This is a genomic window from Actinospica acidithermotolerans, from assembly GCF_018139625.1.
Taxonomy (GTDB): Bacteria; Actinomycetota; Actinomycetes; order Streptomycetales; family Catenulisporaceae; genus Actinospica; species Actinospica acidithermotolerans.
Map to the genome: position 1 here is coordinate 1 of NZ_JAGSOH010000052.1, position 47,381 is coordinate 47,381.

Consider the following 47,381-nt stretch of genomic DNA (forward strand, 5'->3'; position numbering starts at 1 on the left):
GTGGTGGTCAGGGCGGCGAGCGGGGTGGGTGAGGGCTCGCGCTCGGGCTCGGCGGCCGCCGCCGGCCGGTCGGCCCACGGGGTGCGGTCCAGCTCGAAGCCGACGGCGAGCCCCGGGTGCCGCTTGGCCAGGTGCCAGCCGATCGGGATCGCGTGCGAATCGCAGATCACCAGCTGCTCGACGGTGCTCCAGTCGAGCCGCTTGACGACCGTGCGGCGCGCCGCGCGCCACATCACGTAGGGGCGCATGAGCCGGTAGACCTTGGCGTAGCCCTTGGTGTACGCGGCTTTCGACAGCTTGCGCACCAGCCCGCCGAGGCGGGAGAGCGGGTGCTTCGCCTCGGCGGCCGCGAGCGTGTGCAGGGTGACCCGCGGGTCGAGGCCCGCCGCCTCCCACGGTCCGGCCTCGACGGTCAGCAGGTCGACGTCGACGCCGCGCGCGAGCAGGTAGTCGGCCGTGTCGGTCACCGCCCGGGACCGCGTCACGCCGATCGCCACCAACAGAACGCTCACGCGCGCACCTCGCTAGCGCTCGGCACGCCCGCTCGCGGACGCGCTGTGTTTAACGGTTCGCTCGCAAGCCCGCTCACGCCGATCCCTCCACGCCGTAGACCTCGGCGAGCCGTGCCGCCACGGCCCTCGATCCGTACCGGCCGATCAGTTCGGCGCGCGCCCGGGCCGGGTCGAGCTGCGCGGCCTGCGTCGCGAGACGCCGGTATCCGTCGACGATGACCTGCGGGTCCGGGCTGACGTCGATCAGCAGCCCGGCCACGCCGTCCAGCCCGGCGAGCGTCTCCTCGGGCCCGCCGCAGCGGGTGACCAGCACCGGCATTCCGCTGCCGACGGCCTCGACCGTGGTCATGCCGAAGGTCTCCGACTTGCTGGGGTGTACCAGCAGGTCGTGCGCGTGCAGGAATTCGAAGACACGCTGCGGGGGCACCGAGTCGTGGAACGCGATGCGTCCGCTCAGATCCAGCTCGGCGGCGCGCGCCCGCAGCGGCTCGACCAGGGGGCCGGTGCCGAGGATGGTCAGGCGCAGCTCGGGCTCGTCCTTCGCCGCGATCGCGAAGGCTTCGACGAGTTCGCCGACGCCCTTGGCCGCGACGACCTTGCCGATGTAGATCCAGCGGTGCAGGGCGGTCACCGGCTCCGGCCGGAACGGCATCGCCTCGATCTCCACCGCGTTCGGCAGCACCTGGATCTTCGCGGCGTGGCCGGGGAACGCGCCGAGCAGCTCGTTGCGCAGCTTCTCGCTGACGCAGAGCACGGCGTCGGCGCGGTCCATCACCTCGGCGTACATGGCGCGGGAGCGCGGCTGGCCGAGGATCTTGCCGAGGAACGAGGCGTGCTCGGTGAACACGACGCGCGCGTCCGGCCGGGCGAAGCGGTGCGCGAGCCAGCCGCCGTAGATCCCGACGTGGCCGTGCACCACGTCGGCCTCGAACCGGCCGCTCCCGAGGACCGGGCGCAGCACGGACTCGTGCGAGAGCGCCCAATCGGCGTAGTGCTTCTTCGGGGTGACCGGGGTCGGGATGTCGGTGACCCAGTAGCCTTCGTCGGCCCGGCGCGCCGTCAGGCCGATGCGCGGGGACGGACCCGAGGTCAGCGCCGCGTAGCCCTTGCGGACCATCCGCGCCTGCACCGGATCGGCCGGGCCGGTCCAGTCCTCGGTGTTGTAGAGGTCGACGCGCGCGAACAGGTCGCGCACGGCCGTCGTCGTGGCCTGCACGAAGGAGCCCGCGAACGGCCGTTGCAGGGTCGGGTGCCAGGGCGTCGTGACGGCCAGGGTCTTATCTGCCACGGTTCACCGCGATCTTCCGGAGCTCCTGCTCGAACGGACCGAGCGTGTTGTCGCGCGTGTACCGCTCGGCGTGCGCGAGCGCCGCCTCGAAATCCGTCTCGGTCAGATCGCGCGAGCGCTTCGCGGCCGAGATCATCGCGTTGGACACGGCCTGCGCGTCGAGCCGGTCGATGCCGAACCAGAGCGGGTGCCCGGTGAGCACGTCGACGGCGGCGATGTCCGGCGCGTGCACCGAGACGATCGGCTTGCCGGTGGCCATGTACTCGAAGATCTTGCCGGAGGTCACGTATTTCGCCCCCGGCACGCAGAACACCAGCGCGTCCAGGCTCCGGTAGGCGTCGCCGACCTCGGTCTTCGCAAGCGGGCCGTGGTAGGTGATGCCGAGGTTCTCGTGCAGCGGGATCTTGTCGATCAGCGGATCGGCCGACTGCTTGAAGAAGCCGAGGTGCCCGTACAGCTCCAGCGTCGCGTCCGCGAACTCGGGATGTCCTTTCGCCGCGCGCCAGCCGTCGAACAGCACGTTCAGCGGCATCGCGTCGGTGATCGTGCCGATGTAGCCGAAGCGCAGCGGCCGGCCGTCCGTCGGGCCCTGGTACGTGGCGCGGCCGAGGATCTCCGGCTCCCAGCCGTTGGGCACGACGGTCATCTGCGGCGCGGACTCCGGGTAGCGCTCGGCGTGCCAGCCGCGCAGGCCCTCGTTGACGAAGGCGGTCAGCGAGGACTTGGCGAGGGTCTTGCGCTCCCACTCCCAGGCCGGGTGCCCGGCCGGGTACTTGTGCTCCTCGGTGAACTGGTTGAACGTCCACGAGTCGCGGTAGTCCAGCGCGTACGGCACGCCGGTCAGCTTGCTGAGCCAGTAGGCGGCGGCGAAGGACGCGAACGGGTTGCCGGTGGCGACGATCAGGTCGTAGCGCTTGCGGGCGTGCTCACGCAGGGCGCGCGCCACGACGTGCGGGATCCAGGAGGCGTAGTGCTCCGGGAAGAAGCGCCGCTGGAGGTAGTTGTAGCCCGCGTTCGCGAGCACCGGCATGTCGGCCCGGAAACGTCCGTAACGCCGAATGTCCCTTTCCCAACGGAAATAGCCCATCGCCGGCCTGCGGATCTTGATCCGCTCGTCCACTCCTGCTTCGAGCGATTCGTCCACACTTCCGATGTACCGTGTGAAGAACTCGCGAGGCGCGGTGTGCACGGTCACGTCCCAGCCCGCGGCGGCGAGGTGGTTCGCCGTCGCTCGCGCCCGGTACACCCCGCTGGACCGGCTCGGCGGGAAGAAGAAGGCCAGGTAAAGCACCCGTGGCGACCTGGCGTCGACTGTGGTTCGGTCTTTCATCATCCCAAGTTCGAGATACGGATGTGCGGGGCGGGTGAACGCTCCAACCAAACAAGTGCCGCGTTAACGAAAGGTAGCCGGAGTTGAATTCGGACCTGTCTTCTGTGCGACGAATCAGGACTTGATCTCAGCGTCAGCTGAACGAAAGGTAAACGAAGGTCAGATACTCTGGGCGAGTTGGGAATCCGAGGATGATCGTCTCTATGATGCGGCGGGTGAGGATCCTCAGCGTGGTCGGCGCCCGGCCCCAGTTCGTCAAGCTCGCCCCGATCGCGGCCGCGGTCACCGCGGCCGGACACGAGCACGTGATCGTGCACACCGGGCAGCACTACGACCCGGAGCTGTCGGACGTCTTCTTCTCCGGCCTCGGCATTCCGCAGCCGGACGAGCAGCTGCACGTCGGATCCGGCCCGGGCCACGGCGTGCAGACCGGCGCGATGCTCGCGGCGCTCGACCCGATCCTCGCCACGTACGCGCCGGACTGGGTGCTCGTCTACGGCGACACGAACTCGACGATCGCGGGCGCGCTCAGCGCCGTGAAGCTGCACCTGCCGCTCGCGCACCTCGAGGCCGGGCTGCGCTCGTTCAACCGGCGGATGCCCGAGGAGCACAACAGGGTACTGACAGACCACGCCGCGGACCTGCTGCTCGCCCCGACCGCGCAGGCCGTCGAGCACCTGGAGCGCGAGGGCCTGGGCGAGCGGACCGTGCTGGTAGGCGATGTCATGGTCGACGCCTGCCTTCGCGCGCGCGACCTCGCCGCCGGCTCGCTCGAAGCCCCCGCCCCCGGCGTCGACCCCGCGCGGCCCTACCTGCTCGCCACGATCCACCGCGCCGAGAACACCGACGAACGCGAGCGCCTGACCTCGATCATCGACGCACTCGCGGGGCTCCCGATCCCGGTGGCGCTGTTGGCGCACCCGCGGCTGCGCGCCCGGGCCGCCGAGTACGGGATCGAGCTCGACCGCGGCTCCCTGCGCGCCGGAGCTCCGTTGCCGTACGCGCAGCTGGTCGCCGCGGTCTCGGGATCCGCAGGCGTGGTCACGGATTCCGGCGGCCTGCAGAAGGAGGCGTACATCCTCGCGCGCCCGTGCACCACGGTGCGCACGGAGACCGAGTGGGTGGAGACCCTGAAAGACGGCTGGAACGTGCTGACCGAACCGACCGCCGCCGACTTCTCCCGAATCGCGACCCGTCCCGCACCGGCGACGCCGCTCGGCCGGCCCTTCGGCGACGGCGAGGCGGCGACGCGCGTCGTCAGCGAGTTGGAGCGGGCTGCCCGCTCCCGCTGACCGGCAGCGGCACGAGCTCCAGCTCACCGGCCGGGCGCGCCGCGCCCGGCTCGCGGCCGAGGACCGCGCGGTAGAGCGCGTCCAGCTTCGCCGCCTGGCCGGCCCACGACGAGCCCGGCCGCGGATCATCCTTGCCCGCGTACACGGCGCGGTACTTCTGCGGCGTCCGCAGCACCTTGCGCACCATCTCGGCGAGCGAACCCGCGTCGCCGGCCGCGAACACCTCCCCGACGCCGAGCCTGCGCGTCTCCGCCGCCATCTCGCGCACGTCGCTGGTCACGATCGGCAGCGCGGCGTGCAGGTACTCGAAGTACTTCGTGATCAGCGACAGCTCGTGATTCGGCAGGTGCAGGATCGGAATCAGGCCGATCGTCGCGGAGCTGATGTACGGCACGACCTGGTCGACCGGCACGTAGGGAACCACATGCAGCCGGTCCGCGACCTTGCGGTCCTCCGCGCGCCGGCGGAGTGCGGCCACGTCCGGGTCGTCTTCGCGAGCGATGAGCGCGAGGTGCACGCCCGGAAGTTCGTCGAGCGCCTCGATCGCCGTCGAGACGCCGCGCCGGGGCGACATCCCGCCGCTGTAGAGCAGCAGCGGCACCTCTTCGCCGAGCCCGCAGTCGCCCCGCAGAGTCCGCTCTGCCGTCGAGGGCTTGATGACCGGCGCGTTCAGGATCACATGCGGACGTGCTCCCAGCCGGTGATCCTCGGCGAGCTTAGACGCGATGCCCTCGGACACGGTGACGACCGCGTCCGCGCGGCCGATGTACTCGCGCTCGACGCCGATCAGCATCCTGCGGCGCATCTGCAGCCGGACGTCCGTGCGCGCCGGCACCTCGATGCCGCGCAGGTACTCGTGCGCGTCGTAGATCCACCGCACCGGCCGCTCCGGCGTGCTGAGCGTCGCCGCGAGCCGTGCGCCGATGCCGACCATGTGGAAGTCGTGCGCGTGGATCAGGTCCGGTTCGAGGCTTGCGACGACCGGGGCGAGCGCGAGCTCCAGGTCCGCGAACCACGGATTGAACCAGCGCCAGCCGCCGTACTGGTCGACGAGCCCGAGCGCGTTGCCGACGACCAGGTGCGCGGCGCCGCCGACCGGGCCGCGCCCGAGCGTCGCCATCAGCTCGTCGGCGGCCGGATTGGCGGCGAGCCAGTGCCGGACCTGGGCCGCGGCCGTGGACCGCAGTCGTCGAGCCGTCGCCGCGTCGCGCGCCGCCAGACCCGCGCGGGCGTCGCGGTAGCCCGGTCGAAGCCGCTTCGCGCGGTCCCCGCCGCGCAACCGCGCACCCTCGTAACCGGACACCGTCTTCGGCACCGGCACGAGCACCACGTCCGCCGCACCGAGCCGGTAACGCACCTGCTCGGTGCCCGGAGCGCGGCCGACCAGGGTCACGTCGTAGCCCGCCGCGGCCATCGACCAGGCGATCTTCTGCACCCGCGAGTCGCCCGCCACGCCGTTGGCGACGAGCATCGCGACCCGCGGAGCGGCGCCGCTCATCGAGCGCCCGCCAGCGCCTGGTACACGCGGACCAGCTCCTTCGAGTCCTGATCCCAGTTCAGCTCCTCGCGGGCCTTGGCCACGTTCGCGCAGAGCGCGGCGTAATCGGCCGTGACCTGCTCCAGCGCCCGCTGCATCGAGGCGGCGTCGCCGGGCCGGTACAGCGCGCCGATCCCGTACCCGGTCACCAGCCGCCGCAGCTCCGGCAGATCGGCGGCGACGACCGGGACGCCCGCGCGCACGGCGTGGAAGACCTTGTTCGGCAGGGCCAGCCGGTGGTTCTCGCAGGTGTCGGTCAGCGTGACGACGGAGATGCCGACCCGGCGCAGCACCTCGTCCACCTCGTCGACCGGGCGCGCGGGTTCGACCCGCACGGTCGCGTCGGTCATCCGCAGGTGGGGGAGGAACTCGCGGTCGGCGTTGCCCATGAGCAGCGTCTCGAGGTGGAGCGCGGCGGTCGCGACGAGCAGCGTCTCGATGTCGCGCGCGGCCCCGATCCGGCCCGCGTACACGACGCCCGCCGGACGCTCCGCCAGGGTGCCGGCCGCCGTGCCCTCGGCGATCGGAAAGCTGTTGCGGACGACCGCGACCGGCGTGGAGCGCCACTTGCCGAGCCGCTCCGCGATCCCGGCGCTCACGGTCAGCACGGCGTCGGCCTTCGCGACGATCTCCCGCTCGATCTTCAGCTCGCGCGCACGCTCCAGCGGCGTCGGACGGCCGTGCCGCTCACGGCCGGACCACCACTCGTGCGAGTCGTACACCAGCTGCGCGCCGCTCTTCTCGGCGAGCTCGGCGGCGAGGACGAGCACGTTGAAGTCGTGCGCGTGCACGACGTCGTACTTGCGGTCGCCGATCGCCTCGCGAGCCCGCTCGCACCACGTGCGCCACACCGATTGCCGGTGCTGCGGCAGCAGCGCCCAACGCGCCGCGCTCCGCGCCTGGCCGACGACGCCGCTCCGTGCGGCGCTGCCGCTGCCGGCGTCGCCACCGCCGCCGGTCGATGCGCCGCCGCCCGGCTTGGCCTTGAGCCCCGTGCCGCCGGAGACCGACTCGACGGTGATCCCCGCCGGCGGCTGCCACGTCTGCGGGACGTCCTTGCCGACGATGTGGATCGTGTGCCCCTCGTCGGCCAGCGAGCGGGCCTCGCGCAGCACCCGCGCGTCGTGCGCGACGTTCGACTGAACGAGCATCAGGACGTTCATGTGAATCCGATTCCCTCTCACACGGCTTCCGGGGCGAAGGCCGATTCCGGCTCAGGTAGCTGCTCGACCGGCTTCGCCCGGTCCCGCGCGGTGAACAGCAGCGGCAGGCCGAGGGCCAGCAGCACCCACACCGGCGACATCAGCCGGTCCGCCTGCGAGGCGATCGGGTGCGCGACGACGGCGGCGATGCCGGTGGCCGCCACCGCGCTGACGAAGATCCCGTACACGGCGTGCCGCCGAACCAGCGCGGCCGCGATCCCGATCAGCCCGAGCAGCACCAGCAGCGCGGTCTGCTCGGAGACCGGGTAGTAGCCCCAGTAGTGCAGGTCCAGCCGCACCAGGCGGCCGACCGGGTTCGAGACGTCCGGCCGGATGAAATGCTTGGTGAACGTGTCCTGCAGCGACACGGACAGTCCCGGCCAGCCGAGCAGCGTGCTCGCCAGCTCGGAGACGACGAACCCGCCGCCGGCCGCCACGGCGACCGCCTTCATCCCGCGCCCCCGCGAGGACGGCACCCACCTGAGGCAGATCAGCGCGGCGACGGCGAGGGCGAGCGCGGCGACCTGCTCGCTCGAATACCGCACCAGGAACCCGCTCACCAGCCCCGCTCCGAGCGCCCAGAGTCCGGCCCTCATCCGCCCCTTGACCAGCCAGACCGCACCGAGCAGCGCGAGCAGAGTGGTCGCGAGCGACGGTCCGTCGGTCAGCATCCGGCTGCCCCAGTACCCGGTCGGCGCCGCCAGGAAGAGCGCCTGTCCACCCAGCGCCGCCCACCGCGACGCGCCCGCAGTCCGCAGCAGCACCAGAACAAGCAGGCTGCCGACGACCGTGCACAGCATCGCCGCGAACCAGAGCCCGAACCGCAGCCCGAACACCGCCGCGAACGGCGCCGCGAGCAGCGGATACCCCGGTCGCGATGTGAAGATCGCAAGATAGCGCGGCGAACTGGGCGTCAGACCATCGCGGTACGTGTGCAGGCACGCCTCGTACGCCGAGGAGTAGCTCGACGAGCCGCTGCCCGATCCCCCCGCGTAGTTCAGCGTCGAGGTCGTGGCCGCGGAGTTCCCGCTGTCCTGGCAGTACATCACCACCGCTTCGTGCACCGCCTGCCCGGGGCTGTCGCCGAGGACCCGCAGCGTTTGCTTCGCGTACTGGTACGTGTCGTTCGATGGCACGTTCTGCCGGTAGTCGACCGCCTGAATCAGCGTGAACAGGGCCGCGACGAGCATCGCCCCGGCAAGCAGGCGCTTGCGAAGGTCGGTCTTTAAGGTGCTGAAGGCCACCCGCGGACGGTAGCGGAGCCCAGCCAACAGGCGGTGTTCTCGACATGTCCTGCCGGTAACCGGAAAGCGCCCTGCCGTTCTCCTGGCCCGCGTACGCTCTCCCCCCATGCACACCGCGCCCCAGCCCCTGTTCAGCCGAGCCCTGCTCGCCCTGACCGCCGCAGCCACCATCGCCGTCGCCCCCCTGGCGGCCGCGGCGATCGGCCCCGCCGGCAGCGGCCGCAGCGCCCACTCGGTCCCCGTGTACCTGATCTCCCGCATCTCGCACGACGTAGGCCACAACGACTGGGCCTTCCAGGGCCAGGACGCCGGCCGAGTGAGCTGGGTGGCCGCCTACGTGGGCCTGGCCCTGTTCTGGCCGGCCGTAGCCCTCTGGATCCGCACCCGGTCACGGCAGATCGAGGCGATGGATGGCCGCCGCCTCCGGCCCTGGTCGCGCGTTCTGCTTGCGGCGTGGGCCGCCGAACTGGTCACCGGGCTGCTGACGCTCGGCGCCGGGGCCTACGCGGAGTGGACGTCCACGCCCATCGGCGCGGACGTCCTCAAGCTGGCGGACCTCTGCTCGCCCTGGTGGTCCTGCGTCGCGGCCGTGATCGTCGTCGCCCGGGCCGAGCACTCCACCCTCGCGCTGCGAGCGATCGGGGGCTACGCCGTCCTGCTCGCCGTCGTGCTGCTCGTCCCGCTGCCCGGCCCGGATTGGCTGAAGGTCCTGCTGCTCGCGGTTCCCGCCGCCATCCCGGCCGTCCTGACGCCGCGCGAATCCCACAGTTCCGCGGCTCCCGGCATATCAGCCTCCGACGGTACTTCGTCCGCCGCGGCTGTCTGAGCCGCTCGCGGCCGTCCGAGCTCTGTGGTCAGGCCCGCTTCGAGATGCGTGCGAACAGGTTCGCCGTAGCGCGTTGTATGCGGGCGTCGACGTAGCCGGCGCGGTTGAGGCCGAAGGACCAGTTGAACGTCGCGGCGGCGAACACCACGGCGCCGCTGTTGGTCTCGTAGAGGCTCGTGTGCTGGACGCGCGGCCAGTTGGAGCCGCCGAGCGCCATGTAGTGCGAGGCCGAGAGCAGCGTGTGCGAGACGAGGTTTCGGGGCGCGGGCGAACCGGGGTAGTAGCCGTCCGCCTCGCCGCCGACGATGCCCGGGATCGTCGTGCCGTCGTGCACGCCGGTGCCGTCCCAGAACCAGTGCTGCGGGTTCGAGACCGACAGCGGCACCTCCTCGCGCGGGATGCCGTTGTACATCACGCCGAGCAGCGACTGCTCAGCCGTCTCCCCGTTCGTCTTCACCTCGCGCCACAGGCAGGTCGGGCCGCTCTTGTCGGCCGCCGGGTCGGGATCGCTCTTCCAGCAGGCCATGATCGGCGTCTCGCGCCCGTACGGATCCTGCTCGAAGCGCACGTGCCAGTACACGTTGTTCGCCGCGATGTACGCCAGGTGCGTCCCGCGGTCGACGGCGGCCGACACCGTCTCGCGCATGTCCTGCGACCAGTACTCGTCGTGGCCGGAGAAGACCAGCGCCGAGTGCTGCGACGCCGTGACCACGCCCTGATGCAGGTCGATGCTCGTCGCGTAGCTCAGGTCGTAGCCCATCCGCTCGGCCCACTGCAGGAACTCGTAGTCCAGGTCGATGCGCTGCGGAAGCCCGACGCCCGAGTAGGGCCGCGCGAAGCTGACCGTCTTGGCCCGCGCGCCGTAGGAGACCGGCTTGCCGTGCACGTCCACGCGGACGTCGCCGCCGTCGGTCTGGTCCTCGCCCGCGTTGCTCTTGTTGCCGTAGCCGTAGTAGAGGCTCTTGCCGGTCGTGCCGTCCAGCGGCCACTGGTTGTACGCCTGGTACGTGGTGAAGGGCAGCACCACCAGGAAGTCGGACCTCCGTGCGTCGTCCCGCACCACGAACGGGGTGACGCTGCGGTGCCCGTCCTCCGTGGTGAACGCCGCGAGGTACGCGCCGGAGGTCCAGTTCCCGGGGACGTGCAGCGTCCAGCTGGCCGACCACGGGCAGTGGATCATCCCGTTGGCCGGATCGGTCACCGGCTCCGGCTGCTTGACGCCGGACAGCGTCGGACTGGCCGTCAGCTGCCGGGCGCCGGCGCCTCCGTAGTAGCCGAGCCGGTAGATCGCGACCGTGAAGCGCTGCGCCGGCTCGGTCGAGACGTGGAAGTCGATCGAGTCGCCGAGGTTCACGCTGGTCGCCGAGGCGTACCCGGCGATCTGCCGGCCCAGGTCGTCGGAACCGACCGTGTCCCCGGCGCCGATCCGCCAGTCGGCGCTGCCCGGCAGCCGGTTCTCCGCGCGGACCGGGTTGTCCGGACCCGCCGCCCGGCCGGCCGGCGCGGGGCCCGCACCGGCCGCGGCGTGCACGGATGCGGCGGCACCGGCGGCGACGGCCCCGGCGCCGAGAACGGTCAGGACGGAACGACGAGAGATCTCAGGCACGGGCGAACAGCCTAGAAAGTCTGAACGCTGCTCCGGTGAACATCCCGCGATCCGCAGGTAGCTTAAGCGCTAATGAAGAGAGATCACCGTTGAGCCTTCCGGACTGTCCGGTGCGGGACCGGTTGCGCCGCCGGAGACCGCGCCGCTCCCGTCGTGCTCCTGCCTGGGTCCGTGCTCGCGCTCGCTTTCGTGCCCATGCCGCCGCCGCGGGCTCTCGCCCTCGATGTCGAGGTTCGGCAGGCGGCGGTCCAGCCGACGCGGCAGCCACCTTCGCCGCGCTCGAACCGTGACCGAATCGTTCTTAATGAGAATTCATGCCTGCGTCACCGGGCTCTGATCGCGCCGGAGCATGCTCTCTGACATGGACACGAAGACGCAGGTGAACGGGTCGGCTGAGCAGGTTCGGGAGACGGGGCGCGAGGCGGGGCGGTTCCGGGCGCTCATGAAGCGGCCGGCCACGATGGTCAGCACGGCCGTCGTGGTCGGGGCCGCGGTCCTCGGCGTGGTCGTGCTCGGCGATCTGGCCCGCACCGAGACGGCCACGCCGGCCGTCGCCTCCAGCCGCTCGAACGGCGGCTCGTCGGAAAGCGCCGACCGGCTTCCGAGCGGAAGCGCGCCGTCGACCCTGACGACTACGTGACCGATAACAGAGTCCGTGCGCCGGCCGCTGTCGCGGCAGCGCCGGTGCGCCGGCCGCTATCGGGCCCCGGCCGGAGGCCCGAAGCGGACCGGCACGCCGGGCGAGTACAGCACGCTGACAGCGGGGGCGGCCGGTTCGAAGCCGGCCGCCCCGAGTAGTTCGTCCTCGCAGGCCAGCAGCTCGGCACGATGCAGCGGCCAGCGCGGGTGCGCGTTCGGCAGGTAAAGCCTGCGCCCGAGCCAGTCGTTGTGCAGCCCCCATCGCGCGGTCACGAAGTGCTCGAGCTCGGTCGGCTCCGCGATCCGCTCGCCGATCCGGATGCTCAGCCGGCTGCTCGCGCCGCGCGGCCCCGGCCACCTGCGCCTCGCCGTGTACGTCAGCACATCGCCCTCGCGCCGGATCGACATCCGGGACCAGAGGTACGGCAGCCGGAACGCGGTGCGGGCGACCACGACCGGCAGCAGCCGCGACGCGTCCAGCGAGCGGAACACGACGCCGCGGCGCCCGTGCTCGTCCACCGAGTACAGCCGGACGTTCGTCTCGGGGAAGGTCCCGAAGTACGGCACGCCGGGCAGCCCCAGCCAGCCGATGCGGTGCATCCGGAACGCCACCAGCCCGACGTACGTGCGCCCGTCCAGCAGGTCGGGCGCCGTTCCCGCGGGCAGCAGGCGCTGGACGAGCTCCGGATCGGCTTCCCAGTGGACGAAGCCGAGATCCAGCCAGGACTGCGTCAGCAGGGTCCTGCCGATGTCGGACGGCGGTTCCGGCGAGAGCGGCTCGGTCATGGAAACCAGCATGCCAGTTCCGGGAACCCTTGACAGCCTCGTTGTTACCGATAACTATTCATCCAGACGCCGCAGCAGACGCGCACAGCGGCCGAAAACCACCCGGGCACGACGGCCGATCCGGCCTGCCGGTCCACCCGAACCCCCGTCCCGCGCGCCGTCCTGGAGCTGAGATTGTGAGCGCTAACATAGCCGAGGTGGCAACGAAGCCGCCCGTGGCCGCCGCCGCGCCGCGGCGCGCCCGGCGCGGACGCACCACCCTCGAGGCCTACCTGCTGATCGGGCCGAGCCTGTTCGGGTTCCTCGCGTTCCTGGTCGCGCCGGTCGTCATCGTGTTCGTGCTCAGCCTGTTCAGCTGGAACCTGATCACCTCGCCGCAGTTCGTCGGCCTCGCGAACTACCGCAGGATGTTCACCGATTCGCAGTCCTGGCACGCGCTGCTCAACACCGCGTACTACGTGGTCCTCAACATCCCGCTGCAGACGGTTCTCGCGCTGCTGCTCGCGCTGGCGCTGAACCGGAGGATGCGCGGGACGAGGTTCTTCCGCGTCGTGTTCGTGCTGCCGTGGATGGCGATGCCGGTGGCCCTCGGCGTGATCTGGAACTGGATCTTCGACCCGCGCTCCGGAATCATCGACCACATCATCTCCATGCTCGGATTCACCGGCCCGAACTGGCTGACCTCGAGCACCTGGGCGATGCCGGTCGTCGCGTCCGTCAACGTCTGGCAGTACACCGGCTACACGATGCTCTTCCTGCTCGCCGGGCTGCAGGCGATACCGCAGCAGGTCTACGAGGCGGCCGCGCTCGACGGCGTCAACGCCTGGCAGCGCTTCTTCCGGATCACCCTCCCGCTGCTGCGGCCGTCGATGTTCTTCGTGCTCGTCACCAACGTCATCGGCTCGTTCCAGCAGTTCGACACCGTCTTCGTGATGACCCAGGGCGGCCCGGGCCAGTCCACGACGACTCTGAACTACTACATCTACCAGCAGGCCTTCCAGCTCTTCCACGCCGGCTACGCGGCCACGCTCTCCATCCTGCTGTTCGCGGTGATCCTCCTCGTGACGATCGTTCAGTTCCGCTACTTCCGCAAGCGCACCATCTACGACTTCAGCTGAGGAGGACGACCCGATGGCAACGAAGCGAATCGGACAACGCGTCCGCGGCACGACCGTCTACCTGCTGCTCTCGATCGGCGCGCTCCTGTCGGTGGCGCCGTACCTGATGACCCTCAACGCCGCGTTCAAGCCGCAGTCCACCCTGCTGTCCACGCAGGCCTGGACCCCGGCCGCGCCCGCGACCTGGTCCAACTTCACCGAGCTGTGGCGGCAGTACGACATGTCCGGGTTCATCGTGCACACCACGATCGTGGCCGGCGTGATCACGATCGGGCAGCTGGTCTTCACGACCATGTCCGCGTACGCGTTCGCCCGCCTCGACTTCCCCGGCCGCGAACCGCTGTTCTGGGGCTTCATCGCGATGATGATGGTGCCTCAGATCGTCACGCTGATCCCGCTGTTCCTGATCATGAGCCACCTGCAGCTGATCGACACCTACCGCGCGCTGATCCTGCCCTACGTCTTCGGCACGCCCTACGGGATCTTCCTGGTCAGGCAGTACTTCCAGACCATCCCGGCCGATCTGGAGGCCGCGGCCAGGATCGACGGCGCCGGGACCTGGACGATCCTGCGGCGGATCATGCTGCCGCTGAGCAAGCCGATCCTGGCCACGCTCGCCACGATCACCTTCGTCAACACGTGGAACGGCCTGCTCTGGCCGCTGATGGCCACCAGCAGCGAACGCGACGAGGTGGTCACCGTCGGCATCGCCGCCCTGCAGGGGCAGTTCGCCTCCGAACTGCACATCCTGCTGCCGGCCGCGGCCGTCGCCCTGCTCCCGCTGGTCGCCATCTTCCTGCTGTTCCAGCGGCACATCGTCCGGTCGATCGCGCTGACCGGTCTCAAGTAACCGCCCGTCCCCATCCGCAAAGCACAGCCACAGAGAAGTGGACTGATTCCGATGTTCCGACGCGCCACCAGAAAGACACTCGCCCTCGCTGCCGCCGCGGTTTCAGCGGCCGGCCTGACCTCCGCCTGCGGCGGGTCCTCCGGCTCCTCCGGCGGAACGGTGAACCTGACCTACATGATCTGGCAGACCAGCGAAGAGGCCGCCTACCAGCAGTCGATCGACGTGTTCGAGAAGGCGCACCCGGACATCCACGTCACCATCGACCTCGTGCCGTGGGCGCAGTACTGGGCCAAGCTGCAGACCTCGGCGGCCGGGCGCAACATGCCGGACGTGTTCTGGGACCACCTGGAGTACCTGCCCGAGCTCGCGAAGGAGGGGATCATCACCAACATCGCCCCGGACATCGCGTCCTCGAAGATCGACATGAGCCAGTACAGCTCCAAGCTGGTCGCGCAGTGGTCGAACGGGAGCACGGTCTACGGCCTGCCGAAGGACTGGGACACCATAGCGACGATCTACAACGCGAAGGACCTGAAGGCGGCGGGCATCACCCCCGCGCAGCTCGGCTCGCTCAGCTGGAACACGACCGACGGCGGCACGTTCGTGCGGGCCTTGGAAAAGCTCACGGTGGACGTCACAGGCAAGCACCCGAACGAGGCCGGCTTCGAGGCGAACCACGTCAAGCAGTACGACATCGCGCTCGAGGCGCCGAACGGCCAGCAGGACTGGTGGGACTTCGGCGTGCAGAACGGCTGCGAGCTGCAGAACAAGCCGTACGGCACCTGGACGGTGAACTCGGCCGCGTGCGTGCAGGCGATGCAGTTCGAGCAGGACCTGATGTACAAGTGGCACGTCGCGGCCCCCGGCACCGTCACCAACACGCCGAACGCCGCCGCGCTGCCGCAGCTGCTCGCGCAGGACACCGCCGCCATCACCTTCGACGGGGACTGGGACCTGGACACCTACCAGAGCTCGCTGCCCGCCGGCAGCTGGGGCGTGGCCGCGCTGCCGACCGGCCCGAAGGGCTCCGGCACCGTGTTCAACGGCCTGACCGACGCGATCTACTCCGGCACCAAGCACCCGGCCGAGGCCTGGGAGCTGGAGGAGTGGCTCGGCTCGGCCGCCTCGGAGAAGATCGTCACCGACTCCGGCACGGTCTGGGCCGCGATCCCCAGCCTGGACAGCGGGTTCATCGCCGCCTGGAAGGCCAAGGGCATCGACGTCTCGGCGTTCTACACCGGGTCCCAGGGCACGACGATCGGCTATCCGCTGACCACCTCGGGCACCGCGTTCACCAACGTCGTGCTCAAGGACATGAACCAGGTCTGGCTCGACCAGATGACCCCGCAGGCCGCGGCGAACGACATCACCACCACGTCGAACGCGGCCGCCGCCAACGGGGATTAACGTTTACCCTACGAGGACCGAGTGACAGGGAGCGGTAACATCAACACCGACACGCCGACGACTCCGCCCGAGCGCGGGCAGGGCGCCACCAGCATCTGGGAGGTGGCTCGCGCCGCCGGCGTGTCGCACCAGACCGTCTCCCGGGTGATCAACGGCAAGCCGCACGTGCGGCCCGAGACCCGGGCCCTGGTGCTGGCGACCATCGAGGAACTCGGCTTCACCCCGAACCGCGCCGCGCAGGCCCTGGCCGGCGGCCCCGTGCGCGCCGTGACGGTGCTCACCGCCGACACGGCGGCGTACGGGTACGCCGCGGCCCTGCGCGGCATCGAGGAGGCGGCCCGCGCCGCCCGGTTCACCGTCGGCATCAGCGTTCTTGAACCGGACGCGGCGCGCCAGCCGCAGGACGTGATCGAGCGGCTCTCCGCCGGGCGGGCCGCGATCGTGATCGCGTTCGAGGCGGCCGGCGTGCGCGCGCTGGACGCGCTGCCCGAGAACCTGCCGGTGGTCGGGGTCGTGGAGCGCCCGGCCTCGGGCCACGTCCCGGACGGCCGGCCGCAGGTCTGGATCGACGACCGCGAGGCCGCCTCGCGCGCGACGCGCCACCTGCTCGGCCTCGGCCACCGCACGGTCCACTACCTGTCCATCCCGTCCTCGACCCAGCGGCCGAGCCAGCGCATGCAGGGCTGGCAGGACGCGCTGCGCGCGGCGGGAGCCCCGGTCCCGCCGCAGCACCCGGCGGGCTGGACGCCGCGCTCGGGCTATCGCGCGGCCCGCGGGCTGGTCGCCGACCGCGAGGTCACCGCGATCCTGGCGGGCAACGACGATCTCGCGATCGGCGTGCTGCGCGCGGCCCGGGAGGCGGGCCGCGACGTGCCCGGCGACCTGAGCGTCATCGGCTTCGACGACGCGCCCCAGTCCGCGTACCTGAATCCGGCGCTGACCAGCGTGCGCCTCGACTTCGAGGGGCTCGGCCGGGCCGGGTTCGGCCTGCTGCACAACCTGCTCGACCCGAACGCCGCCGCGGCGCCCCCGGTCTGGGACGAGCCCGAGCTGATCCTGCGCGAGAGCAGCGGCCCCGCGCCGCGCTGACCCGGCACCGGCGCCGGCCGGGCCCGCCGAACCGCCGACCCACCGATCCGCCGAACACCGACCCGCCGACCCACCAGGCCCGGCCTGTCGCCGGCGGGCCATGTTACCGCTCACGGAATGGATCTCGTCATGCCCGCGATCGCGCACTCCCGCGACCACCGACTCTGGGTGCTGACCGCCGCAGAGTCCTGCTACGTGCTGCACCTCGACGATGACGACCTCCTCCACGGACTGCACTGGGGGCCGGCGCTGACGCCGGAACAGGCGGTCACCCTCCTCGACTATCCGCCGCCGCGTCCGCGCAGCTGCGAGGATCCGCGCGACGGCACGCTGGACCTGAGTGCGGCCGGGGGGGCGCGCTATGCCCACGCGGGCCTCCAGGTCCGCTTCGCCGACGGCACCCGAGACCTGGAGCTCCGGTTCACCGGACACCGGGTCGCCGAGAACGACCTCGTCCTGACCTTCGCGGACAACCACTACCCGCTTGCCGTCGAGACCCACTACCGCGTGTGCGCGGGCAGCCCGGCCATCGAGCGCCGTCTGACGGCCCGCCACACCGGTGATCCTTCCGCCGACCCGATCCGGATCACCCGTGCCGACTCCGCCACCTGGATCCTCCCGACGCTCGCCGACTACCGGCTCAGCCAGAGCTACGGCCAATGGGCCGCCGAGAACCAGGTCTCCCGCAGCACCCTGGCACGCGGCGCCACGGTTCTCGGCAGCGGACGCGGCGTGAGCAGCCATCATGCGAGCCCCTGGGCGATGATCGACGACGGTTCCGCGACGGGGGAGCACGGCGCCGTCTACGGAACGACGCTCGCCTGGAGCGGCAACTGGCAGATCATCGCCGACCGCCTGCCGAGCGAGCGCCTTTCGCTCTCTGTCGGCGCGGCACACGTCCCCGAGACTCGGCTCCTCGAACCGGGGGACGAGCTGAGCACGCCGGTCAGCGTCGGCATGTATACCGAGGGCGGCTTCGGCGCCGCGAGCCGCGCGTGGCACGACTACATCCGTGCGAACGTCATCCCGCACCCGGACGAGGCGCGCCCGGTGCTCTACAACTCCTGGGAGGCGACCGAGTTCGACGTCAGCGTCAAGGCGCAGATGGCGCTGGCGGATCGTGCCGCAGCCCTCGGCGTCGAGCTGTTCGTCATGGACGACGGCTGGTTCGGCCGCCGCGTCGACGACACCGCGGGCCTCGGCGACTGGACGCCGAACCCGGACCGCTTCCCCGACGGACTCGGCCCGCTGATCGAGCACGTACACGGCCTCGGCATGAAGTTCGGCCTCTGGGTCGAACCGGAGATGGCGAACCCGGACAGCGACCTCTATCGCGCTCGCCCCGATTGGATCATCTCCCGGCCGCAACGCCACCGCACCCGGATACGGGAGCAGCACGTGCTCAACCTCGCGCGTTCGGACGTCGCCGAGTGGGTGCACGCGACGATCGAGCGGCTGCTGAGCGAAAACGCCATCGACTTCCTCAAGTGGGACATGAACCGGCCGCTCACCGAGGTCGGTGACGACACGTCGGTGATCGACTACGTCACCAATCTCTACGCGATCCTCGACCGGCTGCGCGCCGACCACCCCGCGCTGCGTATCGAGAACTGTTCGAGCGGCGGCGGACGCGTCGACCTGGCCGCGTGCCCCGACGCTGAACTCGCGAGGCTCGGCGAGCTGATCGCCGCGTACAAGTCGGTCCGCCACGTGGTCCAGCTCGGCGTCCAGCACCGGCTCGGCCCATCGCACGCCGTTCAATTCCTGGCGCGTGACGGCAGCGAGCTCGTCGTCCTCGCCTTTCACAACTCCAGCCGCTTCGGCCGGCCCGCCGCCGCCCTGCCTTTGCGCGCCCTCGACCCGCAGGCCGTCTACCGGGACACCGCCACCGGCGGAGGCGTTCACCACGGCGCCGTCCTGATGACCCGGGGCCTGCCCCTCGACCTACCCGCCGGGGAGTGCGCGAGCACCCTGATCCACCTCCGGCGGGTCGGGCTCTCACCACACCGAATGGAGTGAATGCACAGCCATGAAACGCATCCGCGCAATGTCGCGCGCCGCGGTCTCGGCGCTGCTCGTCACCACAGCCGCGAGCGCCGGGGCGATGGCCACCCCGGCGGCCGCCGCCACCTCCACGTTCACCGTCAACCTCGGCACCAGCACCGGCGCCATGATGCACGGCGCGAACGGCGCTCTCTACGGCGTGTCCGACGCCGGCGTCCCGTCCGCGAACCTCGTGACGCCCCTCAACGTCACGACGATCGCGCAGGGTCCGCCCGGGGACACCCAGCACCCGAACGGCGACGCCGGGAAGATCTCGGCGTCCTTCGAGCAGGAGGACAGCAACGGCAAGATCCTGGTGTACCTCCAGGACATCTACTCGTCGTGGCCGTACCCGACCGAGACCGAGTCGGCGTACCTGTCCGAGGTCAACACGATCATGGCGGAGATCTACGCGAGCCCGCAGCGCGCGGACTTCGAGATCGTCCCCTACAACGAGCCCGACCAGCAGTGGTTCGACCTCGGCGGAGGCTCGTCCTACTACAGCAACTTCTACACGTGGTGGGACGCGACGTACGCCGAGATCGAGTCCGACGATCCGGGCGCGATCGTCGTCGGGCCGAACGAGTCCGGCTTCGACTCCTCGTTCCTCCCGGCGTTCCTCGCGCACGCCAAGTCCGCCGGCACGCTGCCGAACGTGATCAGCTGGCACGAGCTGTCCGGCACCAGCCTGTCGAACTTCGCCACGCACTACGCGGACTACCGCGCCGACGAGACCGCCGCGGGGATCACCACCCCGATCCCGATCGACATCGACGAGTACGGCAACCGCTCGGACCTGTCCGTGCCCGGCCAGCTCGTGCAGTGGATCGCCATGTTCGAGAAGGCCAAGGTCTACGCCGACATGGCCTACTGGGACATCGCCGGCAACTTCGACGACCTGATGACCGGCCAGAACACGCCGACCGGTGCGTACTGGCTGTACTACTGGTATGCCCGGATGACGGGCAACAGCGTCTCGGTCACGCCGCCGTCCGCCAACACGGTGGACACGCTGCAGGGCGTCGCGTCGTACAACACGACCGAGAAGCAGGCCCAGGTCATCCTAGGCGGCTCCTCCGGGGCCGCGAACACGGTGATCAACGGGATCTCGTCGAGCGTGTTCGGCTCCTACGTCACGGCGACCGTCGAGGCGACGAACTGGTCCGGTTACTCCGGCGCCGGCACGACGCCGCAGGTGATCTCCCGGACGACGTACTCCACGTCCTCGGGCTCCATCACGGTCCCGTTGACGAACATGAACTCGATGTCGGCGTACCGGATTGTGCTGACCCCTTCGAACGTCTCCTCCGCGACGACGCCGACGGTCCCGTCCAGCTCGACGTATTACGCGGCCGCCGCGTCGATCACCGACGCGACGGTCTACGCGCAGGGCTCGGAGAGCAACCCCAGCGGGTATGCCACCGCGGACACCGAGGACGTCGGCTCGATCGACAAGTCGGACAGCGCGGTGACGTTCACCGTAACGGCGCCGAGTTCCGGTTCGTACAACCTCGCGATCTACTACGGCAACCAGACCGGGACGTACGCGCAACAGGCGTTGAGCATCGACGGAGTGGCCGACGAATTCGTCGACTACCCGGCCACGCTCAACTGGCTGTGGCGCGACTACGTCACCGTGCCGGTCACGCTGACCGCCGGCACGCACACGATCACGCTCGCGGTCGACAACTCGACGCTCGGCGACTCGATCGGCCAGGTCACGCTGGACCAGATCGTCCTGACCGCGGCGTCGTCGGCGGCGACCGTGTACGAATCCACGATGGGCCGCACGTCGGGCACGGTTTCGTACGACTACTCCGCCTCCGACGGCACCGGCGAGGGCGCGATCGACCTGGCCTCGGGCGCCGGCTCGACCGTCGACGTGTACGCGCCGTCCAACGGCTACTACACGACCGACGTGCGGTACTCCGCGGCCGCCGGCAGCAGCCTCACGCTCACGGCCAACGGCGAACCCGTCGCCGGTTCCTCGCTCCCGTCCACGTCCGGATCGGTCTCGACGGTCGCCGCCTCGGTGTACCTGCAGGCCGGGATCAACCCGGTCACCGTCACCGCGAACGGCACCGGAACGGTCCAGGACGTGCAGGTCGCGGCTTCACCGAGCAGCACCGGCACGACGTACCAGGCGGAGAGCTCGTCCAACACGCTCGCCGGAACCGCGGCGGTCGAGACGGACACGTGGGCGTCGGGGGGCGAGTACGTCGGCTGGGTCGGCGACGCCTCGGCCAACACGCTCACGTTCAACAACGTGTACGCAGCGACGGCCGGCACGTACATGCTGGTCATCGCGTACTCGAACGATGACACGTCGGGCTCCGGCAACTACAACTCCAACATCGAATCGCGCTGGGCCCAGGTGTCGGTGAACGGCGGCGCCGCCACCACGGAAGTGTTCGCCAACACCTACAGCTGGGACAGCTTCCGCACCGTCGCCATGCCCGTGACCCTCAAGGCCGGCGACAACACGGTCGAGTTCTCGAACTCGACCGGCTACGTCCCGAACCTCGACTACATCCAAGTGGCCCAGCTGTAGTACGGCCGAGCACGGAACCGTTCCCCCGTCCGCCGCAGCGCGGGCGGGGGAACGGCACTCACCGCTCGGAGGCCCCTCCGAGTCTCCTCACGAGTTCGAAAGCGACGGACATGATCATCACCTTCGGGCACGCCCTGGAACTGGACCTCTACTGCGCCGAGGGCGAGCCGCCGCGGCTGGCCGCGCTCCGGGCCGGCGGTTCCCCGCTCGCGGCCGAGAGCACGGATCCCGCGACGCTCGACATCCTTCCGCTGTCGCACATCGAACTCGCCGGCCACTCGCGCGAGCACATCAACGGCAAACGCCACATCGGCGGCGCCGTATCCTCCCGCCTCCAGTACGTGCGCCACGACATCACCCGCGCCGGGCAGGCACTGCTGCTGGAGATCACCTCGCGCGATCCCATCACCGACCTGACCGTCGTCGCCCGAATCGAGCAGCACCCTGACATCGCTGCCATCCGCAGCTCGACCCGGGTCACCGCCGGCTCGCACGAGGTCGTGCTGTTGCACGTGGCCTCGCTGGTGATCCCCGGCGTACTTGCGATCGCCGACACGGCCCTTGGCGCGGCCGGCCGCTGGGAGGACCGCCTCACGGCGTGGACCGCCGCCAATCCGTGGTGCGGCGAAGGCCGCTGGACCTCGGCCACCCTCTCCCAGCGCGGCCTGACCGCGACCGAGAAGCCCGACGCGCGCAACCGCTTCGCGCTCGCCAGCACCGGATCGTGGTCCTCGTCCGAGCACCTGCCGATGGGCGCGCTCACGGACGAGCACACCGGTCGCGCCCTCGCCTGGCAGATCGAGCACAACGGCTCGTGGGCCTGGGAGATCGGCGACACCCACGACGCGGTGTACGTCAGCCTGTCCGGCCCCAGCGACGCCGAAAGCCAGTGGTCGAAGGTCCTCGCCCCCGGCGAGAGCTTCACCACCGTACCCGCGACCCTCGCCGCATCCGCCCACGGCCTCGAGGGCGCGATCGGCGAGCTCACCAAGCACCGCCGCGTCACCCGCCGCCCGCACGCCGACCTCGAGCGCCTGCCGATCATCTTCAACGACTACATGAACTGCCTCGGCGGCGATCCGAGCACCGACCGCCTGCTGCCGCTCATCGACGCGGCGGCCCGGGCCGGCGCCGAATACTTCGTCGTCGACGCCGGCTGGTACGACGACACCGACGGCTGGTGGGACAGCGTCGGCGAATGGCAGCCCTCGACGGTGCGCTTCCCCGGCGGCCTCGACAAGGTGATGGAGCTCGTGCGCGAACGCGGCATGACCCCCGGCCTCTGGCTGGAGCCGGAGGTGGTCGGCGTACGCAGCCCGATGGCCGGCAGCCTGCCGGACGGGGCCTTCTTCCAGCGAGCGGGCCGACGGCTGACCGAACGCGGCCGCCACCAGCTGGACTTCCGCCACCCGGCGTCCCGTGCACACCTCGACGCGACCGTCGACCGCCTCGTGAGCGAGTACGGCATCGGATACTTCAAGCTCGACTACAACATTGAGGTCGGACCCGGCACCGACCACGCCGCCGACAGCGCCGGCGACGGCCTGCTCGGCCACAACCGCGCGTACCGTGCGTGGATCGACGGCGTCCTCGACCGCCATCCCGGCCTCGTCATCGAAAGCTGCTCCTCCGGCGGCATGCGAACCGACTACGCGATGCTCGCCGCCACCCAGCTGCACTCCGTCACCGATCAGACCGACTTCCACCGCCTCCCGGCCATTGCGGCAGCCGCCCCGATGGCCGTGACCCCGGAACAGTCGGCCATGTGGGCGTACCCGGTCCCCGCGATGACCGACCGCGAGACCGCCTTCAACCTCGCCGGCGCCCTGCTCGGCCGCATCCACCTCAGCGGCCGCCTCGACCTGCTGCGCCCCGAGCAGGAAGCCCTCGTCCACCAGGCCCTTGCGGCCTACCGCGAGCTGCGCCCCCACCTGCCCGCCGCGCTCCCGCACTGGCCCGTCGGCCTGCCCGCCTGGCGCGACGGCTGGGTGGCCCTGGCCCTCGAAACCGACGGGCCCGACCGGGATTCCCCCGTCGCCGGCTACGTCCTGGCCTGGCGTCGCGACGCCGACGACCTCGCCTGGCACCAGGAGGTCCGCTCCCTCACGGTCCGCCTCCCGGAGTGGTCGGCGGTCCTGGTGCGGCTGACCCGCGTCTGACGCGGGCGCGATCACGGGATCAGAACGCCGGAATCTCCGCCGGAACGCACCTCCCACCGGCGGAGAAACCCGCACCGCCGGTGCCCGATCCGTGTCGTGACTGAGCCGTGACAACCGTCCGCGCGGTGGACCGTCTTTCACCGCGGAGGCGGGGGATGCCCGCCCTGCGAGGGGAAAGGGACGCGGGGTTTCATGATGAAGAGGTCGAAGACAGGTGTCGGGGCCGCATCGCTGTTGGGTGCGGTGGTGGCGGCCGGCGTGCTGAGCGGGTGCACGTCGAGCGGGCAGAACGCGGCGGGCGCCGCGAGTGGCGGGTCGTCGGCGTCGACCTCGGCGACCAGTGCCGTGGGGACCAGTGCTGCGGGGAGCTCGTCGGCGGCGGGCGCCGGGGCAGTGACGTCGGCGACGGGGAACGCGGGCGCGTCCGGGAACTCGACGTCGGAGGCTGGTGGTTCGGGGGCGGCTGCGTGCACGGGCGCCGAGATCAAGGTGACGACCATCGCGGACGGCGCCGGGGCCGGGCACGTCGCGTGGATCGTCGTGTTCACCAACGTCGCCTCCGCCTCGTGCTCGATCAAGGGATACCCGGGCGCCGCAGTGACGGACGCACCGGGACAGGTCGTGCTCAACGCCACGCGGGCGCAGGCCGGCTACATGGGCGGCCAGTATCCGAGCCCGGCGACGATCGTGCTCGCGCCGGGCAAGACCGCGTCGACGGTGCTCGAGTGGGTCGACTCGCCGGCGAACGGACAGACGCCGGTCGGCGCGAACTGCCCGGGGATGGACGGCGGGAAGGTGCTGATCACGCCGCCGAACACGACGCGGTCCACGGCGTTCGCGGCACCGGGCGACCTCTGCTCGCAGTTCGAGGTCCACCCGCTGGTCGTCGGCGGTTCCGGCCGGATGTAGCACTCTTGCATTGCGGCTACGGCGGCGCAGGCGGCAGAGCGGTTGTCGTAGATGCCTGATCGCCGACGCCCGGCTCCCGATAGTCCGGGGGCCGGGCGCGGTGCGTCAAAGGCGGCTCAGTAGCGTCCGCCGACAGGCGCAGGGAGTGCGTCCAGCTCGGCGATATCGGTGGGGGAGAGCTGCACGTCCGCGGCGGCGACGTTGTCGAGCAGGTACTTCGGGGTCTTGGTGCCGGGGATCGGGACGACGTACCGGCCCCGCGTCACGACCCAGGCCAGGGCGACCTGCGCGGGGGTCGCGCCGGCCCGCTCGGCGATTTCGCGGACGCGGGCGACGAGGGCGAGGTTCGCGCTCAGCGCCTCCTGCTGGAAGCGCGGGAGGCTGCGGCGGAAATCCTCCCGCGGCAGCTCGTCGAAGGACTGGAAGTTGCCGGTCAGGAAGCCGCGGCCGAGCGGGGAGAACGGCAGGAACGCGATGCCGTGCGCCTCGGTGTACGGCAGGACCTCGGCGAGCGCGTCGCGGGTCCAGAGGGAGAGCTCGGACTGGACCGACGTGACCGGGTGCACGGCCTGAGCGCGCTCGATCTGGTCGACCGTCACCTCCGACAGGCCGATCGCGCGGGCCTTGCCCGACTTCACGACCTCGGCCATCGCGCCCCACGTCTCCTCGAGCGGGACGTTCGGGTCGACGCGGTGCAGTTGGTAGAGGTCGACGTGGTCGGTGCCGAGCCGGCGCAGGCTCTCGTCGATCGAGGCGCGCACGTGCTCAGGCCGCCCGTTGTTGATCATCTTGATCTCCCGCGGCCGGATCGGGTCGCGTTCGAGGCCGACCTTCGTCGCGAGGACCGCCTGCTCGCGCCGTGCGCCGGCGAGGGCGCGGCCGACGAGCTCCTCGTTGCTGTGCGGGCCGTAGACGTCGGCGGTGTCGATCAGCGTGGCGCCGAGGTCGAGCGCCTGGTGGATGACGGAGATCGATGTCGCCTCGTCCCGCGGCGTCTCCAGGTCGTAGCTGGCGGTCATGCCCATGCAGCCGAGGCCGATGATGCCGACCTGCGGGCCGGTGGAGCCGAGAGTCGTCGTGCGCATGGCGGCGCGTTCCCTTCCGGAGTACTGCACGTTCGGGGTATCGCCTCCACCCTCACACGGATCGGCCGGCTGCGGGCGCGGGCGGCGGGGCCCGGTTCTTCCGGGTACCGGCCGTACCCCGCCGCCGTGCCCCGTCTGCTTACTTGATGCGTCAAGTGAATCGCGATAGGATTCACTTGACGCATCAAGTAAAGGAGGGGCTCGTGGGCGAGGAAACCCCCTGGTTGGACGAGGAGGAGCAGCAGACCTGGCTCGCCATGGTCAGCATGTTCGTCCGGCTCCCGGCCGCCCTCGACGCCCAGCTGCAGCGCGACTCCGGGATCTCGCACTTCGAGTACCAGGTGCTCGCCGGGCTCTCGATGGCTCCCGGGCGCACGATGCGGATGAGCGAGCTGGCCGAGTTCGCCGAGGGCTCGCTCTCCCGGCTCTCGCACACCACGAGCAGGCTGGCGAAGAAGGGCTGGGTGCGGCGGGCGCCGGACCCGCAGGACGGCCGGTCCACGCTCGCCTGCCTGACGGACGCGGGCTGGGCGAAGGTCGTGGAGACCGCGCCCGGCCACGTCGCCGAGGTGCGCCGCGTGTTCGTCGAGGCGCTGACCGCGACGCAGCGCAGGCAGCTGCGCGAGATCGCGACCCGGGTCAACGGCGCGATCGGCCCCGGCAAGGCGTGTTCCTAGAGCGAGTCCCGCGCGCGCGTCCCGTGTGCGTGTCCCGAGTTCGCATTCAGCAGTGAGAAGGAAGAAGGACCCAGTGACCGACGTCATCAACCCCGCGATACCGGCCGGCGCGTACGACGACTTCCTGCCGGAGGCACTGCCCGGCGCGCGCTCGCAGCGCGAGTGGACTCCCGCCGACGGTCCGCTGCCCGCGATCTACCTGAGCCACGGCGCGCCGCCGCTGCTCGACGACGGCGCCTGGCTGCGCCAGCTGTTCGCTTGGGCGCAGGCGCTGCCCAAGCCGAGGGCGATCGTGATCGTCTCCGCGCACTGGGAGGACGCGCCGCTGATGCTCTCCGCGCCCGGTGCGCACACGCCGCTGTTCTACGACTTCGGCGGCTTCCACCCGCGCTACTACACGATGAAGTACGACACGCCCGATGCCAGCGCGCTCGCCAAGCGCGTGGCCGCGATGATGCCGGAGGGCGAGCCGCTGTATCAGCACCCGAAGCGCGGCCTGGACCACGGCGCGTGGATCCCGATGATGGCCATGTACCCGCTCGGCGACGTGCCGGTGCTGCAGTTGTCGATGCCGACGCAGGACCCGGACGCGCTGCTCAAGCTCGGCCGCCGCCTCGCCCCGCTCCGCGAGGAGGGCGTGCTCATCGTCGGCTCCGGCTTCATGACGCACGGCCTGCCGTTCCTGACGATGGAGAACATGCGCGGACTCGCGCTCCCCGGCTGGTCGAGCGACTTCGACGCCTGGGTCGCGGACGCCCTCTCACGCGGCGACGTGGACGAGATCGCCTCGTTCGCGTCGAAGGCGCCGGGCATGCCGTACGCGCACCCGACGGCCGAGCACTTCGTGCCGGTGTTCGTCGCGCTCGGCGCCGCCGACGACCCTGAGGCTCCCGCCCGCACGGTCATCGACGGCTTCCAGCTCGGACTGGCCAAGCGTTCCTTCGAAGTGCGCTGACCGTACCCCGGCAGGACCGCGGCCCGGTTCGCGGTCGTCTACGGGCCGACGGCAGCGGGATCGGGGACGACGACGTTCTCCGGTCGCATCCGGATCACGTCGTGGCCGTGGCCGTGGCCGTGACCACCGACCGCAGTTCGTCGAGGGAATCGTCCATGAGCGCGCCGAGCGACGTCGGTGCCTCGCGCCGCGTCCAGCGGCCGAACGCGACGTGGAAGACCGCGACCCCGGCCTGCGCGGCGAGCGCCGCGGCGTGGTCGGAGACGCCGCGCTTCGCGAGCGCGTGCTGGAGCACGCCGGTGAGTCTGTGCAGCTTGATCAGCTCACGTTCCTGCAGGTCCGGATTCTCCGCCACGATCCCCGCGCGCAGGCGGGCGAAGGGGTGGCGGTCGGCGAACAGATCCGAGATCGGGCCGAATCCGGCGGCCACGACCGCCATCGGGTCGGCGTCCTCTGGCGCGGCGTCCATCCCCGCAAGCCAGCAGTTCTCCAGCTCCTGCGCCCCGCCGAACAGCACCTCGCGCTTGTCCGCGTAGTACCGGAAGAACGTGCGCTTGGTCAGCCCGGCGCGCTCGGCGATCTCGGCGACGGTGGTCGCCTCGTACCCCTGCTCGGCGAAGAGCTCGATCGCCGCCTTCGCCAGGCGGCCGGCGGCATCGGGTTTCCAGCGCGACATGGGCCCATTCTAGTTGATGGCACCTGGTGTCATGGGTTGTGCTAGGCTGCATGACACCAAGTGACATCACTTCACGGGAGAAGCTCATGCGCGTCTTCGTCACCGGCGCTTCCGGCCACATCGGCTCCGCCGTCATCCCCGAACTGCTCCGCAACGGCCACCAGGTCCTCGGCCTGGCCCGCTCCGACGCGTCCGCCGCCACGGTCGCCGGGTACGGCGCCGAGGTGCACCGCGGCGACCTCGGCGACCTCGACGGCCTGCGGTCCGCCGCGGCCTCGGCCGACGGCGTCATCCACCTCGCCTTCGACCACGCCCGGATGCGGAGCGGCGAGTTGGCGGCGGCCGCCGAGGGCGAGATGGCCGCCGTCCGCGTCTTCGCCGACGTGCTCGCCGGCACCGGGAAGCCGCTGGTCGCCACCTCCGGCGTGCTCGGTCTCGCGATGATCGGCCTCGGCGGCCGGCCGGGCACCGAGGCGGACATCGTCCCCGACGGCCCGCGCGCCGACAACGAGAACCTGACCATCGGCCTCGCCGAGCGCGGCATCCGCTCCTCGGTCGTCCGCCTGGCGCCGATGGTGCACTCGGAGCTCGACACGCACGGGTTCACCCCGGCGCTGATCGGCTTCGCGAAGCAGAACGGCTTCGCCGCGTACATCGGCGACGGCGCGAACCGCTGGACCGCCGCCGACTCGCACGACGTCGCAGTGCTCTACCGCCTCGCGCTGGAGAAGGCGCCCGCGGGCACCCGCCTGCACGGGGTGGGGGACACCGCCATCACGTTCAAGACGATCGCCGAGACGATCGCCGGCCGGCTCGGCGTCGAGGCGCGGAGCGTGACCGCTGAGGAGGCGCCGAAGTACCTCGGCTTCCTGGCCGCCTTCGCCGGCCTCGACGTCCCCGTCTCGAACGACGTGACGCGCGAGGTGCTCGGCTGGGAGCCGACGCACCCGGGCTGGGTCGAGGACGTGAAGTCAGGCCACTACTTCAGCTGACGCCCCGCTGAACGTCAGCGCCGATGCCAGGGGAGCGGGTCGGGGTTCACGCCCTGGACGGCGTCGGCGATGGTCCGGCACGCCTCGCCGAACTGCCGCACCTGCTCCCGCGACAGCACGTCGAACACGGCCCGGCGGACCGCCTCGACGTGGCCGGGGGCCGCGCGTTCCAGCAGCTCCCGGCCGGCCGGGGTGATCACGGTGATCTGGCCGCGGCGGTCGGCGGGGTTCTCGTGCCGGGCCGCGTAGCCGGCCTTCTCCAGCCGGGTGACGGCGTGCGTCAGCCGGCTGCGGGTGATCTTCAGGCGCTCCGCGAGCTCTGACATGCCGAGTCCGCCCGTCGGCGCGTTCTGCAGGAAATTGAGCAGCGCGTAGTCCGGATGGGTGATTCCGGCGTCTCGGCGCAGCTGGCGGTCGAGGTAGTCGTCCAGCAGCATGCTGAGATCGATGTATGCGAGCCAGGCGCTACGCTCCTCGGCGTCGAGCCAGCGCGGTGTGGTCATGGTCGTGTCACCTTAGCGGAGGGATCCCGGTTCGCCTTGATGGTGCGAGGGGCGTACGATCGATCGCGGTAATGTTTGAAGTATAAAACGTTTCTCGGGAGGACGCCGTGCGCGTCGCGATCACCGGATCCACCGGACTCATCGGGTCCGCCCTCACCCGTTCCCTGCTACGCGACGGCCACCAGGTGCTGCGGCTGACCCGGGGCGCCGCGAAGCCCGCGGGCGACGGCAGCGAGTCGGCGTCCTGGGACCCGAAGGGCGGGACGGTGCAGCCCGGGGCGCTGGAGGGCGTCGACGCGGTCGTGCACCTCGCGGGCGCGGGCATCGGCGACAAGCGGTGGAACGACGCGTACAAGAAGGAGCTGCGCGACAGCCGCGTCCTCGGCACGCAGACGATCGCGCGGGCCGTCGCCGGGCTCGACGCGCAGCCGGGCGTGCTGATCTCGTCCTCGGCGGTCGGCTACTACGGCGAGACCGGCGACCGCGTCGTCGACGAGAGCACCCCGCCCGGCAGCGACTTCCTCGCAAAGCTCTGCGTCGAGTGGGAGCAGGCCGCCGCGCCCGCCGCGCATGCGGGGATCCGCGTCGTGCACCCGCGCACCGGCCTGGTCGTCTCGGACAAGGGCGGCGCCTGGGGCCGGCTGTTCCCGCTCTTCCGCGCCGGACTCGGCGGGAAGCTCGGCTCCGGCGACCAGTACTGGCCGTTCATCTCGCTGACCGACCACATTCGCGCGCTGCGCTTCGCGATCGAGAACGAGAACGTCGCCGGGCCGCTGAACTTCTCCGCGCCGGAGCCGCTGACGAACAGCGAGATCACCAAGGCGATGGGCCGCGCGATGCACCGGCCGACGATCGCCGCCGTGCCCGAGTTCGTGCTCAAGATCGCCGTCGGCGAGTTCGCCTCCGGCATCACCGGCAGCTGCCGCGCGGTGCCCGCGGGCCTGCTCGCCGCCGGTTTCGAGTTCCAGCTGCCGACGATCGAGCAGTCGCTGGACGCCGTCCTCGCCCAGTAGCCGGCGGCCGCCGAGCGGCCGGACCACCCGAGCGCGCGGCGATCGTGCGTCTAGGCCGTGTCTTCAAACTATCGCCGGGTCCGCGACGCCTGCCACGCACGCTCGCGGCGTTGCAGGGGCGGTTGCAGACGACCGAGTATGCGCCCGCCCCTGCGCCTTGCGAGCGCGCGCGTCAGACGCCGCGGCCTGATCCAACGCAAGTTTGAAGACACGGCCTAGGGCGCTGCGCGCATCGGCCTGTGCGGCGGCCCGCCGGCCGTCTCCCGTCGCTTCGGCGGCGACACGCCCGGGATCCGGGCCGACTTGCATAGTCGTGCAGTGGAGCGCATATAATTCTGATCGTGTCCAAGGTACTCACCTCCCTCCCTGTCGGGGAACGTGTCGGAATCGCCTTCTCCGGAGGGCTCGACACGTCCGTAGCTGTCGCGTGGATGCGCGAAAAGGGCGCCGTCCCGTGCGCCTACACCGCCGACATCGGCCAGTACGACGAGCCCGAGATCGACTCGGTGCCCGGCCGTGCCGAGGAGTACGGCGCCGAGCTCGCCCGGCTCGTCGACTGCCGTGCCGCCCTGGTCGAGGAGGGCCTGGCCGCGCTCGCCTGCGGCGCCTTCCACATCAAGTCCGGCGGCCGCACCTACTTCAACACCACGCCGCTCGGCCGCGCCGTGACCGGCACCCTGCTGGTCCGCGCCATGCTCGAGGACGGCGTGCAGATCTGGGGCGACGGCTCGACCTACAAGGGCAACGACATCGAGCGCTTCTACCGGTACGGCCTGCTGGCCAACCCCTCGCTGCGCATCTACAAGCCCTGGCTCGACGCCGACTTCGTCGGCGAGCTCGGCGGCCGGACCGAGATGTCAGAGTGGCTGCTCGCCCGCAAGCTGCCGTACCGGGCCAGCAAGGAGAAGGCCTACTCCACCGACGCCAACCTCTGGGGCGCGACGCACGAGGCCAAGTCGCTGGAGCACCTCGACACCGGCATCGAGATCGTCGAGCCGATCATGGGCGTGCGCTTCTGGGATCCGGCCGTGCAGATCGACCCGGAGGACGTGACCGTCGGCTTCGAGCAGGGCCGCCCCGTCACCATCGACGGCAAGCGGTTCGACACGGCGCTGGAGCTGGTCCTCGAGGCCAACGCGATCGGCGGCCGGCACGGCCTCGGCATGTCCGACCAGATCGAGAACCGGATCATCGAGGCCAAGAGCCGCGGCATCTACGAGGCGCCCGGCATGGCCCTGCTGCACGCGGCCTACGAGCGGCTGGTCAACGCGATCCACAACGAGGACACCGTCGCCAGCTACCACAACGAGGGCCGCCGCCTCGGCCGCCTGATGTACGAGGGCCGCTGGCTGGACCCGCAGTCGCTGATGCTGCGCGAGTCGCTGCAGCGCTGGGTCGGCATGGCCGTGACCGGCGAGGTGACCCTCCGGCTGCGCCGCGGCGAGGACTACTCGATCCTGGACACCCGCGGGCCGGCCTTCAGCTACCACCCGGACAAGCTCTCCATGGAGCGCACCGAGGACGCCGCGTTCGGCCCGGTGGACCGGATCGGCCAGCTGACGATGCGCAACCTCGACATCGCCGACTCGCGCGCCAAGCTCGAGCAGTACGCCAACCTCGGCATGGTCGGCACCGCGCAGGCCGCCCTCACCGGCACCGGCACCGGCACCGGCACCGGCGGCGCCGGCCAGAGCACCGCACTGATCGGCGCCCTGTCCGAAGGCGGCGCCGAGGCCATCGCCGAGCGCGGCGACGCCCTCCCGGCCGACCTGCCGGACGAGGAACTGCTCAACCGCACCGCCCTCGAATCCGGCACCGACTAGTCCGGATTCCGCCGAGCTGGAGCCTCTCGTGTCGGGCGCTGACTGGTCTGGATTCCGCCGAGCTGGAGCCTCTCGTGTCGGGCGCTGACTGGTCTGGATTCCGCCGAGCTGGAGCCCTCGTGTCGGGCGCCGACTCGTCCCGATCCACCAAGGAGCCTCTCGTGTCGGGCGCCGACTAGTCCGGATTCCGTCGAGCTGGAGCCTCTCGAATCCGGCGCCGACTGGTCCGGATTCCACCTAGCTAGAGAGCCTGCGGCCCGTCGCGTCTGAATATGCGGCGGGCCACCGGTGTTTCGCCCTCGCCCTCGTGTGGTCAGGACGGCGTCGAGCCGCCGGTCCACTGGTACAGCTGCTCCGGGCGGCCGGCGCCGCCGTAGATGGGCGTGCGGGTGGCTAGGCACTGGGTGACGAGGTACTCCAGGTACCGCCTGGCCGTCTGGACGGCGATTCCTACGCCCTGCGATACCTGGGCCGCGGACAGTCCGTCGCTCGCCTGGAGCATTGTTACGACTGCGCCGAGCGTCGCCTCGGTCAGGCCCTTCGGCAGCATCGGCGCGGGGCTTTCGTGGAGTGCGGCGAGGGCGCGGTCCACGTCCGTCTGCGCGAGCTGGTGCGGGGCCTGCGCCGCGCGGCGGCGGTATTCGGCGTATGCCTGGAGCTTGTCCTGAAACGAGGCGAAGGCGAAGGGCTTCAGCAGGTACTGGACCACGCCGAGGGACACCGCGGCTCGGACCGTCGAGAGGTCGCGGGCCGAGGTCACGGCGATGACGTCCACCGCGCTGCCGTGGGCGCGCAGCGTTCTGCACAACTCGATGCCGTTGATGTCCGGCAGGTTCACGTCGAGCAGCAGCACGTCCACGGGGCGGGTCGCGACGAGGCGCAGTGCGTCGGTGCCGAGGTGCGCGACGCCCGCGACGGCGAAGCCGGGCACGCGTTCGGTGAACGCGCGATGTGCTTCGGCGAGTATCGGGTCGTCCTCGACGATCAGCGTATTGATCGGGGGTGTGGGGAGTGATCGGTCGGTGGTCATGCCTCGACCCGGACGTTCGAGTTGGGTAGCGTCACGGTGATCACCGCGCCGCCTAGCACGGTGTCTGCCGCCACTGCGATCGTGCCGTTGTTCCGCTCGACGCTGTGGCGCACGAGCGCGAGCCCGATGCCGTGGCCCGGCTCCTGCTTCGTGGTCCAGCCCCGCGTGAAGATCTCGTCCGCGCGGCCGGGGGCGATGCCCGCGCCGCTGTCGGCCACTCGGATCCGCACGTCGGCTTCGCCCGCGCAGAGGCTGACCGCGACACGATGCGGTGCCTCGGTCGCGGCCGCCGCGTCGACGGCGTTGTCGATGAGGTTACCGAGGATGGTGATCAGGTCCCGGTTCGGCACGGCCAGGTCCGGCGCGGCGGTGTCCTCGCCGATCGAGATCTCGACGCCGCGCTCGGCCGCCTGCGAGATCTTGCCGAGCAGGAGCGCGGCCACGGCCTCGTCGCCGACGGCGGTGAGCAGCCGGTCGATGAGGCCTTGCGACGCGGCGAGCTCCGTCGTCGCGAAGCGGATCGCGTCCCGGGGCCGGTCGAGTTCGATGAGCGTGACCACGGCGTGCAGCCGGTTCGCGGCCTCGTGGGCGCTGGCCGAGAGCGCGTCGGCGAAGGCGCGGGCCGAGTCCAGCTCGCCCGCGAGCGCGCGCAATTCGGTGTGGTCTCGCAGGGTGACGACGGTGCCGAGGTCGCGGCCGTCGCGCAGGGCGCGGGACTGGTTCACCGCCAGCACCCGGGCCCCCGCGAGGTGCGTTTCGTCGTGCGCGTCGCGTCCCGATGCGAGCAATTCGGCGAGCGCGGGATCGAGGCCCAGGTCGGCGACGGCGCGGCCGCTCAGATCGTCGGCCGCGTCCCGGTCGAGTAGCCGCAGCGCCTCGTCGTTGGCCAGCAGTACCCTGCGCCGGCGGTCCAGGACGAGCAGGCCCTCGTGCATCGCGTGCAGCACGGCGTCGTGATGCTCGTAGAGGCGGGTGATCTCCTGCGGTCCGAGTCCGAGCGTCTGCTTGCTCAGCCGCCGGGACAGCGCCCATGATCCGAGGCCGATCAGCCCGACGATCCCGAGTGCGATGGCCAGGATCAGCGGCAGCTGCCGTCCCGTGATCGTCGAGACGCGCTCCAGGGTGATGCCGACCGAGACCAGTCCGACGATCCTGCGGCCGGCGCCGTAGATCGGCGCGACCGAGCGGACGGAGGGCCCGAGCGTCCCGGTGTAGACCTCGCTGAACGGGTGCCCGGCGAGCGCCTGTGCGGTGTCTCCCAGGTAGTGCTTGCCGATCTCGTCCGGGTTCGGGTGGGTGTACCGGATGCCGGCCGGGCTCATGATCACGACGAAGTCGACGGACGTGGACCGCTCGATGCTCGACGCGATCGGCTGCAGCTCCGTCGTCGGATCGCTGCTCTGCACCGCCGCGGCCGTGCCCGGAGCCGCGGCGACGGTCTCGGCGAGGGCCAGCGTCTCGGTGCGCGCGTGGTCGAAGTCGGTGCTGCGCGCCTGCTGGACGGCGATCGTGATGCCGACCGCCGTGAGCAGGACCGCGACGGCCAGCTGCAGGATCAGGACCTGCTTCGAGATGCTCAGCCGCGCGACGCGGCGGCGTATCGGCCGCAGCATTCGTGGGGGAACTGGCTCGCGCATCCGGACAGTGTGGCACTCATCGAGGGCGCTGCCCAGCCGCCGCCGCACCCTGCTTGCCAGTCCGTGTGCGTAATGCGCGTAATGCTGACCTGCGGGGCCGCTCTCGACGATGGTCTTGGGGTCGGGCCACGCTGTGGTGGCCCACCGGTGTTGGGAGTCTTCGCATGGCGGCGAGTGCAGCGGCGGTTAGGGCGGTAAGAACCGGGTCGCGGTGGTACCGGCAGTTGTACGTGTGGGTGCTCGTGGGGATCGTGGCCGGCGCCGCGGTCGGCGCGGCCTGGCCGAAGGCGGGCGCGAACCTCGAGCCGCTCGGCACCGTCTTCGTCTCCATGATCACGATGGTGGTCGGGCCGATCATCTTCGTGACCGTCGTCGGCGGCATCGCCGGCGTGGACGACCTGCGCAAGGTCGGCCGGATCGGCGTGAAGTCGCTCATCTACTTCGAGGGGATGACGACCATCGCGCTGGTGCTCGGGCTGGTCGCGATCGACGTGCTGCACCCGGGCAGCTCGATCCACGCCGACCCGGCCTCGCTCAAGCTCACCGGCAACGCGGCGCAGTACGCGGCCGAGGGCAGGGCGCAGGGCTTCTGGTCGATCCTCACCGAGATCGTGCCGACGAGCGCGATCGGCGCCTTCACGTCGACCGGCAGCGACCTCCAGGTGGTCTTCTTCGCCGTGCTGTTCGGCGTCGCGATCAAGCTGGTCGGCGAGCCGGCGGCCGGCGTCGCGGCGGGTGTCGAGAAGCTCGGCAAGGTCTTCTTCGCCGTGCTGCGCATCATCATGTACGCGGCCCCCGTCGGCGCGTTCGGCGCGATGGCGTTCACCGTCGGCAAGTACGGAGTGCACACGCTCACCAGCCTCGGCTCGCTGATCGGCCTCATGTACGGCACGTGCGCGGTCTTCGTGATCGTCGCGCTCGGCATCGTCTGCGCGAGCTTCAAGCTCAACGTCCTGTCACTCCTGCGGTACATCAAGGACGAGCTGGTCATCGTGCTCGGCACGTCGTCGAGCGAGACGGTGCTGCCGCGGCTGATGCGCAAGATCGAGCGCGCGGGCGTGCCCGAGGACGTCGTCGGCCTGACGGTGCCGACCGGCTACTCCTTCAACCTCGACGGCACCTGCATCTACCTGACGCTCGCGGCGCTGTTCGTCGCGCAGGCCACCGGCACCCACCTCTCCCTCGCCCAGCAGCTCGGCATCCTCGGGATCCTGCTGCTGACCTCGAAGGGCGCGGCGGGCGTGACCGGATCCGGGTTCATCGTCCTGGCGGCCACGCTCGCCTCGGTCGGCACGATCCCCGTCGCCGGCATCATGCTGATCTTCGGCATCGACCGCTTCATGTCCACGGCGCGCGCGCTCACCAACGCGTGCGGCAACGCGGTCGGCTCCTTCGTCGTCGCCTCGTGGGAGGGCGTCCTCGACCGCGACCGGGCCCGTGCCGTGCTCTCCGGCGCGCCCGCCGGCGGCGATGAGGGCGAGAGCGAGGAGGTCCTCGCGCCGGCAGTCGCCTGACCGGCCGTGAGATCCGTGTGCCGGTCCCGAAACAGGGACCGGCACACGACACAAAGATCACCACGGATGTCATGGTTCGGAAACATCCCGCCTCTACCTTGCGGACATGGCGGATGTGTTCGACGAGTACGCACTGGGCGCGGCCTGGGACGAGATGTTCTCGGCCCCCGGCGCGCCGCGGCCTGCCTACCGGGCCGTGCGCGCGGCGCTCGACCGTTTCGACCCGGGCGAGCTGCGGCTGCGCGCCGACCAGGTGGCGCGCGCGTTCACCGACCGCGGCGTCACCTTCGCCTTCGACGGCGAGGAGCGGCCCTTCCCGCTCGACCTCGTGCCCCGGGTGATCGCCGCCGGCGAGTGGGATCTGATCGACCGCGGCGTTCGCCAGCGGGTGCTGGCCCTCGAGGCCTTCCTCGCCGACGTGTACGGCCCGGCGAACTGCTTCCATGACCGGATCGTTCCGCGCTCGGTCGTGCTCACCGGCAGCGGATTCCACCGCGCGGCGCACGGCATCGAACCGACGAACGGCGTCCGCGTGCACGTCGCCGGCATCGACCTGGTACGCGACGTGGACGGCCGGTTCCGGGTCCTCGAGGACAACGTGCGGGTGCCGTCGGGTGTCAGCTATGTGCTGGAGAACCGGCGCATCATGACCCGCACGTTCCCCGGCCTGTTCGCCGAGCAGCGGGTGCGGCCGGTCGACGACTACCCGGTCCGGCTCCTCAAAGCCCTGCGCGCCGCGTCCCCGCGCGCCGTCGCCGATCCGACCGTCGTCGTGCTCACCCCGGGCGTCGCGAACTCGGCCTACTTCGAGCACGCGCTGCTCGCCCGGCTGATGGGCGTTCAGCTCGTCGAGGGCCGCGACCTCTTCTGCGTCGGCAACCGGGTCATGATGCGCACGACGGCGGGAGAGGAGCCCGTGCACGTCATCTACCGGCGCATCGACGACGACTTCATCGACCCGCTGCACTTCCGGCCCGAGTCCGTCATCGGCGTCCCCGGCATCCTGAACGCGGCGCGGGCCGGCACCGTCGCGATAGCCAACGCCGTCGGCTGCGGCGCCGCCGACGACAAGCTCATCTACACGTACATCCCCGAGCTGATCAGGTACTACCTCGGCGAGGAACCCGTCCTCGAGAATGTCGAGACGCATCGCCTCGAGGACGCCGAACGCCTCGAGTTCGTGCTCGACCACCTCGCCGACCTCGTTCTCAAGCCGGTCGACGGCGCGGGCGGCAAGGGCATCGTGATCGGCCCGGCCGCCGACGAGCGCACCCTCGACAACCTGCGCGTCCAGGTCTCGAAGAACCCGCGCGGCTGGATCGCGCAACGCCCCGTCGCGCTCTCCACCTCGCCCACGTTCACCGCCGACCGCTTCGCGCCGCGGCACATCGACCTGCGGCCGTTCGCGGTCAACGACGGCGAGCGGGTCTGGGTGCTCCCCGGCGGCCTCACCCGCGTCGCGCTGCGCGAAGGGGCGCTGATCGTCAACTCCAGCCAGGGCGGCGGATCCAAGGACACCTGGGTGCTCGCGGGCGAGTCCGCGCACGCGGAGGCCGTGAACCCGGCGCAATCCGCCGGTAGCGACGCCGCCGACGGCCAACTCGACCCCGCGGACGCCGTCGCCGGGCGGCTCGCCGGACCGGGCGCCGACGGCCTCCAGCAGCAACAGCAGCAGCAACAGCAAGCGCAGAAGGACTGCTAGGCGAAGGAGGACGGTTCATGCTCAGCCGGATAGCCGAGTCACTGTTCTGGCTCGGCCGGTACGTCGAGCGCGCCGACGACACGGCACGCATCCTCGACGCCTTCATGCATCGGCTGCTCGACGATCCCGCGACCGACGAGCACGCCGCGTGCCGCACTCTCTACGCCATCCTCGGAGTCGAACCCGCCGCCGCGCAGGGAGCACGGTACGACGCGGTCGGCGTCATGGATCTGCTCGGCTTCGACACGGCCAACCCCAGCGCCGTCGCGGGGGCGTGGTGCGCGGCCCGCGACAACGCGCGCGGGGTGAGCGAGGTGATCTCGACCGAGGCGTGGGAGTGCCTGAACGCCACGTGGCACGCGCTGCCCGGCCAGCGGAAGGCCGCCGGCCGGATCGGCCCGTACGCCTATCTCCGGTTCGTGCGCGAGCGTGCGGCGCTGTTCTGCGGGCTCGCCGATTCGACGATGAGCCGCGACGACGGCTGGCTGTTCCTGACCATCGGCCGCAGCCTGGAACGCGTCGACATGACCGCGCGGCTGCTGTCCGCCAAGGTGGTCGCCTCCCGCAACGCGCCCGACTGGTCGACGCTGCTGCGTGCCGCCGGAGCCGACGAGCCGCACCGCCGCACGCTCGGCTGGGGCCGCGACCCGCAGTCGGCCGCGCGCTTCCTGCTGCTGGACCAGACGTTCCCCCGGTCGGTCATCCACGCCCTCAGCGTCGCCGAGCAGTGCCTCGCCACGCTCGCGGGCGGCCCGCACTCCGCGCGCCGCGACGTGGGCCGGATGCGCACGATGCTCGAATACGCCGAGGAACGCACGTTCGGAACGCAGCTGACGACGTATCTCAAGGAGCTGCAGGAGGGCTGCGTCACCGCGACGCGGCACATCGCCGACGAGTACTTCCAGTACAGCGCGCCGCTGGCCTGGCAGCACCGCGAGGACTGAGGGAGAGGGACCCGCAACGCCATGTCGATATTCGAGCCCGAAGACACCTCCCGCGGCCGCTGGCGGCTGGCGATCCGGCACGAGACCGTGCTGCGCTACGACGGGCCGGTCCGCGCGTCGTACAACGAGCTGCGGATGACCCCGCTCGACACGGCGGCCCAGACCCGGCTGAGCAGCCGCGTCGAGATCGGCCCGGCGGCCCAGCCGTGGCACTACACCGACTACTGGGGCACCCGGGTGACCAGCTTCGACCTCCAGGACCCGCACGAATCGCTCACCATCCGCGCGAGCTCCGTCGTCGAGACCAGCCCCTCGGCCTGGGCCGAGCCGGCGGCCGCCGAGCACCGCGACGAGTCCTGGGACGCGATCGAGACCGCCGTGAAATCCGGCGACCTCGCCGAGTTCACCGCGCCCACGGCCCGCACCAAGCTCACCCCGAGGCTCCAGCAGGAGCTCCGCGAGCGCGTGGACGGCGCCGGGCCGCACACCGCCGCCGAGCGCATCTGCGGCTGGATCCACGAGGCGATGGCCTACGTCCCCGGTGCCACCGGCGTGCACACCAGCGGCCGCGAGGCCTGGGAGAGCAAGTCGGGCGTCTGCCAGGACTTCTCGCACATCGCCATCGGCATGCTCCGCGCCGCGGGGGTGCCGGCCCGCTACGTATCAGGCTATTTGTTCCCGCTGAAGGAGTCGACGCCCGGCGTCAGCTGCGAGGGCCAGAGCCACGCCTGGACCGAGTACTGGGCCGGCGACTGGTACGGCATCGACGCGACCAACAACGTCGCCCCCGGTCTGCGCCACGTCGTCGTCGGCCACGGCCGCGAGTACACCGACGTCGTCCCGCACAAGGGCATCTACCTCGGCGCGCCGGACAGCACCCTGACGGTCTCGGTGAAGCTGACCCGGCTGGCCTGAGAAGGCCGGTCGGACCGCCCCGGACGCCGCGGACGCCGCGGCGGCGTAGGGTGGGCGGTCGGAGGTGGTCGGGCATCGCTCTGAGGTGCCCGACCATCGCCTTCAAACATCCTCTCGCCGGTTCGTTATCTTTTCGTTAGCTCCCTTGTCATCGCGGTGCGCAATACTCGGCCTAGCTGCTTACGCAGAAAACCGGACATTTCGGTGGTGATCGTGGTGAACTCCGAACCCTCCCCGGCAGTGGCCAGGGCGTGCGCGCACTGGCCCGCCTGTCCCGACGCCGACGCTCCCGACCGCGAGGCCGCCGTGCCCGTGGCCACGCACCCCGAGCAGGGCTGGAGCCTGCTCTGCAACGGCGTCGTGCTCTTCGAGGACACCGGCGAACTGCTGCCGGACGGTCGGATCATCGGCCCGCGGCGCCCCACCGACGTGCGGGTCACGGCCCAGGCCTGAGCCGCTTCGCGAGGCGAGCGCGAACCCCGAGGGCGGCCCGGGGTGATGGCCTCCATGGCGGCCCGCCGACGCGTGCGGGTCACGGCCCTGGCCTTAGCCGCTCCGCGTGCCAAGTGCGAACCCCGGGGCAAACCGGGGTGACGGCCTCCATGGCGGCCCGCCGACGCGTGCGGGTCACGGCCCCGGCCTGAGCCGCTTCGCGAGCCGAGTGCGAACCCCGGGGCGAACCGGGGTGACTGCCTTCGTGGCGCCCCACTGAAGCGTGCGAGTCACGGCTCGGGCCTGAGCTGCTCCGCGAGCCGAACCCGAAGCCCGGGGGCGATCCGGGATGACCGCCTCGGGCCGTGCGCGGCCGCGGACGCGCACCGACCTCTCCGGTCCCGCGGGGGCGGGGCGGATTTCCGCCGGAGCCGGTAGAGCTGACCGATCCGGGTAAAAGTCCTCTGTGAATTCCTCGGACCGCCGCGGCACGGACGGTTGGCCCCAGCCGCCGATCGGCCCCGACCTGCGCTTCTTCGCGCGTCTGCGGGCCAGGCTGCTGCGTTTGGCCCGGCGCGCCTGGGCGCGCAGCGAGCGCTACGACGCCCCGGTGACGCCGCACGCCGCCGCGGGCGGTTCGCCCCAGGATCCTGACGGGCCCAGCGAGCGCATCGCCCTGGCGTACGAGCTGGCACGCCGCCAGGTGCCGGCCACCTGGATCGCCGCGCGCTGCGCACTGCCGCACGCGTTCGCCGAGCTGATCGTCGCAGAGGTCGCCGACACGCCGGGTACCACGCCGCGCCGCCGCGACTGACGGGGGCCGCCCACGATCGCCGTCCCCCGCGGCCCGGATCCTCGGGGGACGGCCCTTTTCTTGCACGGCCTTCCGTCGGCCGTGCCTACGCCGCCGGGTCCTGCGTCGCCTGGACCTACGCTGCGCGGTCCATGTCGCCCGGACCCGCGCCGCCCGGTCCCTCGCTGCGTGGTCCTGCGCCGCCCGGTCCCACTTTCCGTAGTCCTGCGCCGCCCGGTTCCACGCTGCGTGGTCCTGCGCCGCCCGGTCCCACGCCGCCTGCTACGCCTGTTGCGAGTCCGGCGTGAAGTCGAGCACGGTCGTCGAGCGGTAGACGTCGCCGGGCTTGAGCACCGTGGAGGGGAACTCGGGGCGGTTCGGCGAGTCGGGGTAGTGCTGCGTCTCCAGCGCCACGCCGCCGTACTTCGGGTACGCGACCCCGCTCGTGCCGACGAGCGTGCCGTCGAAGTGGCTGCAGTTGTAGACCTGGATGCCCGGCTCCGTCGTCTCGAGGCGCATCGTGCGGCCGCTGCGCGGGTCCTTCAGGGAGGCGACGTTGCGCGGACGCTCGGTGCGGCCCCCGGTCAGCAGGTAGCAGTGGTCGTAGCCGTCGGCGAGCAGGAACTGCGGGTGCGGGTCGTCCTGCCGCGCGCCGATCGCCCGCGGGGTGCGGAAGTCGAACGGCGTTCCGGCGACGGTGATCGGGCTGTCGAGCGGGATCAGGGCGGTGTCGACCGGCAGGATCTCCTGCGCGGCGATCGAGAGCTCGTGGTCCAGGATCGAGGTGCCCGAGTCCTCGCCGGCGAGGTTGAAGTGCGCGTGGTTGGTCAGGTTCACGATCGTCGTCGCGTCGGTCTCGGCCGTGTAGTCGAGCGTGAAGCGGCCGTGCGCGAGCGTGTAGCGGACGGAGACGGTGAGCGTTCCGGGGAAGCCCTCCTCGCCGTCCGGGCTCACGCGGGTCAGGGTGACGGCGCTGCCGCCCTCGACCTCCTCGGCCGCGGCCGTTTCCCACATCCGCGCTCCGAAGCCGGGTACGCCGCCGTGCAGCGAGTTGGGACGGTCCTCGTCGTTGAGCTGCAGCTGGTACGCGGTGCCGTCGAGCTCGAACCGGCCCCCGGCGATCCGGTTTCCATAGCGGCCGATCAGCGCGCCGAAGAACGGGCTGCGCTCCAGGTAGTCGGCCAGGTTGTCGAAGCCGAGCACGACGTTCGCCGCGCGGCCGGTCCGGTCCGGCACGCGCAGCGCCTGGATGATCGCGCCGTAGTCGAGGATCGAGGCGCCGGCCCCGGTCGAGTCGGTCAGGGTCCACCGGCTGACCGCGGTGCCGTCGGGCAGCGAGCCGAAGGAATCGCGGGAGGGGGCTGGCACGGAAAGCCTCCTGGTGAGAGCGTTAACAAAGTGTCGGGGTGCAACGGTACCGGGTGACCGGCGCCCTTGCACCCCGTGCTCACTTTCGCGCTCCCGAGGCCCTTCCTTGCTCTTCCGGGCGCTAGCTACAGGTGTTTCCGTCGACCGTGAACGAGGTCGGCGGGGAGTCGCTGGACGTCCAGGTGCCCTGGAAGCCGAAGCTGGTGCTCGCGCCGGCGGCCAGCGAGCCGTTGTAGCTCGCGTTGGTCGCCGTGACCGTCTCGCCGGACTGGCTGACGGTGGCGTTCCAGGCGTTGGTGACCTTCTGATCGCCGGGGAACGTGAAGCCGACCGTCCAGCCGTCGAGCGCCGCCGAGCCGGTGTCGGTGACGGTGACGTTGGCGGTGAAGCCGCCGGTCCACTGGGAGGTGGTCTGGTAGGTCACCGAGCACGTCGCGCCCGCAGTGGCCGAGGCCGAAGCCGAGGCCGAGGCAGAAGCCGTGGCCGTCGCGGTGGGGCTCGCCGTGGCGGTCGTCGTCGGCGATGCGGACGTGCTGGTGCCGCCGCCCGGCGTGATGACGAAGGTCTCCAGGGCCCGCGCGGGGACCGTCGCCGTGAACGTCCCGGCGCTGACCGGGACGGCGGACTGCGTCGTCGCGTCCGCGCTGGCGTCGGTCAGAACCGGCGTGGCCGTGCCGGAGGTGATGCCGGTCCCGGTCAGCGCGTAGTTCACCGTGTCAGCGCTCGAAGCCGTGTTCAGCACGACCACCGCCACCGAGCCGTCGGGGTTCTTGTATGCGCTCAGATCCAGCGCGCTGTTCCCGCTCGACGCCGCGATCCGCACCGCGCCCGGCCTGATGTACCGGCTGTAGTTCGCGAACGCCCACAGTCGGCCGCTGGTGGTGATCGTGCTGCCGTTGAGCAGCAGCAGGCCCTCGTTGTCGCCGTTCTCCGAGGGCGTGGTGCTGCCCCACCAGTAGAGGAACGCGCCGAGGTTCGCGCCGGTCAGGCCCTGGTAGATGTGCTGCGCCCACGTGAAGCCGGAGGCGTCGGTGCCGTCGTCCCATGCGGGGTCCCACGTCTCGAACGTCGACCACTCCGTCTCCCACGCCGGGTTGCTCCAGCCGGAGAGCACCGAGGTGGGTGCCGAGGTGTAGCCGTGGCTCGTGAAGACCTTGGTGTACGACGCGGCGGTCGAGTCGGCCTCGATCGCGCTCGCGTACTGCGAGGCGTAGTCCCACCCCTCGGTCGCGCAGCACTCGACCTGCGTGCTCAGGCCGGAGCTCGCCATCGTCGGGCCGAGCGTGTCAATGAACTGAGCAGTCTGCGCGGGCGTCAGCTGCATGCTGTCGTAGCTGGTCGACAGGTTCGCCTCGTTCTCCGGCCCGATGTAGGTCAGCGGGTCTCCGGCCGCCGAGTAGTCCGCCGCGTACTGCTTGAGGTAGTTCGCGTACGCCTGGACCCAGCTGCCGCTGCTGCACGTCGCGCCGGTCAGGCCGCAGACCGCGCCCCCGTTGTCGGTCGCGTCGTTGGTCTTCATGAACGCGGGCGCGCTCCAGGCGTCGGCGAACACGTTCGTCACGCCGTAGTCCGCCTTGATCTGCTGCGCGAACCACAGCTGGCCGGCGTCCTGGTTGATCGACGAGAGCGGCAGGTAGGCGGGCGTCGCGCTCGGACTGCTCGGCGCGGTGGGTTCGATCGTGCTGCCGGAGTCCGCGCTGACCTCGTTGCGCAGCATGGTCAGCCCGGCTCCCGTGGTCGGGCTGTAGAGGTCGGCGAGCACCTGCTGCTGCACGGAGCTCGACGCGTTCATGACGGTCTGGGCCTCGCCGAAGGCCTCGGACGCGCCGAATCCCGAGATGGTCTGGTAGGTCGTGGAGCCGTTGATCGTGGCGGCGTCGGCGGCGTACGCGGGGTGCGTCATGCCGAGGACGACCATCGACGCGGCGACGAGCGAGACGCCGGCGGAGACCGCGACGGCTCGTCCGGCCCTGCTACTGGTGGGTGGCAATTCCCTTCCTCCAATCGTTTCCCCCGAAGCTAAGGAGCAGGTCCCGGGCCGCAAAGGAAACGGTGCGGCGCCCGCGGAAAGGCGCGGGTCGGCGGAGAAAGTTTCAGGCGCGCCGCCGTGGAGCTGCGGCTTCGCCGAGGGGTCTGGGTGTCAGGGCCCCGCCTCGTCGTCCGGCGGCACGTGGAAGCGGCGCTCCCCGGCCCGTGACCCGAGCCGGGGAGCGCCGCGGAGACGAGCCGAGCCGGCTACGAGCTCTGCTTGTACTGGTAGACCGTCGTGACGACCGCGCACACGCTCGGCTGGATGATCTCCACCCGCAGGATTCCCGTGCTCGGGTCGTAGTCCACGCCCTCGGCCTCGAAGGTGCCGGAGCAGATGCTCTCCTGCGGGATCGAGCCGAGGTCCACGACGTGCCCGGTCACGCTCGTCCCGCTGAGCGCCGCGGACAGGTCGACCTCCAGCAGCGGCTTCGCGTTCGAGAACAGCGTCTCGCTGCTGTCGTCCGAGGCGCAGATGAGCTCGGTCGAGGTGACGAAGTCGCAGCCCTGGACGTCGTTGACCTGGTGGTCCAGCTGGATGTAGCCGGACAGGTCCAGCGAGCCGCCGTCCTGCGAGGTCGTCGGGTTCAGCAGCGGCGTCGGGTAGATCTGCAGGTGGGACATCGTGCCCCACTCGCCGGAGACCATCCACTGCCGGTCGGGCGAGATCGCGTCGAAGGAGTTGTTGTACAGCTCGCCGGGCACGAGCGTGTGCACATACTGGTAGGTCGCCCCGGACGGCGTCGTGACCTGGAACATCTTCTCGTTCGAGCTGGAGCTCGAGTTCTGGTACGCGTCGATGATGTAGCCCGAGGCCGAGTCGGGGTCGCCGACGTGCGTCCAACCCGCGGCGGCCAGGCCGACGGGGACCGAGCCGAGGCCGCGGTAGAGGACGTACGGCGAGCCGCCGGCCGGGTCGACGGTCGCGACGCCCTCGCCCGCGGTGAGCGTGCTCTGGAGGGACGAGCCGGTCTCGGTCCAGCCCGAGACGCCGGACGCGGCGAGCGGTTTGACGGCGGCGGCCGCGGCGGCGGTGGTGGACGCCTGAGCAGCCTGGGCGGTGCCGATGGGCACCGCGGACAAGCCGATCACGGCGCACACCGCGAGCGGCACAGTGAATCTGCGCATTGCGAAGCCTCACAGAATGTAGGGCAGAACGGGACGGAGGTGGGTGGGGCCGGGCGAACCCGGCCTACGTCCGCCGCAGACGATAGCGCGGCCTCGCGCGTGAGTTCGAGACGTGATGGAGAAACAGTGGGTGAAGCCCTCGCCTGCCGTCGCGAAGAAAAGTACCCTGGCCCCCGACATGACTCTGCATCAACTCAGCAGCACGGAGTTCGGCACCGTCGCCCCCCACTCCGTGCTGGTGGCCGTGGACCTCTCCCGCACCTCGCTGCGCGCCGTCGACTACGCGGCGGGACTCGCCCGCCGGTCGGGCGTCTGCGTCGTCGGCGTGTACGTGCGCCACCACAACTCCCTGCTGCTCAGCTCTCCCGGCTTCTCCGCATACGCGCAGGTGGCCGAGTCCGATCTGGCACGGGAGGCGGGCGGCTACCTGGCCGAGAGCGCCGAGCGGCTGGGCACCGAGCACGCGTTCGCGGTGCTCGACGGCTCGCCGGTGTCCGCGATCCGCAAGCTGGCCCGCGACCTGCAGGTCTCGGCGCTGGTCGTGGGCGCCTCCGAGCACTGGTCGCACCGCTGCTTCGGCTCGCTCGCGGTGCGGCTGGCCCGCACCGCGCCGTGCCCGGTCATCATCGTGCCCTGACGCCGTCGGCCCCGGTCACATCGCGCGCATGTCCGCCATCTCGGACGAGGGCACCGAGTTCTTCGACGGAGTCGTGTACTCGGCCCACGAGGTCGGCGCCTGGCCCGGGTTGAGCGTGCGCAGCCGGGCGATGACGGCCGGGTCCTGCGCGTCGAGCCACTGGGCCATCTGGCGGAAGGACACGAGCCGCACGTCGGGGTACTCGGCGATCTCGCGGAGCGCCTGCTCGACGGACGCCATGTAGATCCCGCCGTTCCACGACTCGAAGTGGTTGCCGATGAAGTACGGCGCCCGGTTGGTCGTGTACGCGCGGTTGAAGCCAGCCATGTAGGCGTTCGCCGACTGCCGCTGCCAGTACGGCCGCATCGACTTCGAGCCGGACGGATTGGCGTTCGACTGATTGGCCATCATGTTGTAGTCCATGGACAGCACCTGGAACCCGGTCCCCGGGAACGGGATGCACTGCAGCGGGAAGTCCCACACGCCAAGCCGCTTCTCCGGCCAGATCTGCAGACCGCCGGGGTTGCTCGCGTCGTACGTCCAGCCGAGGTCCCGCGCCACGGGCAGCAGCTGGTTCTGGCCGAGCAGGCAGGGGGTACGGCCGCCGGTGAGCTCCTTCGAGTAGTCGAACGGGAGCGCGTCGAGGTCGGTGAAGCCCGTGTTCGTGCGCCACGAGTGCACGAAGCCGATGGCCTGGTCGATCTCGCTGCGCCACTGCGCCGGGCTCCAGGTGCCGACGCCCTGGTCGTCGCAGAAGTGCCCGTTGAAGTGGGTGCCGATCTCGTGCCCCTCCAGCCAGGCGGCCCCGACCTGCTGGATCGTCGCGCGCACGGAGTCGTCGGAGAGGTAGCCGATCGCCGAGGCGCCGAGCGGCTTGCCGGGCGGCGCGTAGAGCATCCGCTGGCTTCGCGGCAGCGTGTAGATGCCGCTCAGGAAGAACGTCATCGTGGCCTTGGTCTCCTGCGCGACCTGCCGGAAGTGCGAGAACAGCCTGCTGTCGTCCTCGCCCGCGCCGTCCCAGGAGAACACCACGAACTGCGGCGGCCGCTCACCCGCGCCGAGCCGCTCCGGCACCGGCTGACGCGGCTGCGGCCCGGTGTCCGAGGTCGAGCCGTCCCCGATCAGCCGCCCGGCCGGCTTG

General features: G+C 71.0%; 40 protein-coding genes and 1 pseudogene. 23 read left to right on the forward strand and 18 right to left on the reverse strand.

Features of this window, described 5'->3' with window-relative positions; translation table 11 throughout:
- The 3 genes and pseudogenes from KDK95_RS18110 to KDK95_RS18120 form a co-directional block, all read right to left on the reverse strand.
- A pseudogene (locus KDK95_RS18110) lies at window positions 1-512 on the reverse strand (hypothetical protein); the annotation flags it as partial.
- Window positions 513-585: 73 nt separating this feature from the next.
- On the reverse strand, window positions 586-1,800 hold the full coding sequence (locus tag KDK95_RS18115; RefSeq protein WP_212519377.1) for a glycosyltransferase: 1,215 nt from the start codon (window positions 1,798-1,800) through the stop codon (window positions 586-588).
- A complete protein-coding gene (locus tag KDK95_RS18120) occupies window positions 1,790-3,091 on the reverse strand; it encodes a glycosyltransferase (RefSeq protein ID WP_212519378.1) in 1,302 nt (433 codons plus the stop codon). Before KDK95_RS18120 ends, KDK95_RS18115 begins: the two co-directional genes overlap by 11 nt.
- A gap of 254 nt (window positions 3,092-3,345) precedes the next feature.
- Between KDK95_RS18120 and wecB the strand changes: the two genes are divergently transcribed.
- The gene (gene wecB, locus KDK95_RS18125; protein WP_212519379.1) at window positions 3,346-4,422 is read left to right on the forward strand and encodes a non-hydrolyzing UDP-N-acetylglucosamine 2-epimerase; all 1,077 of its coding nucleotides are present in this window, start codon (window positions 3,346-3,348) and stop codon (window positions 4,420-4,422) included.
- Here wecB and KDK95_RS18130 read toward each other — a convergent pair.
- From KDK95_RS18130 to KDK95_RS18140, 3 genes are read right to left on the reverse strand one after another with little or no spacing between them, the layout of a single operon-like run.
- On the reverse strand, window positions 4,388-5,920 hold the full coding sequence (locus KDK95_RS18130; protein ID WP_212519380.1) for a glycosyltransferase: 1,533 nt from the start codon (window positions 5,918-5,920) through the stop codon (window positions 4,388-4,390). The two genes, wecB and KDK95_RS18130, sit on opposite strands and share 35 nt — an antisense overlap.
- Window positions 5,917-7,122 carry a glycosyltransferase gene (locus tag KDK95_RS18135; protein ID WP_212519381.1) on the reverse strand — a complete coding sequence of 402 codons (1,206 nt, stop codon included), beginning with the start codon at window positions 7,120-7,122 and terminating at the stop codon, window positions 5,917-5,919. Before KDK95_RS18135 ends, KDK95_RS18130 begins: the two co-directional genes overlap by 4 nt.
- Before the next feature lie 17 nt (window positions 7,123-7,139).
- The gene (locus KDK95_RS18140) at window positions 7,140-8,405 is read right to left on the reverse strand and encodes a hypothetical protein (RefSeq protein WP_212519382.1); all 1,266 of its coding nucleotides are present in this window, start codon (window positions 8,403-8,405) and stop codon (window positions 7,140-7,142) included.
- Window positions 8,406-8,511: 106 nt separating this feature from the next.
- Here KDK95_RS18140 and KDK95_RS18145 point away from each other — a divergent pair, with 106 nt between their 5' ends.
- Window positions 8,512-9,231, forward strand: a complete 720-nt coding sequence (locus tag KDK95_RS18145) for a hypothetical protein (protein ID WP_212519383.1) — start codon at window positions 8,512-8,514, stop codon at window positions 9,229-9,231.
- 28 nt (window positions 9,232-9,259) lie between these two features.
- Here KDK95_RS18145 and KDK95_RS18150 read toward each other — a convergent pair whose 3' ends face one another.
- Window positions 9,260-10,837: a N,N-dimethylformamidase beta subunit family domain-containing protein gene (locus KDK95_RS18150; RefSeq protein WP_212519384.1), complete on the reverse strand. Its 1,578-nt coding sequence runs from the start codon at window positions 10,835-10,837 to the stop codon at window positions 9,260-9,262.
- 361 nt (window positions 10,838-11,198) lie between these two features.
- On the opposite strand from KDK95_RS18150, the gene KDK95_RS18155 reads away from it, so the two are divergent.
- Window positions 11,199-11,477 (forward strand): hypothetical protein, encoded by a 279-nt coding sequence (locus KDK95_RS18155; RefSeq protein ID WP_212519385.1) that lies wholly within the window; start codon window positions 11,199-11,201, stop codon window positions 11,475-11,477.
- 56 nt (window positions 11,478-11,533) lie between these two features.
- Here the strand turns inward: KDK95_RS18155 and KDK95_RS18160 are convergent, their stop codons facing one another.
- Window positions 11,534-12,262 (reverse strand): YqjF family protein, encoded by a 729-nt coding sequence (locus tag KDK95_RS18160; protein WP_249161482.1) that lies wholly within the window; start codon window positions 12,260-12,262, stop codon window positions 11,534-11,536.
- A 197-nt stretch (window positions 12,263-12,459) separates the two neighbouring features.
- Here KDK95_RS18160 and KDK95_RS35930 point away from each other — a divergent pair, with 197 nt between their 5' ends.
- From KDK95_RS35930 to KDK95_RS18195, 7 genes are all read left to right on the forward strand, one after another.
- A complete protein-coding gene (locus tag KDK95_RS35930) occupies window positions 12,460-13,380 on the forward strand; it encodes a carbohydrate ABC transporter permease (RefSeq protein ID WP_212519387.1) in 921 nt (306 codons plus the stop codon).
- A gap of 13 nt (window positions 13,381-13,393) precedes the next feature.
- Complete coding sequence (locus KDK95_RS18170; protein WP_212519388.1) at window positions 13,394-14,230, forward strand: carbohydrate ABC transporter permease; 837 nt, start codon at window positions 13,394-13,396, stop codon at window positions 14,228-14,230.
- A 51-nt stretch (window positions 14,231-14,281) separates the two neighbouring features.
- Entirely contained in the window at window positions 14,282-15,637 is a 1,356-nt protein-coding gene (locus KDK95_RS18175) for an ABC transporter substrate-binding protein (protein WP_212519389.1), read from the forward strand.
- A gap of 21 nt (window positions 15,638-15,658) precedes the next feature.
- Window positions 15,659-16,726, forward strand: a complete 1,068-nt coding sequence (locus KDK95_RS18180; RefSeq protein WP_212519390.1) for a LacI family DNA-binding transcriptional regulator — start codon at window positions 15,659-15,661, stop codon at window positions 16,724-16,726.
- A 129-nt stretch (window positions 16,727-16,855) separates the two neighbouring features.
- The gene (locus KDK95_RS18185) at window positions 16,856-18,745 is read left to right on the forward strand and encodes an alpha-galactosidase (protein ID WP_212519391.1); all 1,890 of its coding nucleotides are present in this window, start codon (window positions 16,856-16,858) and stop codon (window positions 18,743-18,745) included.
- A gap of 10 nt (window positions 18,746-18,755) precedes the next feature.
- Window positions 18,756-21,320, forward strand: coding sequence for a carbohydrate-binding protein (locus KDK95_RS18190; protein WP_212519392.1), 2,565 nt, complete (start codon window positions 18,756-18,758; stop codon window positions 21,318-21,320).
- A 110-nt stretch (window positions 21,321-21,430) separates the two neighbouring features.
- Window positions 21,431-23,479: an alpha-galactosidase gene (locus tag KDK95_RS18195; protein WP_212519393.1), complete on the forward strand. Its 2,049-nt coding sequence runs from the start codon at window positions 21,431-21,433 to the stop codon at window positions 23,477-23,479.
- A gap of 137 nt (window positions 23,480-23,616) precedes the next feature.
- On the opposite strand, the gene KDK95_RS18200 is transcribed toward KDK95_RS18195, so the two are convergent.
- Window positions 23,617-23,967, reverse strand: coding sequence for a hypothetical protein (locus KDK95_RS18200; protein ID WP_212519394.1), 351 nt, complete (start codon window positions 23,965-23,967; stop codon window positions 23,617-23,619).
- A 1-nt stretch (window position 23,968) separates the two neighbouring features.
- Between KDK95_RS18200 and KDK95_RS18205 the strand changes: the two genes are divergently transcribed.
- The gene (locus KDK95_RS18205; protein ID WP_212519395.1) at window positions 23,969-24,388 is read left to right on the forward strand and encodes a DUF4232 domain-containing protein; all 420 of its coding nucleotides are present in this window, start codon (window positions 23,969-23,971) and stop codon (window positions 24,386-24,388) included.
- Between the two features lie 116 nt (window positions 24,389-24,504).
- Here KDK95_RS18205 and KDK95_RS18210 read toward each other — a convergent pair whose 3' ends face one another.
- Entirely contained in the window at window positions 24,505-25,473 is a 969-nt protein-coding gene (locus tag KDK95_RS18210) for an aldo/keto reductase (RefSeq protein ID WP_212519396.1), read from the reverse strand.
- Between the two features lie 257 nt (window positions 25,474-25,730).
- On the opposite strand from KDK95_RS18210, the gene KDK95_RS35940 reads away from it, so the two are divergent.
- Together KDK95_RS35940 and KDK95_RS18220 are read left to right on the forward strand one after the other, a co-directional pair.
- Entirely contained in the window at window positions 25,731-26,150 is a 420-nt protein-coding gene (locus KDK95_RS35940) for a MarR family winged helix-turn-helix transcriptional regulator (protein ID WP_372463346.1), read from the forward strand.
- Window positions 26,151-26,223: 73 nt separating this feature from the next.
- Window positions 26,224-27,105, forward strand: coding sequence for a dioxygenase family protein (locus KDK95_RS18220; protein WP_307844436.1), 882 nt, complete (start codon window positions 26,224-26,226; stop codon window positions 27,103-27,105).
- 94 nt (window positions 27,106-27,199) lie between these two features.
- Here KDK95_RS18220 and KDK95_RS18225 read toward each other — a convergent pair whose 3' ends face one another.
- A complete protein-coding gene (locus KDK95_RS18225) occupies window positions 27,200-27,781 on the reverse strand; it encodes a TetR/AcrR family transcriptional regulator (protein ID WP_212519398.1) in 582 nt (193 codons plus the stop codon).
- Window positions 27,782-27,867: 86 nt separating this feature from the next.
- Here KDK95_RS18225 and KDK95_RS18230 point away from each other — a divergent pair, with 86 nt between their 5' ends.
- Window positions 27,868-28,773, forward strand: coding sequence for an SDR family oxidoreductase (locus tag KDK95_RS18230; RefSeq protein ID WP_212519399.1), 906 nt, complete (start codon window positions 27,868-27,870; stop codon window positions 28,771-28,773).
- Between the two features lie 14 nt (window positions 28,774-28,787).
- On the opposite strand, the gene KDK95_RS18235 is transcribed toward KDK95_RS18230, so the two are convergent.
- Window positions 28,788-29,276, reverse strand: a complete 489-nt coding sequence (locus KDK95_RS18235; protein WP_212519400.1) for a MarR family winged helix-turn-helix transcriptional regulator — start codon at window positions 29,274-29,276, stop codon at window positions 28,788-28,790.
- Window positions 29,277-29,383: 107 nt separating this feature from the next.
- Between KDK95_RS18235 and KDK95_RS18240 the strand changes: the two genes are divergently transcribed.
- Together KDK95_RS18240 and argG are read left to right on the forward strand one after the other, a co-directional pair.
- Entirely contained in the window at window positions 29,384-30,289 is a 906-nt protein-coding gene (locus KDK95_RS18240; protein ID WP_212519401.1) for a TIGR01777 family oxidoreductase, read from the forward strand.
- Between the two features lie 341 nt (window positions 30,290-30,630).
- Window positions 30,631-32,112 (forward strand): argininosuccinate synthase, encoded by a 1,482-nt coding sequence (gene argG, locus KDK95_RS18245; RefSeq protein ID WP_212519402.1) that lies wholly within the window; start codon window positions 30,631-30,633, stop codon window positions 32,110-32,112.
- A 313-nt stretch (window positions 32,113-32,425) separates the two neighbouring features.
- On the opposite strand, the gene KDK95_RS18250 is transcribed toward argG, so the two are convergent.
- Together KDK95_RS18250 and KDK95_RS18255 are read right to left on the reverse strand one after the other, a co-directional pair.
- Window positions 32,426-33,142: a response regulator gene (locus tag KDK95_RS18250; RefSeq protein WP_212519403.1), complete on the reverse strand. Its 717-nt coding sequence runs from the start codon at window positions 33,140-33,142 to the stop codon at window positions 32,426-32,428.
- The gene (locus KDK95_RS18255) at window positions 33,139-34,779 is read right to left on the reverse strand and encodes an ATP-binding protein (RefSeq protein ID WP_212519404.1); all 1,641 of its coding nucleotides are present in this window, start codon (window positions 34,777-34,779) and stop codon (window positions 33,139-33,141) included. Before KDK95_RS18255 ends, KDK95_RS18250 begins: the two co-directional genes overlap by 4 nt.
- Before the next feature lie 164 nt (window positions 34,780-34,943).
- On the opposite strand from KDK95_RS18255, the gene dctA reads away from it, so the two are divergent.
- From dctA to KDK95_RS18285, 6 genes are all read left to right on the forward strand, one after another.
- Window positions 34,944-36,293, forward strand: coding sequence for a C4-dicarboxylate transporter DctA (dctA, locus tag KDK95_RS18260; protein ID WP_212519405.1), 1,350 nt, complete (start codon window positions 34,944-34,946; stop codon window positions 36,291-36,293).
- Window positions 36,294-36,399: 106 nt separating this feature from the next.
- Window positions 36,400-37,995: a circularly permuted type 2 ATP-grasp protein gene (locus tag KDK95_RS18265; RefSeq protein ID WP_212519406.1), complete on the forward strand. Its 1,596-nt coding sequence runs from the start codon at window positions 36,400-36,402 to the stop codon at window positions 37,993-37,995.
- Window positions 37,996-38,012: 17 nt separating this feature from the next.
- A complete protein-coding gene (locus tag KDK95_RS18270) occupies window positions 38,013-38,939 on the forward strand; it encodes an alpha-E domain-containing protein (protein WP_212519407.1) in 927 nt (308 codons plus the stop codon).
- A 21-nt stretch (window positions 38,940-38,960) separates the two neighbouring features.
- On the forward strand, window positions 38,961-39,854 hold the full coding sequence (locus tag KDK95_RS18275) for a transglutaminase family protein (RefSeq protein ID WP_212519408.1): 894 nt from the start codon (window positions 38,961-38,963) through the stop codon (window positions 39,852-39,854).
- A gap of 207 nt (window positions 39,855-40,061) precedes the next feature.
- Window positions 40,062-40,307 (forward strand): DUF5999 family protein, encoded by a 246-nt coding sequence (locus KDK95_RS35945; RefSeq protein WP_307844440.1) that lies wholly within the window; start codon window positions 40,062-40,064, stop codon window positions 40,305-40,307.
- A 445-nt stretch (window positions 40,308-40,752) separates the two neighbouring features.
- Window positions 40,753-41,100, forward strand: a complete 348-nt coding sequence (locus tag KDK95_RS18285; protein WP_212519409.1) for a hypothetical protein — start codon at window positions 40,753-40,755, stop codon at window positions 41,098-41,100.
- Between the two features lie 261 nt (window positions 41,101-41,361).
- Here the strand turns inward: KDK95_RS18285 and KDK95_RS18290 are convergent, their stop codons facing one another.
- The 3 genes from KDK95_RS18290 to KDK95_RS18300 form a co-directional block, all read right to left on the reverse strand.
- A complete protein-coding gene (locus KDK95_RS18290; RefSeq protein ID WP_212519410.1) occupies window positions 41,362-42,447 on the reverse strand; it encodes an aldose epimerase family protein in 1,086 nt (361 codons plus the stop codon).
- Window positions 42,448-42,568: 121 nt separating this feature from the next.
- Window positions 42,569-44,437: a cellulose binding domain-containing protein gene (locus KDK95_RS18295; protein WP_249161484.1), complete on the reverse strand. Its 1,869-nt coding sequence runs from the start codon at window positions 44,435-44,437 to the stop codon at window positions 42,569-42,571.
- Window positions 44,438-44,682: 245 nt separating this feature from the next.
- The gene (locus KDK95_RS18300; protein ID WP_212519411.1) at window positions 44,683-45,603 is read right to left on the reverse strand and encodes a hypothetical protein; all 921 of its coding nucleotides are present in this window, start codon (window positions 45,601-45,603) and stop codon (window positions 44,683-44,685) included.
- 178 nt (window positions 45,604-45,781) lie between these two features.
- Here KDK95_RS18300 and KDK95_RS18305 point away from each other — a divergent pair, with 178 nt between their 5' ends.
- Window positions 45,782-46,240 (forward strand): universal stress protein, encoded by a 459-nt coding sequence (locus tag KDK95_RS18305; protein ID WP_212519412.1) that lies wholly within the window; start codon window positions 45,782-45,784, stop codon window positions 46,238-46,240.
- Window positions 46,241-46,255: 15 nt separating this feature from the next.
- Here KDK95_RS18305 and KDK95_RS18310 read toward each other — a convergent pair whose 3' ends face one another.
- Window positions 46,256-47,365 carry a polysaccharide deacetylase family protein gene (locus tag KDK95_RS18310; RefSeq protein ID WP_372463347.1) on the reverse strand — a complete coding sequence of 370 codons (1,110 nt, stop codon included), beginning with the start codon at window positions 47,363-47,365 and terminating at the stop codon, window positions 46,256-46,258.
- Window positions 47,366-47,381: the final 16 nt, after the last annotated feature.

Excerpts from the sequence above, each read along its gene's own strand:
- KDK95_RS18130 (WP_212519380.1), bottom strand. The coding sequence starts at position 5,920 with ATGAGCGGCGCCGCTCCGCGGGTCGCGATGCTCGTCGCCAACGGCGTG.
- KDK95_RS18135 (WP_212519381.1), bottom strand. The coding sequence starts at position 7,122 with ATGAACGTCCTGATGCTCGTTCAGTCGAACGTCGCGCACGACGCGCGG.
- KDK95_RS18145 (WP_212519383.1), top strand. The coding sequence starts at position 8,512 with ATGCACACCGCGCCCCAGCCCCTGTTCAGCCGAGCCCTGCTCGCCCTG.
- KDK95_RS18155 (WP_212519385.1), top strand. The coding sequence starts at position 11,199 with ATGGACACGAAGACGCAGGTGAACGGGTCGGCTGAGCAGGTTCGGGAG.
- KDK95_RS18160 (WP_249161482.1), bottom strand. The coding sequence starts at position 12,262 with ATGACCGAGCCGCTCTCGCCGGAACCGCCGTCCGACATCGGCAGGACC.
- KDK95_RS18170 (WP_212519388.1), top strand. The coding sequence starts at position 13,394 with ATGGCAACGAAGCGAATCGGACAACGCGTCCGCGGCACGACCGTCTAC.
- KDK95_RS18175 (WP_212519389.1), top strand. The coding sequence starts at position 14,282 with ATGTTCCGACGCGCCACCAGAAAGACACTCGCCCTCGCTGCCGCCGCG.
- KDK95_RS18185 (WP_212519391.1), top strand. The coding sequence starts at position 16,856 with ATGCCCGCGATCGCGCACTCCCGCGACCACCGACTCTGGGTGCTGACC.
- KDK95_RS18190 (WP_212519392.1), top strand. The coding sequence starts at position 18,756 with ATGAAACGCATCCGCGCAATGTCGCGCGCCGCGGTCTCGGCGCTGCTC.
- KDK95_RS18195 (WP_212519393.1), top strand. The coding sequence starts at position 21,431 with ATGATCATCACCTTCGGGCACGCCCTGGAACTGGACCTCTACTGCGCC.
- KDK95_RS18210 (WP_212519396.1), bottom strand. The coding sequence starts at position 25,473 with ATGCGCACGACGACTCTCGGCTCCACCGGCCCGCAGGTCGGCATCATC.
- KDK95_RS35940 (WP_372463346.1), top strand. The coding sequence starts at position 25,731 with ATGGTCAGCATGTTCGTCCGGCTCCCGGCCGCCCTCGACGCCCAGCTG.
- KDK95_RS18225 (WP_212519398.1), bottom strand. The coding sequence starts at position 27,781 with ATGTCGCGCTGGAAACCCGATGCCGCCGGCCGCCTGGCGAAGGCGGCG.
- KDK95_RS18230 (WP_212519399.1), top strand. The coding sequence starts at position 27,868 with ATGCGCGTCTTCGTCACCGGCGCTTCCGGCCACATCGGCTCCGCCGTC.
- KDK95_RS18235 (WP_212519400.1), bottom strand. The coding sequence starts at position 29,276 with ATGACCACACCGCGCTGGCTCGACGCCGAGGAGCGTAGCGCCTGGCTC.
- KDK95_RS18250 (WP_212519403.1), bottom strand. The coding sequence starts at position 33,142 with ATGACCACCGACCGATCACTCCCCACACCCCCGATCAATACGCTGATC.
- KDK95_RS18255 (WP_212519404.1), bottom strand. The coding sequence starts at position 34,779 with ATGCGCGAGCCAGTTCCCCCACGAATGCTGCGGCCGATACGCCGCCGC.
- dctA (WP_212519405.1), top strand. The coding sequence starts at position 34,944 with ATGGCGGCGAGTGCAGCGGCGGTTAGGGCGGTAAGAACCGGGTCGCGG.
- KDK95_RS18265 (WP_212519406.1), top strand. The coding sequence starts at position 36,400 with ATGGCGGATGTGTTCGACGAGTACGCACTGGGCGCGGCCTGGGACGAG.
- KDK95_RS18270 (WP_212519407.1), top strand. The coding sequence starts at position 38,013 with ATGCTCAGCCGGATAGCCGAGTCACTGTTCTGGCTCGGCCGGTACGTC.
- KDK95_RS18275 (WP_212519408.1), top strand. The coding sequence starts at position 38,961 with ATGTCGATATTCGAGCCCGAAGACACCTCCCGCGGCCGCTGGCGGCTG.
- KDK95_RS18300 (WP_212519411.1), bottom strand. The coding sequence starts at position 45,603 with ATGCGCAGATTCACTGTGCCGCTCGCGGTGTGCGCCGTGATCGGCTTG.
- KDK95_RS18305 (WP_212519412.1), top strand. The coding sequence starts at position 45,782 with ATGACTCTGCATCAACTCAGCAGCACGGAGTTCGGCACCGTCGCCCCC.